51 protein-coding genes and 1 riboswitch (2 of these 52 cut by a window edge) are annotated in these 57,671 nt (G+C 72.8%); of the genes, 14 read left to right on the plus strand and 37 right to left on the minus strand.

The genetic code is table 11. The features are described 5' to 3' along the window. The 13 genes from ACIPEQ_RS03495 to ACIPEQ_RS03555 all read right to left on the minus strand — a co-directional run. A protein-coding gene (locus ACIPEQ_RS03495) for an FtsQ-type POTRA domain-containing protein (protein WP_402714069.1) crosses the window boundary here: on the minus strand, window positions 1–883 show its 5' portion. Its footprint begins 305 nt before the window's first position; only the first 883 of its 1,188 coding nucleotides appear in the window; the start codon lies at window positions 881–883; the stop codon falls past the left edge of the window. Between the two features lie 203 nt (window positions 884–1,086). Then, a complete protein-coding gene (gene murC / locus ACIPEQ_RS03500) occupies window positions 1,087–2,514 on the minus strand; it encodes a UDP-N-acetylmuramate--L-alanine ligase (protein ID WP_402714070.1) in 1,428 nt (475 codons plus the stop codon). After that, the gene (locus ACIPEQ_RS03505) at window positions 2,511–3,659 is read right to left on the minus strand and encodes a UDP-N-acetylglucosamine--N-acetylmuramyl-(pentapeptide) pyrophosphoryl-undecaprenol N-acetylglucosamine transferase (protein ID WP_402714071.1); all 1,149 of its coding nucleotides are present in this window, start codon (window positions 3,657–3,659) and stop codon (window positions 2,511–2,513) included. Before ACIPEQ_RS03505 ends, murC begins: the two co-directional genes overlap by 4 nt. After that, the gene (gene ftsW / locus ACIPEQ_RS03510; protein WP_402714072.1) at window positions 3,656–4,828 is read right to left on the minus strand and encodes a putative lipid II flippase FtsW; all 1,173 of its coding nucleotides are present in this window, start codon (window positions 4,826–4,828) and stop codon (window positions 3,656–3,658) included. Before ftsW ends, ACIPEQ_RS03505 begins: the two co-directional genes overlap by 4 nt. Window positions 4,829–4,913: 85 nt before the next feature. Next, on the minus strand, window positions 4,914–6,443 hold the full coding sequence (gene murD, locus ACIPEQ_RS03515; protein ID WP_402714073.1) for a UDP-N-acetylmuramoyl-L-alanine--D-glutamate ligase: 1,530 nt from the start codon (window positions 6,441–6,443) through the stop codon (window positions 4,914–4,916). Next, entirely contained in the window at window positions 6,433–7,536 is a 1,104-nt protein-coding gene (gene mraY, locus ACIPEQ_RS03520) for a phospho-N-acetylmuramoyl-pentapeptide-transferase (protein WP_402714074.1), read from the minus strand. Before mraY ends, murD begins: the two co-directional genes overlap by 11 nt. Beyond that, complete coding sequence (murF, locus tag ACIPEQ_RS03525) at window positions 7,533–9,029, minus strand: UDP-N-acetylmuramoyl-tripeptide--D-alanyl-D-alanine ligase (protein ID WP_402714075.1); 1,497 nt, start codon at window positions 9,027–9,029, stop codon at window positions 7,533–7,535. Before murF ends, mraY begins: the two co-directional genes overlap by 4 nt. Then, window positions 9,026–10,651: a Mur ligase family protein gene (locus tag ACIPEQ_RS03530; RefSeq protein WP_402714076.1), complete on the minus strand. Its 1,626-nt coding sequence runs from the start codon at window positions 10,649–10,651 to the stop codon at window positions 9,026–9,028. Before ACIPEQ_RS03530 ends, murF begins: the two co-directional genes overlap by 4 nt. Before the next feature lie 14 nt (window positions 10,652–10,665). Beyond that, window positions 10,666–12,435, minus strand: a complete 1,770-nt coding sequence (locus tag ACIPEQ_RS03535; protein WP_402714077.1) for a peptidoglycan D,D-transpeptidase FtsI family protein — start codon at window positions 12,433–12,435, stop codon at window positions 10,666–10,668. Window positions 12,436–12,484: 49 nt separating this feature from the next. Further along, entirely contained in the window at window positions 12,485–13,231 is a 747-nt protein-coding gene (locus tag ACIPEQ_RS03540) for a hypothetical protein (protein ID WP_402714078.1), read from the minus strand. A 1-nt stretch (window position 13,232) separates the two neighbouring features. Next, on the minus strand, window positions 13,233–14,189 hold the full coding sequence (rsmH, locus tag ACIPEQ_RS03545; RefSeq protein WP_354026839.1) for a 16S rRNA (cytosine(1402)-N(4))-methyltransferase RsmH: 957 nt from the start codon (window positions 14,187–14,189) through the stop codon (window positions 13,233–13,235). A gap of 107 nt (window positions 14,190–14,296) precedes the next feature. Further along, entirely contained in the window at window positions 14,297–14,728 is a 432-nt protein-coding gene (gene mraZ / locus ACIPEQ_RS03550; protein WP_058729729.1) for a division/cell wall cluster transcriptional repressor MraZ, read from the minus strand. A gap of 1,007 nt (window positions 14,729–15,735) precedes the next feature. Then, a complete protein-coding gene (locus tag ACIPEQ_RS03555) occupies window positions 15,736–16,137 on the minus strand; it encodes a DUF3040 domain-containing protein (RefSeq protein WP_126890720.1) in 402 nt (133 codons plus the stop codon). Between the two features lie 126 nt (window positions 16,138–16,263). Here ACIPEQ_RS03555 and ACIPEQ_RS03560 point away from each other — a divergent pair, with 126 nt between their 5' ends. Continuing rightward, window positions 16,264–17,382, plus strand: coding sequence for a polyprenyl synthetase family protein (locus ACIPEQ_RS03560; RefSeq protein ID WP_402714079.1), 1,119 nt, complete (start codon window positions 16,264–16,266; stop codon window positions 17,380–17,382). Window positions 17,383–17,499: 117 nt separating this feature from the next. Here ACIPEQ_RS03560 and ACIPEQ_RS03565 read toward each other — a convergent pair whose 3' ends face one another. Then, entirely contained in the window at window positions 17,500–17,865 is a 366-nt protein-coding gene (locus ACIPEQ_RS03565) for an Rv2175c family DNA-binding protein (RefSeq protein ID WP_402714080.1), read from the minus strand. Window positions 17,866–18,028: 163 nt separating this feature from the next. On the opposite strand from ACIPEQ_RS03565, the gene ACIPEQ_RS03570 reads away from it, so the two are divergent. After that, window positions 18,029–19,324: a LysM peptidoglycan-binding domain-containing protein gene (locus tag ACIPEQ_RS03570; RefSeq protein ID WP_402714081.1), complete on the plus strand. Its 1,296-nt coding sequence runs from the start codon at window positions 18,029–18,031 to the stop codon at window positions 19,322–19,324. Window positions 19,325–19,433: 109 nt separating this feature from the next. After that, window positions 19,434–21,473: a Stk1 family PASTA domain-containing Ser/Thr kinase gene (pknB, locus tag ACIPEQ_RS03575; protein WP_402714082.1), complete on the plus strand. Its 2,040-nt coding sequence runs from the start codon at window positions 19,434–19,436 to the stop codon at window positions 21,471–21,473. A 196-nt stretch (window positions 21,474–21,669) separates the two neighbouring features. Here pknB and ACIPEQ_RS03580 read toward each other — a convergent pair whose 3' ends face one another. The 3 genes from ACIPEQ_RS03580 to ACIPEQ_RS03590 form a co-directional block, all read right to left on the minus strand. Beyond that, window positions 21,670–23,013, minus strand: coding sequence for a class II 3-deoxy-7-phosphoheptulonate synthase (locus ACIPEQ_RS03580; RefSeq protein WP_402714214.1), 1,344 nt, complete (start codon window positions 23,011–23,013; stop codon window positions 21,670–21,672). Between the two features lie 221 nt (window positions 23,014–23,234). After that, window positions 23,235–23,957 (minus strand): 1-acyl-sn-glycerol-3-phosphate acyltransferase, encoded by a 723-nt coding sequence (locus ACIPEQ_RS03585; protein WP_126890724.1) that lies wholly within the window; start codon window positions 23,955–23,957, stop codon window positions 23,235–23,237. 41 nt (window positions 23,958–23,998) lie between these two features. After that, complete coding sequence (locus ACIPEQ_RS03590) at window positions 23,999–24,952, minus strand: ROK family glucokinase (RefSeq protein WP_058729214.1); 954 nt, start codon at window positions 24,950–24,952, stop codon at window positions 23,999–24,001. 211 nt (window positions 24,953–25,163) lie between these two features. On the opposite strand from ACIPEQ_RS03590, the gene ACIPEQ_RS03595 reads away from it, so the two are divergent. Then, the gene (locus ACIPEQ_RS03595) at window positions 25,164–27,011 is read left to right on the plus strand and encodes an AMP-dependent synthetase/ligase (protein WP_402714083.1); all 1,848 of its coding nucleotides are present in this window, start codon (window positions 25,164–25,166) and stop codon (window positions 27,009–27,011) included. Between the two features lie 110 nt (window positions 27,012–27,121). On the opposite strand, the gene ACIPEQ_RS03600 is transcribed toward ACIPEQ_RS03595, so the two are convergent. From ACIPEQ_RS03600 to ACIPEQ_RS03610, 3 genes are all read right to left on the minus strand, one after another. Then, window positions 27,122–27,250: a hypothetical protein gene (locus tag ACIPEQ_RS03600; RefSeq protein ID WP_274542763.1), complete on the minus strand. Its 129-nt coding sequence runs from the start codon at window positions 27,248–27,250 to the stop codon at window positions 27,122–27,124. A gap of 166 nt (window positions 27,251–27,416) precedes the next feature. Continuing rightward, on the minus strand, window positions 27,417–27,920 hold the full coding sequence (locus tag ACIPEQ_RS03605) for a peptide deformylase (protein WP_126890726.1): 504 nt from the start codon (window positions 27,918–27,920) through the stop codon (window positions 27,417–27,419). Between the two features lies 1 nt (window position 27,921). After that, a complete protein-coding gene (locus tag ACIPEQ_RS03610) occupies window positions 27,922–31,332 on the minus strand; it encodes a pyruvate carboxylase (protein WP_402714084.1) in 3,411 nt (1,136 codons plus the stop codon). Window positions 31,333–31,392: 60 nt separating this feature from the next. Between ACIPEQ_RS03610 and ACIPEQ_RS03615 the strand changes: the two genes are divergently transcribed. Continuing rightward, complete coding sequence (locus ACIPEQ_RS03615; protein ID WP_402714085.1) at window positions 31,393–32,205, plus strand: ParA family protein; 813 nt, start codon at window positions 31,393–31,395, stop codon at window positions 32,203–32,205. A gap of 598 nt (window positions 32,206–32,803) precedes the next feature. On the opposite strand, the gene ACIPEQ_RS03620 is transcribed toward ACIPEQ_RS03615, so the two are convergent. From ACIPEQ_RS03620 to ACIPEQ_RS03650, 7 genes are all read right to left on the minus strand, one after another. Continuing rightward, the gene (locus ACIPEQ_RS03620; RefSeq protein ID WP_258375423.1) at window positions 32,804–33,364 is read right to left on the minus strand and encodes a MerR family transcriptional regulator; all 561 of its coding nucleotides are present in this window, start codon (window positions 33,362–33,364) and stop codon (window positions 32,804–32,806) included. 199 nt (window positions 33,365–33,563) lie between these two features. Further along, window positions 33,564–34,268: a MerR family transcriptional regulator gene (locus ACIPEQ_RS03625; protein WP_402714086.1), complete on the minus strand. Its 705-nt coding sequence runs from the start codon at window positions 34,266–34,268 to the stop codon at window positions 33,564–33,566. After that, window positions 34,268–34,747 carry an FHA domain-containing protein gene (locus ACIPEQ_RS03630; RefSeq protein ID WP_126890729.1) on the minus strand — a complete coding sequence of 160 codons (480 nt, stop codon included), beginning with the start codon at window positions 34,745–34,747 and terminating at the stop codon, window positions 34,268–34,270. The genes ACIPEQ_RS03625 and ACIPEQ_RS03630 overlap by 1 nt, the downstream gene beginning before the upstream one ends. Before the next feature lie 192 nt (window positions 34,748–34,939). Beyond that, window positions 34,940–36,538, minus strand: a complete 1,599-nt coding sequence (locus tag ACIPEQ_RS03635; protein ID WP_402714087.1) for a chitinase — start codon at window positions 36,536–36,538, stop codon at window positions 34,940–34,942. After that, the gene (locus tag ACIPEQ_RS03640; RefSeq protein WP_402714088.1) at window positions 36,538–38,964 is read right to left on the minus strand and encodes a glycosyltransferase family 2 protein; all 2,427 of its coding nucleotides are present in this window, start codon (window positions 38,962–38,964) and stop codon (window positions 36,538–36,540) included. Before ACIPEQ_RS03640 ends, ACIPEQ_RS03635 begins: the two co-directional genes overlap by 1 nt. A 470-nt stretch (window positions 38,965–39,434) precedes the next feature. Beyond that, on the minus strand, window positions 39,435–40,415 hold the full coding sequence (locus tag ACIPEQ_RS03645; protein ID WP_402714089.1) for a FecCD family ABC transporter permease: 981 nt from the start codon (window positions 40,413–40,415) through the stop codon (window positions 39,435–39,437). Continuing rightward, window positions 40,412–41,464, minus strand: a complete 1,053-nt coding sequence (locus tag ACIPEQ_RS03650; RefSeq protein ID WP_402714090.1) for a FecCD family ABC transporter permease — start codon at window positions 41,462–41,464, stop codon at window positions 40,412–40,414. The genes ACIPEQ_RS03645 and ACIPEQ_RS03650 overlap by 4 nt, the downstream gene beginning before the upstream one ends. 188 nt (window positions 41,465–41,652) lie before the next feature. Between ACIPEQ_RS03650 and ACIPEQ_RS03655 the strand changes: the two genes are divergently transcribed. Beyond that, window positions 41,653–43,143 (plus strand): S1C family serine protease, encoded by a 1,491-nt coding sequence (locus tag ACIPEQ_RS03655; RefSeq protein WP_402714091.1) that lies wholly within the window; start codon window positions 41,653–41,655, stop codon window positions 43,141–43,143. Between the two features lie 74 nt (window positions 43,144–43,217). Here ACIPEQ_RS03655 and ACIPEQ_RS03660 read toward each other — a convergent pair whose 3' ends face one another. Then, window positions 43,218–44,375, minus strand: a complete 1,158-nt coding sequence (locus tag ACIPEQ_RS03660; protein ID WP_402714092.1) for a hypothetical protein — start codon at window positions 44,373–44,375, stop codon at window positions 43,218–43,220. Between the two features lie 105 nt (window positions 44,376–44,480). Then, a complete protein-coding gene (locus ACIPEQ_RS03665) occupies window positions 44,481–44,816 on the minus strand; it encodes a hypothetical protein (protein ID WP_402714093.1) in 336 nt (111 codons plus the stop codon). 51 nt (window positions 44,817–44,867) lie between these two features. On the opposite strand from ACIPEQ_RS03665, the gene ACIPEQ_RS03670 reads away from it, so the two are divergent. Continuing rightward, window positions 44,868–45,230, plus strand: coding sequence for an RNA-binding S4 domain-containing protein (locus ACIPEQ_RS03670; protein WP_126890736.1), 363 nt, complete (start codon window positions 44,868–44,870; stop codon window positions 45,228–45,230). Here the strand turns inward: ACIPEQ_RS03670 and ACIPEQ_RS03675 are convergent. The 3 genes from ACIPEQ_RS03675 to ACIPEQ_RS03685 form a co-directional block, all read right to left on the minus strand. Continuing rightward, the gene (locus ACIPEQ_RS03675) at window positions 45,224–45,589 is read right to left on the minus strand and encodes a hypothetical protein (RefSeq protein ID WP_402714094.1); all 366 of its coding nucleotides are present in this window, start codon (window positions 45,587–45,589) and stop codon (window positions 45,224–45,226) included. The genes ACIPEQ_RS03670 and ACIPEQ_RS03675 overlap by 7 nt on opposite strands. Beyond that, a complete protein-coding gene (locus ACIPEQ_RS03680; protein WP_402714095.1) occupies window positions 45,589–46,524 on the minus strand; it encodes a J domain-containing protein in 936 nt (311 codons plus the stop codon). Before ACIPEQ_RS03680 ends, ACIPEQ_RS03675 begins: the two co-directional genes overlap by 1 nt. A 344-nt stretch (window positions 46,525–46,868) precedes the next feature. After that, complete coding sequence (locus ACIPEQ_RS03685; protein WP_402714096.1) at window positions 46,869–47,621, minus strand: phosphotransferase; 753 nt, start codon at window positions 47,619–47,621, stop codon at window positions 46,869–46,871. A 149-nt stretch (window positions 47,622–47,770) separates the two neighbouring features. Between ACIPEQ_RS03685 and ACIPEQ_RS03690 the strand changes: the two genes are divergently transcribed. Together ACIPEQ_RS03690 and ACIPEQ_RS03695 are read left to right on the plus strand one after the other, a co-directional pair. Further along, window positions 47,771–48,412, plus strand: coding sequence for a GntR family transcriptional regulator (locus tag ACIPEQ_RS03690; protein ID WP_402714097.1), 642 nt, complete (start codon window positions 47,771–47,773; stop codon window positions 48,410–48,412). After that, entirely contained in the window at window positions 48,409–49,662 is a 1,254-nt protein-coding gene (locus ACIPEQ_RS03695) for an MFS transporter (protein WP_402714098.1), read from the plus strand. The genes ACIPEQ_RS03690 and ACIPEQ_RS03695 overlap by 4 nt, the downstream gene beginning before the upstream one ends. A 160-nt stretch (window positions 49,663–49,822) precedes the next feature. Here ACIPEQ_RS03695 and ACIPEQ_RS03700 read toward each other — a convergent pair whose 3' ends face one another. Further along, window positions 49,823–50,767: an NUDIX domain-containing protein gene (locus tag ACIPEQ_RS03700; protein WP_402714099.1), complete on the minus strand. Its 945-nt coding sequence runs from the start codon at window positions 50,765–50,767 to the stop codon at window positions 49,823–49,825. A gap of 68 nt (window positions 50,768–50,835) precedes the next feature. Then, window positions 50,836–50,931, plus strand: a riboswitch (TPP riboswitch). Between ACIPEQ_RS03700 and thiM the strand changes: the two genes are divergently transcribed. The 3 genes from thiM (at window position 50,920) to thiD (ending at window position 54,061) form a co-directional block, all read left to right on the plus strand. Next, entirely contained in the window at window positions 50,920–51,828 is a 909-nt protein-coding gene (gene thiM / locus ACIPEQ_RS03705) for a hydroxyethylthiazole kinase (RefSeq protein ID WP_402714100.1), read from the plus strand. It overlaps the preceding riboswitch by 12 nt. Continuing rightward, window positions 51,825–52,493, plus strand: a complete 669-nt coding sequence (thiE, locus tag ACIPEQ_RS03710) for a thiamine phosphate synthase (RefSeq protein ID WP_402714101.1) — start codon at window positions 51,825–51,827, stop codon at window positions 52,491–52,493. Before thiM ends, thiE begins: the two co-directional genes overlap by 4 nt. Next, complete coding sequence (gene thiD / locus ACIPEQ_RS03715) at window positions 52,490–54,061, plus strand: bifunctional hydroxymethylpyrimidine kinase/phosphomethylpyrimidine kinase (protein WP_402714102.1); 1,572 nt, start codon at window positions 52,490–52,492, stop codon at window positions 54,059–54,061. Before thiE ends, thiD begins: the two co-directional genes overlap by 4 nt. A 92-nt stretch (window positions 54,062–54,153) precedes the next feature. Here thiD and ACIPEQ_RS03720 read toward each other — a convergent pair whose 3' ends face one another. From ACIPEQ_RS03720 to ACIPEQ_RS03735, 4 genes are all read right to left on the minus strand, one after another. After that, a complete protein-coding gene (locus ACIPEQ_RS03720) occupies window positions 54,154–54,663 on the minus strand; it encodes a metallophosphoesterase family protein (RefSeq protein ID WP_402714103.1) in 510 nt (169 codons plus the stop codon). Next, window positions 54,660–55,196 (minus strand): MarR family winged helix-turn-helix transcriptional regulator, encoded by a 537-nt coding sequence (locus tag ACIPEQ_RS03725; RefSeq protein WP_402714104.1) that lies wholly within the window; start codon window positions 55,194–55,196, stop codon window positions 54,660–54,662. Before ACIPEQ_RS03725 ends, ACIPEQ_RS03720 begins: the two co-directional genes overlap by 4 nt. Before the next feature lie 87 nt (window positions 55,197–55,283). Continuing rightward, a complete protein-coding gene (locus ACIPEQ_RS03730) occupies window positions 55,284–55,745 on the minus strand; it encodes a VOC family protein (RefSeq protein WP_209676749.1) in 462 nt (153 codons plus the stop codon). Between the two features lie 56 nt (window positions 55,746–55,801). Then, complete coding sequence (locus ACIPEQ_RS03735) at window positions 55,802–56,098, minus strand: GNAT family N-acetyltransferase (RefSeq protein ID WP_250367466.1); 297 nt, start codon at window positions 56,096–56,098, stop codon at window positions 55,802–55,804. Here ACIPEQ_RS03735 and ACIPEQ_RS03740 point away from each other — a divergent pair. Together ACIPEQ_RS03740 and ACIPEQ_RS03745 are read left to right on the plus strand one after the other, a co-directional pair. Next, a complete protein-coding gene (locus ACIPEQ_RS03740; protein WP_402714105.1) occupies window positions 56,097–56,846 on the plus strand; it encodes an NADPH-dependent F420 reductase in 750 nt (249 codons plus the stop codon). The two genes, ACIPEQ_RS03735 and ACIPEQ_RS03740, sit on opposite strands and share 2 nt — an antisense overlap. A 354-nt stretch (window positions 56,847–57,200) precedes the next feature. Beyond that, a protein-coding gene (locus tag ACIPEQ_RS03745; protein WP_402714106.1) for a hypothetical protein crosses the window boundary here: on the plus strand, window positions 57,201–57,671 show its 5' end (the start). 627 nt of this gene lie beyond the right edge of the window; the window shows 471 of its 1,098 coding nt (coding positions 1–471); the start codon lies at window positions 57,201–57,203; its stop codon lies beyond the right edge, outside the window.

Below are 57,671 nucleotides of genomic sequence, written 5' to 3' on the forward strand. Positions count from 1 at the left end.
GCACGCCCTCCGGACGGTCCGGCGAGGACTGCACCACGATGCCGGCCGGGTCCACCAGGTCGTACGACGCCCCCGTCTGCACGGCCACGACGGGCGTCCGTTCGGTCACGGTCACCACGAGGGTGTGCGGCGGGACCTCCTCGGTCACGTAGCTCTCGATGAGCGGGAAGGCCGCGATGTCGCGCTTCACCTCGCCGAAGTCGATTCGCGCGAGCGGGGTGCCCACCTGGTCGGAGAGCGCCTGGCGCAGCGCGGTGGCGTCGACCCGCTCCGTCCCGCGGACCTCGATCGTCCGCAGGGCCATGAGCGGCGAGGTGACGGCGACCAGGATGGACGCACCGAACACGACCACCACGGCAGCCGCGGTGATCCAGGCCGCGCGCCGGTGTCGCGCACGACGCGTGAACCGGCGCACCTCGGCGCGTTCGAGCAGCCGACGGCGACGCTTCGCGACCCGTGCCTCGCGTGCGGTCTCGGCGGCGCGGACACCGGCGCCGATCGGGGTCTCGTGCTCGCCGTCGGCGGACGGCCGGGAGGCACGGTGCGCGTCGATCACGTCGGTCACGGTGGCCGCACCGGTCGTGTCGTCGTCGGTCGCGTCCGACGTCACTCCTCCGGTCGTGCCCCCGTCCGGACGTCGCGCCCCGTCACCCCGGGGTGCGGTGTCCGCACCGGGGTGCGACGAGGTCCCGCCGTCGCGGGCACCGGACGACGCGCGGCCCGCGTGGTCCTCGTCCGGGGTGTACTCGCGCAGGCGGTCGGCCACGGTCGACCAGCCGGCGCCGAGCCGGCGGCCGGCAGCGCCGGCGAGGGCGCTCGCACGCTCGCGCTGCCCCGGCGCGGACGCCGGGGTCGTCGAGGTGGCCGGGGTCGCGGGGTGCACGTCGGGGGCAGGCGCGGCGGTGGGGGCGACCGACTCGTCGACCGGCGCGGACGGGGCGGGCGCGGGGCGGGCCTCCCGGCCGGTGTCCGCTGCTCCGTGACCCGCTCGACGCGGCAGCAGGCCACGGCGCGGCCGCGGTGCCCGAGCACCGTCGGCCGGGACCTCCGGTTCCTCCGGACGCCCGTCGAAGCCCTCGGGTCGCCTCACTGCGCGCGGTCCCCGTCGCCGTCCTGGCGGAGCGCACCGAGGACCTGCGGGATGATCCGGTACACGTCACCGCAGCTCAGCGTCATGACGATGTCGCCGTCCCGGGCGACCGCGGCCGCGCGGGCGGCGGCGTCGTCCCAGTCCGGCAGGAACTCGACCTTCGACTGGTCCGCGAAGCGTTCCTGGACGAGGGCGCCGGTGACGCCGGGTTCCGGGTCCTCGCGGGCGCCGTAGACGTCGAGCACGACCGTGTGGTCGGCCAGCTCCTCGTAGACCCGGGCGAAGTCTCCGGCCATGAGCCGCGTGCGCGAGTACAGGTGCGGCTGGTGGATCGCGATGATCCGGCCGTCGCCGACGACGTTCCGCGCTGCGCGCAGCGCGGCCGCGACCTCGGTCGGGTGGTGCGCGTAGTCGTCGTAGACCGACACCCCGCGTTCGACGCCGTGCAGCTCGAACCGGCGCTCGGTGCCACCGAACGCCTCGATGCCGCGGATCGCGTCGGCGGGCTCGACCCCCAGCCCGGTGAGCACCGCGAAGGCACCCACCGCGTTGACCGCGTTGTGCCGTCCGGGAACCCGGAGCGTCATGTGGTGCTGCTGGCCGCCGGCGCGGAGGTCGACCTCGACGCTCGCGGCCTCGACGATGCGCTCGATGCGGACGTCGGCGTCGGTGGCCTCGCCGAAGGTGACGACCTCCGGGGCGTGCTCACGGGCCCGCACGCCCTCGGTCACCCGCTTCGCGCCGGCGTCGTCGCTCGACACGACGATGCGCTCGCTCGCCTTGCCGGCGAACTCGACGAACGCGTCGATGAACGCCTGCTCGCTGCCGTAGTGGTCGAGGTGGTCGGCGTCCACGTTCGTGATGAGCGCGACCGCGACGTCGTAGAGCAGGAAGGACCCGTCGGACTCGTCCGCCTCGACGACGAACAGGTCGCTGGCACCGGGAGCCGAGCTCGTGCCGAGCGCCTGGATGACGCCGCCGTTGACGAAGCTCGGGTCGAGACCGAGCTCGACCATCGCGGTGACGATCATGCCCGTGGAGGTGGTCTTGCCGTGCGCGCCGGCGACCGCGACCAGGCGGTGCTCGGCGATGAGCGCGGCGAGGGCCTGGGAGCGGTGCAGCACCGGGAGCCCGCGCCGCTGCGCCTCGAGGAGCTCGGGGTTGTCCGGCCACAGGGCGCTCGTGACCACGACGGTGTCGGCGTCACCGAGGTTCGCGGCGTCGTGGCCGACGTGCACCTCGGCGCCGAGCTCGCGCATCGTGCCGGTCGTGGCGGTCTCGCGGGAGTCGCTGCCCGTGACGCGGTGCCCGGCGGCCAGGAACATCCGTGCGATGCCGCTCATGCCGGAGCCGCCGATGCCGACGAAGTGGACCGTGCCGAGGTCGTCCGGGATCGGCTGGGTCAGGTCCGGCTTGATGGTCATCGTTCCTCCGTGGTGCTGGTGCTGGTGCGCTCCGCGCCTGGTCCGCCGGTGCGGTCCGCGCGGGGCCCGCGGCTGCGCTTCGACGCCTCGCGCACGAGGGCCGTCATCCGGTCGGCGCCGTCGCGGTGTCCGACGCTGCCCGCGCGGACCGCCATGTCGGCGATCCGGGCCCGGTCGCGCAGGATCGGCAGCAGCTGGAACGTCACCCACTCGTCCGTGAACGCCGCGTCGTCGACGAGGACCGCTCCCCCGGCACCGACGACGTCCGCCGCGTTGTGCCGCTGCTCGCCGTTGCCCACCGGGTACGGCACGAGCACGCTCGGCAGTCCGACCGCCGTGAGCTCGCACACCATGCCCGCGCCGGACCGCGACACGACGAAGTCCGACGCGGCGTAGGCCAGGTCCATCCGGTCGCAGTACGGCAGCACGTGGTAGCCGTCGAGGTCGCTCGGCCCGATGTCGGACTTGCCGCCGACGACGTGCAGGACCTGCCAGCCCGCGTCGACGATCGCCGTCGCCGAACGGTTCACGGTCGTGTTGATGCTCCGCGCGCCGGACGACCCGCCCGTCACGAGCAGGACCGGACGGTCGGGGTCGAGGCCGAACTCGGCCAGGCCCTCGGCCCGCGAGGCCCGACGGTCGAGCGACTCGATCTCCCGCCGCAGCGGCATGCCGACCACGCGGCCGTGGCGCAGGTGCGTGTTCGAGAACGTCAGGCCGACGTGCCGGGTCAGCAGTGCGGCGAGCCGGTTCGCGAGCCCCGGCTTCGCGTTCTGCTCGTGCACGACGATCGGGGTGCCGGTCCGCTTCGCGGCGATGTAGGCCGGCGCCGCCGCGTAGCCGCCGACACCGAGGACCACCTCGACGTCGTGCTCGCGGATGTACCGCTCGGTGCGCCGGACCGCGCCGAGGAAGCCACCCGGGAAGCGGAACGCGCGGGCGTCGAGCTTCCGCGGGAACGGCAGGCGCGGGATCGTCAGCAGCTCGTAGCCGCGCATCGGGACGAGCCGGGCCTCGAGCCCCTCGGCCGTGCCGAGGACGAGCACCCGGGCGTCCGGGTCCTGCTCGGTGAGCCGGTCGGCGACCGCGAGCAGCGGGTTGACGTGGCCGGCGGTGCCGCCGCCGGCGAAGAGGTAGGTGCTCACCGGAGCACTCCGTTCTGTGGTGCGAAGGTGTCGCGCGCCCCGCCGGAACGACCCTTGCCCGGGAGTTCCCGGGCGAAGGACAGCACGACGCCGATCGCCAGCAAGGTCATGATGAGGGCGGACCCACCGGCGGAGATGAGGGGCAACGGTACACCGAGCACGGGCAGCAGACCGAGCACGACCGCGATGTTGACGAGCGCCTGCCCGATGATCCACGCCATGATCCCGCCGGTGACGGTCCGCACGAACGGGTCGTCCGACTGGCGGATCACCTTGATCATGCTGACGGCAAGGACGATGAACAGGGCCAGCACGACGACGGCCCCGATGAGCCCGAGTTCCTCGCCGACGATCGCGAAGATGTAGTCGTTGTCCGCCTCGGGCAGCCACGACCACTTCGCCTTCGAGTTGCCGAGGCCGACGCCGAACACACCGCCGGACGCCAGCGCCCACATGCCGTGCACGGGCTGCCAGCACAGGTCCTGGTACTGGTTCGAGTCGGTGCAGCCGGAGAGCCACGCGTTGATGCGGTACTGCCGGGACGCCGAGGTCATCGTCACGAACGGCAGCACGACCGCCACGGCTCCGACGATGACGAGCAGGTGCTTCGCCCGGGCACCACCGATGTAGAGGGCGCCGAGCAGCAGGATGAGCATGATCATCGCGGTGCCCTGGTCACCGCCGAGGAGCACCATCCCGAGCGGCAGCACCGTCGCGATGCCGATCGGCACGAACAGCTCCTTCCACTCCCGCAGCCGGTCGCGCTTCACGTAGATGATCGCGCCGACGGCCAGGGCGATGCCGAGCTTCACGGCCTCGGACGGCTGCGCGCTGAACGAGCCGAGCCGGATCCAGTTCCGGTTGCCCTGGATCTCGATGCCGAGCGGCGTGTAGACGAGCAGCTGCAGGACCAGCGCCGCGGCGAGGATCCGCATCGCCCACTTCCGCCAGAGCCGGGCGGGGACGCGACTGGCCACGAGCATGAGCGGGACGCCGAGCACCGCGTAGAGTCCCTGCTTCGAGGCCGCGCCGAAGAAGTCGTGGGTGGCGGCGTACTCCTCGACGCTCGACGACGACAGGACCATCACCACGCCGAACACCACGAGGAACAGCGTCACGCCGAGGATCGTGTAGAACGTGCTCGACTCGGCGACGAACACGTTCTTCACCGCGACGACGGCACCCCGCGCTCGGCGGGGAGCGCCCGTGTGCTCGGTACCCGTGTGTCCGGTGCTTCCCGTCGTCCGGCCGCCGCTACGGCCGCTCGGGAGATCCGTGGTCGCCATCGGCTGTGCCTCCCAGGTGCTCGTGGACCGCCGCCGCGAACCGGCGCCCCCGGTCGGCGTAGGAGTCGAACTGGTCGAACGACGCGGCAGCCGGGGCGAGGAGGACCGTGTCGCCCGGTCGTGCGACCGAGGCGGCATGCCGGACCGCCTCGGGCATGACCTGATCAGTGTCCGTCGCCTCGACCTGCAGGACCGGGACCGACGGCGCGTGTCGCGCGAATGCCTCCAGCACCGGGGTGCGGTCCGTGCCGATGACGACGACCGCTCGCGCTCCGGGGCCGAAGCGTTCGACGAGGGCGTCGATGTCGACGCCCTTGAACTGCCCGCCGACGACCCAGACGACGGTCTCGAACGAGGCCAGGGACGCGGTCGCCGCGTGCGGGTTCGTCGCCTTCGAGTCGTCGACCCACGTGACGCCGTCGGCCGTCGCGACGTGCTCCGTCCGGTGGTGGTCGGCACGGAAGCCCTGCACCGCGGCACGGATGTGCGCGGGCTCGACGGTCGCCGCACGCGCGAGGGCGGCAGCGGCGAGGACGTTCATGGTCATGTGCGGGCTGGCGAGCCCGGCTGTCTCGAGGTCGGCCAGTGTCGCGAGCTCGAGGGCGGTGTTCCGGCGGTCCTCGGTGAACGCGCGGTCGCAGAGCACGTCGTCGACGATCCCCACGTCACCCGGGGCGGGGACGCCGGGCGTGAAGCCGACGGCGCGGCAGCCGTCGACCACGTCAGCGCCCTCGACCATGCGGCGCGTGGCCTCGTCGGAGGTGTTGTAGACGCAGGCCATCACGGTGCGTTCGTAGACCTTCGCCTTGGCGGCCCGGTACGCCTCGGCGGAACCGTGCCACTCGAGGTGGTCGTCCGCGATGTTGAGGCAGGCGCTGGCGAGCGGCACGACCGCGCCGTCGCCCGACGTCGGCATGTAGTGCAGCTGGTGGCTGGACAGCTCGACGACCAGGACGTCGAAGCCCTCGGGGTCGCGGACCACGTCGAGGACCGGTACACCGATGTTCCCGCACGCGACCGCGCGGAGCCCGGCGGCGGCGAACATCGCGGTCGTGAGCTGCGTCGTGGTGGTCTTGCCGTTCGTGCCCGTGATGGTCACCCAGGGTGCGGCGACCGGGCCGCGGACCACCTTGTCACGGACGCGCCAGGCGAGCTCGATGTCGCCCCACACGGTGCTGTGCTCGACCGACCAGCGGACCGAGGCGTTGTGCGGGGGCAGCCCGGGCGACACGACGACGACGTCCGGGGCCTGCTGCTCGAGTGCAGCCGGCACGGTGTCGAGCGGGGTGCGCTCGAACCGCGCGCCGATGACGTCGAGCAGTTCGACCGTGTCGGCCGGACCGTCCGGCGCGTACACGACCACGTCGCTGCCGAGCTCGACGAGCGTGTCGGCGACCGAGAACCCGGTCGAGCCGAGGCCGAGCACCGCGACGCGCAGTCCCTTCCAGCCCTCGGCGTGCCAGCTGTCGAGTCCTTCGAGGCGCGCGTCAGCCGACACGGGCGATCCACTCCAGGTAGAAGAGTCCGACACCGGCCGCGACGCAGAGCCCCGCGATGATCCAGAACCGGACGACGACGGTCACCTCGGCCCACCCCTTCAACTCGAAGTGGTGGTGCAGCGGACTCATCCGGAAGATGCGCTTGCCGTGGGTGATCTTGAAGTAGGCGCGCTGCAGGATGACCGACCCGGTGACGATGAAGAACAGGCCACCGATCAGGATGAGCAGCAGCTCGGTGCGGCTCAGGATCGCGAGTCCGGCCAGCGCACCACCGAGGCCGAGCGAACCGGTGTCGCCGAGGAAGATCTGCGCCGGCGACGTGTTGTACCAGAGGAACCCGATCAGACCACCGCACACCGCCGCGGCGACGACCGCGAGGTCGAGCGGGTCCGACGTGCTGTAGCAGGCGTGCGCGGTGCTCTCGTCGAGCCGGACGCCGCCGCAGATCTGGTTCGACTGCCAGAAGCCGATGATGACGTACGACCCGATCGCGAGGATGCTGGAGCCGGTCGCGAGGCCGTCCAGCCCGTCGGCGACGTTCACGCCGTTCGAGGTGGAGACGGTCAGCAGCACGATCCACGCGAGGTACAGGATCGTGCCGATCACGGTGCCGAGCACCATGAAGTCGAGCCAGGGGACGTCACGGATCGCGGAGATCATCGTCGACGCCGGGGGCTTGCCGTTGCCGGTCGGCACGACGAGCGCGATCGTGGCGAACACCACGCCGACGATGACCTGCCCGAGGACCTTCGCCCAGCCGCCGAGCCCGAGGCTCCGCTGCCGACGGACCTTCAGGAAGTCGTCGATGAACCCGACGAACCCGAGTCCGACCATCAGGAAGAGCACGAGCAGCCCGGACAGCGTCACCGAGTCGCGGCCGACCAGGTGCCCGACGAAGTAGCCGAGCACCGCGCCGAGGATCAGGACGATGCCGCCCATGGTCGCCGTGCCGCGCTTGGTGTGGTGCGACTGCGGGCCGTCGTCACGGATGAACTGGCCCCAGCCGAGCCGGTGGAAGAGCTTGATGAACAGCGGTGTGAGCAGCAGTGTGAACACCAGCGCCACGGCGCCGGCGACGAGGAGCGCGATCATTCGGTGACACCTCCGAGGCGGTCGCCGAGGAATCGCAGTTCGGCGGACTTCGAGGACTTGACGAGGACGACGTCGCCGGGGCGGACCATCTCCTGCAGGGCGTGGACGGCTGCGTCGACGTCCTCGATGTACACGGACTCGCCGTCCCACGATCCCTCGAGGGTGGCGGCCTGGTGGATCGGTGCAGCGCCGGGTCCGACGACCACGAGCTGCCCGATGTTCAGACGGACGACGAGTCGGCCGATGGTGTCGTGCTCCTCGGTCGAGAACTCGCCGAGTTCCGCCATCTCGCCGAGCACGGCGACGGAACGCTCCCCCGGGCGCACGACCTGCGCCAGGGTCCGGAGCGCGGCCGCCATCGAGTCGGGCGACGCGTTGTACGCGTCGTTGATGACGGTCACGCCCTCCGGTCCGCCCTGGAGGAGCTCCATACGCCAGCGCTCGGCCCGCGTCATCGACGCGAGCGCCTCGGCGCCGGCGGCGAGCGGCACGCCCCACAGGTGGGCGACGGTGAGCGCGGCCGACGCGTTCATCGCGTGGTGCTCGCCGAGGATGGCGAGGCGGACGTCGACGGTCTCGGGGACCGGCGACGTGCCTCCCTCGTGGTCCGCGGCGGCCTCGTCCGGGACGGGAGGCGCGGTGAGCGTGAAACGCGTGCCGCTGCGGTCCGTCTCGATGCCGGCGATGCGGTAGTCGGCACCGGCGGACGTGCCGAAGCCGACGACCCGCGCGTCGGTGATCGCGCGCATCGACGCGACCCGGTCGTCGTCCACGTTGAGCAGGGCCGTCGCGGTGGCGGGCAGGTCGGTGACCATCTCCGACTTCGCACGCTGCGTCGCCTCGATGCCGCCGAACTCGCCGGCGTGCGCGAGCCCGACCTTGAGGACGACGCCCACGTCCGGCTCGGCGATCGAGACGAGCTTCGCGATGTGGCCCGTGCCGCTCGCCCCCATCTCGACGACGAGGAACCGCGTGTCGTGGGTGATGCGGAGCATCGACACCGGGGCGCCGACGTGGTTGTTGAACGATCCCTGCGGCGCGACGGTGGCACCGTGCTGCTCGAGGATCGTGCGGAGCATGTTCTTGGTGCTCGTCTTGCCGTTCGAGCCGGTGATGCCGACGACGCGCAGGGGGGCGGGGCGACCCTGCTCGTCCGTGCGGTCGGCGCTCGAGGCGCGGACGCGTGCGACGACCTCGTGCGCGAGCGCGGCGAGGGCGGCGTACCCGTCGGACACGACGACCTGCGCGGTGGCGGCGCCGACCGGCAGCTCGACGGCACGCTCGGTCACGACCAGGGCCGCACCGGCCTCGACCGCGTTCGGCACGAAGCGGTGGCCGTCGGTCTCCTCGCCGAGCAGGGCGAAGAACACGCTGCCGGCCGCGACCAGGCGCGAATCGGTCTCGACGCTGCCGTCGACGACCTGCTCGGGGGCGCCGTGGACGAGCTCGCCGCCGATCGCGGTCGCGATCTCGGCGAGGGTCAGGGCGATCATCGGATCTCCTCCGCCGGGCCGGAGTTCGGCTCCCAGCCGGCCTCGCGGAGGGCCTGTCGGGCCTCGTCACGCGCCGAGTACGGCGTGCGGACCCCCGCGATGTCGCGGTAGTCCTGGTGACCGGGGCCGGCCCAGAGGATCGAGTCGCCCTCGCCGAGCAGGCTCACGGCCTTGCGGATCGCGGCCTCGGGCGGGCTGACCTCGTACGTCTCGTGGCCGGGGTAGGCCTCGCGCGCGGCGTCGACCAGGGTCTTCCGGATGGACGCGGCGTCCTCGAAGCGCGGGTGGTGGTCGGTGACGACGAGGATGTCGCTCCCCGCCGCGGCGACCCGGGCCATGTCGCCGCGCTTGGTCGTGTCGCGGTCGCCGTCGGCGCCGAAGAGCATGAGGACCTTGCCGGACGTGAACTGACGAACGGCCGCGAGGGTGTTCTCGAACGCGTCGGCGCTGTGGCCGAAGTCGACGTAGACGCTCGGGCCGGAGTCGCCGGAGACGCGCTCGGTCCGGCCCGGCAGGTAGCACTCGATCGCGCTGACCGGGTGCTCGTCGGTCTCGTCCGCGTAGCGGCGGTGGTTCGACCCGAGGGCGTGCGCGATGGCGCCGAGCTCGAAGCCACCCTCGACCAGCATCACGATCGCCAGCGCCGCGTTGGCCGCCATGTGCCAGCCGATCAGCGGGACGCGCGTGGTCAGCTCGCGGCCCTCGGGGCCGGTCAGGCGGAACTCGGTGTACGCGGCGCGGGCGTCGACGATGTCGACGTGCCACTCGGCTTCGACCTCGGGGTGCACCGTGATCGTCGTGACCGGGATGCGGGAGTCCTGCACCACGCGGTGACCCCAGTCGGTGTCCAGCGAGACGACGCCGCGACGGGCGTGCTCGGGCTGGAACAGCGGGAGCTTCGCCTGGTAGTACTCCTCCATGTCGGCGTAGTCGTCGAGGTGGTCGTGCGACAGGTTCGTGAACCCGGCGACGTCGAACACGATGCCGTCGACGCGGTGACGGCTCAGGGCCTGGGCGCTGACCTCCACCGCGACCGCGCGGACCTCGGACTCGCGCATGCGGGCGAGGAGTGCGTGCATCTCGCTGGCCTCGGGCGTGGTCAGGCGGCTCGTCACGCTGAGCGAGCCGATGTGGCGCTCCGCGGTCGAGCTGAGGCCGGTGACCAGGCCGAGCTGCTTGAGGATGCCCTCGAGGATGTACGACGTGCTGGTCTTGCCGTTCGTGCCCGTCGTCGCGAAGAGCTGCGGCAGGTCGGTGGCCTCGTCCGGGTGGGTGCGGTAGACCCACGCCGAGACGTCGCCGAGAGCGGCGCGCGGGTCCTCGACCACGAGCACCGGCAGGCCGGACGACTCCGCGAGGGCGACACCGTCGGCGTCGGTCAGCACCGCGACGGCACCGCGCTCGGCAGCATCGGTCGCGAACTGGGCGCCGTGGCGGTTCGCGCCGTGCACGCCGACGAAGAGGTCACCCGGCTGCACCTCGGCAGCGCTCAGCGTGACGCCCGTCGTCTCGACGGCGTCGACGGAGCCGACCACGCGCATGCCGAACGCGTTCGCGAGTTCGGCGACGCTCCTCGGGGTCGGGTGTTCGGGTCGGAGGACCGGGGGGATCCGTGCGGACAAGTGCTCCTTCTTCCTCACCACGTGGACGGGTACAGCTGCGCCTCGGCCGTGGAGGGGGCTACTCGGTACTTCTCGAGCACCTGGGACATGAGTGTGCGGAACGCCGGAGCCGCTCCGCTGGACCACTTGTTGGTCTGCGGCTTCGTGAACGTCACCGTGACAACATACTGGGGGTCCTCGGCGGGTGCCATTCCGGCCACCGACGTGATGCGCTGACCGCCGTAGCCCTTGCTGCCCTCGGCCACCTCGGCGGTACCGGTCTTCGCCGCGATGTTGTAGCCGGAGATCGGCTTCATGCCGACCAGGGTGCCGCCGGTGACCACGCTCTGCAGCATCTTCACGGTCTGGTCGGCCGCCGCCGCGGACACGACGCGCGAGCCCTGCACGTCGGGCGCGTCGATCGTCTTGCCGTCGGCCGTCGTGCAGCCCTTCACCATGTGGAGCGGGATCCGGACACCCTGGTTCGCCAGGGTCTGGAACACGCTCGCGACCTGGATCGCGGTCGTCGAGATGCCCTGTCCGAACATCGAGTTGATGTTCGTCTGCTGGTCCCAGTTCGGGCTCGCGCCGTACTGCATGCCGGGCTGGCCGGGGTACTGGATCGCCGACTCGGGCTCGAACAGGCCGAACTTCTTCATGTACTCGTACCGCTGCTGGGTCGACAGCCGCTCACCGAGCTCGGTGATGCCGACGTTCGACGAGTTCTGCAGGATGCCGGTCAGCGTCAGGTTCTCGGTCGGGTGGAACTCGGAGTCCTGGATCTTGCCGCCCCACGGGAACGATCGCGAGTACGGCACGACCGCGCGGTCCGTCGGGCTCGACTTGCCCTGGTCGATGAGCGCAGCCGCGATCGCGGCCTTGATGGTCGACCCGGGCTCGTAGGTCGAGGTCAGCGCGCGCGACCCGTAGGCACCCTTGTCCGTGGTCGCGTCGACGTCGTTCGGGTCGACCGTCGGCCAGTCGGCGACCGCGAGGAGCTCGCCGGTCTTGACGTCGACGACGGTCGCGGTCGCGGACTCCGCCTGCAGCGACTGGGCTGCGGAGGCGATCGTCTGCTGCGCCATGTACTGCAGGTCGCTGTCGATCGTCGTCTCGAGCGTGCCGCCGTCCTTGGCCTGCTCCGTCGTGCGGGTGCTGCCGGGGAGCTGCACGCCGTCCTCACCGCGCTCGTACGTCTCCGAACCGTTCTTGCCCGCCAGGCACTGGTTGTAGGAGTACTCGAGGCCGGCCTGAGCACCGTCCGTGCCCATGAAGCCGGTCAGTGCGCCGCCGGTGGCCCCCATCGGGTAGACACGCGCCGACTGCTGCTCCTTGTAGACCCAGGGGATGCCGAGTGCGACGACGGCCTCGTAGTGCTTCACGTCGAGACCCTTGACCAGGTAGGCGAAGTCGGACTTCGGATCGGCCTGGATCGCCTTCCGCATCGCCTCGGCCTCGCCCCCGGACGCCTTCGCCAGCGCCTGCAGCGCGTCGTCGACCGAGACCTTCTTGGTGCGTTCGCCGCCGAGCTTCCCGTCGAAGGCGGCGACCAGCCGCGGCGAGGTGACGATGTTGTAGCGGTTGACGCTCTCCGCCAGCTCCGTGCCGTTGCGGTCGACGATCGCGCCGCGGTCGCCGTAGATGGTGACCGGGATGCTGCGCTTGGCCTTCGACGCGTCGTTGAGGGCCGCGGCCTGCACCACCTGGATGTCGACCAGCCGGATCACGAAGACCGCGACGAGGGCGATCACGGCGATGATCACCACGCTGTAGCGCAGTCGAGGGTTGCGGATCGTCTTCGTCACGCGGTGCGGTCCTTCCCGGGTGGTGCGGCAGTCCGATCCCGCCCGCAGGTCACCGGGTGGTGGGGGCCTGGAGCGGGTTCGCGTCGGACTCTACGTCGGTGGTCGAGCCGGTCCGGCCCGACTCGCTGGCGCCTGCGCTCTTCTCAGCGTCGGACGTCGACGAGCCATCGGTGGCGGCGCTCGTGCTGCCGGCGGCCCCGGCCGCACCGCTGCTGTCGGCCGTGCTCGAGCTGCCCGCGGCCGACGACGCACCGCCGGTGGCCGTGCCGCCGTCGGTCGCGCTGGCCTTCCCGGCGCTCGGGTCGGGGCCCGCCGCGAGCGGGACCGGGTCGAGCAGCGAGTTCGGCACCTGGTTGTCACCGCTCGCGGTCGCCTCGTCCGGGGCCGCCGGGGTCGGCGTGCCGTAGACGTGGCCGGTCTTCGGGTCGAGGTACACCGGCGTGGAGTTCGCGATCATGCCCAGCGCCTTGGCGTTCCGGGCCAGGTTCTGCGGCGAATCGAGCACCCGGAGCTCCTCGGACAGCGACTGCTGCGTGCGGGACAGCTTCGTCTGCTCAGCGCCGAGTGCGTTCAGCGTGTACGCCCCCTGGCTGAGCACCATGCTGATGCCGAGCTGCGCGAGGAGCAGCACACCGAGCGCCACGACGCCGACCACCGCGTAGGCGATCTTCGGCCGTGCCCGGCGCTGGGCCTTCGACGGCGCCACCTCGACGAGCTCGGGCCGTTCCCGGCGCGGTGGGTGCGGGGCACGGGTCGGTGCGCCGACGGGGTCGACGAGTGCGAGGTTCGTGCTCATGTCACTTCCGGATCCGCTCGGCCGCGCGCAGGCGCACGGGGATGGCACGGGGGTTGGCGGCGCGTTCGGCCTCGTCGGCCAGTTCCGCGCCCTTGACGACGAGGGAGTAGGTGGGAGCGTGCTCCGGCAGCTCGACCGGCAGGCCGGCCGGAGCGCTCGAGGTCGTGCGCTCGACGAGTGCCCGCTTCACGAGGCGGTCCTCGAGCGACTGGTACGACTCGACGACGATGCGGCCACCGACCGCGATCACGTCGAGCGCGGCCGGGATCGCCCGTTCGAGCACGGCGAGCTCGGCGTTCACCTCGATGCGGAGCGCCTGGAAGACGCGCTTCGCCGGGTGTCCCTGCCGCTGCACGGCGACGGGGGTGGCGTCGTGCAGGACCTGCACCAGGTCGCCGGACATCTCGAACGGCCGCTCGGCGCGACGCTCCACGATGGCGCGGGCGTAGCGACCGGCGAGCTTCTCCTCGCCGTACCGCTGGAAGATCCTGCGGAGCTCGCCCTCGTCGTAGGTCGCGAGGACGTCGGCGGCGGTCTGCCCCTCGGTCCGGTCCATCCGCATGTCGAGCGGGGCGTCCTGGCTGTAGGCGAAGCCGCGCTCGGCACGGTCGAGCTGCAGGGAGCTGACCCCGAGGTCGAACAGGACGCCGTCGACCTGGTGGAACCCCTCGCCCTCCACCGCGTCGACGATGCCGTCGTACACGGTGTGCACGAGCCGCACGCGGTCCCCGAAGCGCGCGAGTCGCTCCCCCGCGATGCCGAGGGCGTCGGTGTCGCGGTCGAGTCCGATGAGCGTGAGCTCCGGGAAGCGCTCCAGCAGCGCCTCGGAGTGCCCGCCCATCCCGAGGGTGGCGTCGACGACGACCTTGCCCGGCCCGTCGAGAGCGGGGACGAACAGGTCGACGATGCGCTGGAGCATCACCGGCGTGTGCGGGAACTTCGGCTGGTCTTCGGCCATGTGCAGCCCCTCGGACCCCTGGGCCACGCATCCGGATCCCCATCCATGCGACCTGACACCGGGGAAGGTGTGTCAGGGCACCACGGCTGGGAGTCCCGATCCGCGGATCAGAAGATCCCCGGGATCACCTCCTCGTCGTTGTCGGCGAAGCCCTCTTCGACCTCGGCGTAGTAGGCCTCCCACGCGGGGGTCGACCAGATCTCGGCACGGTCACCGCTGCCGATGACCGTGAGGTCCCGCTCGAGCCCCGCGTACTCACGGAGGTTCTGCGGGATCGTCACGCGGTTCTGCTTGTCGGGCGTCTCCGCGCTCGCTCCGGAGAGGAACAGGCGCATGTAGTCCCGGGTGCGCTTCGAGGTCATCGGAGCCGTCCGGATGCGTTCGTGCAGTTGCTCGAACGTGTCCGCACTGAAGACCACGACGCAGCGCTCCTGCCCGCGGGTCATCACGAGCCCCCCGGACAGTTCGTCCCGGAACTTGGCGGGGAGGATCACGCGACCCTTCTCGTCGAGCTTCGGGGCATGGGTACCGAGCAGCACGTCGGGCCTCCCCTCCGCTCCACCGGACCGTTGTGTCCCCCACTTTACTCCACTTCGCTCCCCGCGGAACGGTGGGCGCTCCCGAAAGGGGTCGCCTCCCCCGTACTGGGGCGGTCCGCAGGTGCTCCCTCGGGCGCGGGAGCAGCGTGGATCCGCGGAACGACGGGCTCGTGGAGCGATGTGGAGGGCGTGGAGGGAAGTGGAGGACCTTCGCAGCAACGGGAGCGAGCGAGGGCGCGCCGGACGGGAGGCGCGACGCACGCCCGCCCCGTGCCTCCCGTCCGCTCCGCCCGTTCCTTCCCATCACGCGCGCGATTGAAAGCGGAACCGGGCGTACCAGGCGGCTCCGTCCGACCAGGTACGCCCGTTCCGATCAGGTACGCCCGCTTCGACCAGGGCCGATGCAGCCCGGGTCCGCGCCGCGCGGCCCGCGCGGCCCGCTCCGCCTGTTCCTTCCCATCACGCGCGCGATCGAGAGCGGAACCAGGCGTACCAGGTGGTTCCGCCCGACCAGGTACGCCCGAACTGACCCGCCACGCCCGAGTCAGCCAGGGTGCCCAGGCAACCTGTTGCGCCCAACGCCCCCGATGTGACCGGCGCGCCCGTTCCTTCCCATCACGCGCGCGATAGGAGGCGGAACCGGGCGTACCAGGTGATTCCGCCCGATCAGGTACGCCCGCTTCGACCAGGTACGCCCGCTTCCACCAGCGCCGGACGGGAGGCACGGCGGCCGCCCGCCCCGCGCCTCCCGTCCGCCGCGCCCGACCCACCCCCACGCCGTGCACGTTCCTGCCCATCACGCCCGGCGTGGGATGCCGATCCGCGCGAAGGAGACCCGAAGGAACGCCCTTCCACGCGCGGATCCGCCTTCCACGCGCGGATCCGCCTCCTCCGCGCGGTTCGCGCCCGCTGCGCGCGGAGCCGGACGACCGCACCCCCGGGAACGACGACGGGGCCGGTCCCGAAGGACCGGCCCCGTGGAGGCGTGTGAAGGAAGAGCCGAGCGGCTACTGCTGCCCGGGATCGTTGCGCTTGTCCCAGCGCTCGTTCATGCGGTCCATGAACGAGCCGCCCGAGGACGACGAGCGCGGGGCCCGGCCGGACGACGCCTTGCCGGCCCCGGGCGCCTTCGCCCCGGACTTCGGCATGCGCATGCCCGGACGCAGTGCGTAGAGGACACCGGCGAGCATCACGACGAAGCCCGGCAGGCCGAGCCACGGCTGCTTCACGACGAGGGCGACGATGACGATCGCGATGCCCACGAGGGCGCCCAGCACACCGATCGTGATCGACGTGTAACTGGCGCGACCCTGGCGGCGCGTGACCCGCGCCACGAAGTCGGAGTCGTTCTGGTAGAGGCTCCGCTCCATCTCTTCGAGGAGTCGCTGCTCTTGCTCCGAGAGTGGCATCTCGTTTCCCTCTTGTTCCTGGGGATGCTGTCTGGGTGACCGCTGGTGTGCCGCGTTGCCGCCGGGTTGTGGCATCGCGGAAGTGGACCGATCCTACGTCTCGACCGCTCCACTAGGGTAGGAGTCGTGGCTGAGAGTACGCGATTAGTGGACCTCGTTTCGGCACGGGTCGGCCGGGCACTCGACGAGCAGCGTGACCGGCTCCTCGCGATCAGCCCCGACCTCGCGCCGTTCGACCAGTACGCCCGGGACCTGCTCTCCGGCGGCAAGCGCTTCCGTGCGCTGTTCTGCTACTGGGGGTGGCAGTCCGTCGCCGGCCGGTCCGGGTCGTTCGACCCCCTCGCCGAGGGGTCCCGTCAGACCACCGCCGAGGCGATCGTCACGGTGGCCGCCGCGCTCGAGATCTTCCACGCAGCAGCCCTGGTGCACGACGACATCATGGACCGCTCGGACACCCGTCGCGGACGTCCCGCCGCGCACCGACGCTTCGAGTCCCTGCACGAGCAGTCCGGCTGGGTCGGCGACCGCGGTCTGTACGGCACGAACTCCGCACTGCTGCTCGGCGACGTGCTGCTCTCGCTGAGCGATGCGGTCTTCGACGAGGGACTCGCCCTCCTCGACCCGGCGCGTGCTCGGATCGTCCGCCAGGAGTTCCACACGATGCGGCTCGACGTGACCGCGGGTCAGTACCTCGACGTGCACGAGGAGACCGCCTGGCCGTCCATCGACGAGTCGGAGCACCTGGTCCGGGCACAGCGCGTCATCGTCTTCAAGTCCGCGAAGTACTCGATCGAGGCCCCGCTCGTGATCGGTGCCCTGGTCGCCGGGGCGTCCGAGGCACAGCTCGAGGGGCTGCGGTCGTTCGGCCTGCCGCTCGGCGTCGCCTACCAGCTGCGCGACGACGTGCTCGGCGTCTTCGGCGACCCGGAGGTCACCGGCAAGCCCGCCGGCGACGACCTCCGCGAGGGCAAGCGCACCGTCCTCATCGCCTCGGCCCGCAAGTCGCTGGCGCCGGGCCCGAGGCAGCTGCTCGACGAACTGCTCGGTGACCCGGACCTCGACGAGGAGCAGGTGCAGATGCTCCGTGCGACCCTCACCGAGTCCGGTGCGGTCGCCGCGGTGGAGCGTTCGATCGACCGCCACGTGCACCGCGCCAAGGCCGCGCTCGAGGCCACCCCGCTCAGCCCGTCGGCGCGCAACCAGCTGCTGTCGCTCGCCGACACGGTCAGCCGCCGCGTCGCCTAGACGCAGGTCGGAACGGACGGGAGGCACGCGGCGAGCCCGCCACGTGCCTCCCGTCCGTCGTCGTGGACGTCGATCCGGCGACCAGCGTCGCGCGGACCGCCCGACGGTCCGTCGCTGCTAGAGCAGGGACTGCGCGACGCGGCGCACCTCGGCCTTGCGGCCGGCGCGCAGTGCGGCGATCGGCGAGGTACGGAGCGCCGGCTCCTCGGAGAGCATCCAGCGGACGGCCTCGTCGTCGGAGAACCCGTTGTCGCCGAGCACGATCAGCGTGCCGCGGAGCTCCGGCAGCGGCTCGGTGTCGTCGAGGAACTCGCTCGGCACCCGGAGCACGCCGTCGACCCGGGCGGCCAGCAGGGTCTTCTGCTCGAACAGGCGGTGGATGCGCCCCGGGCTCACGCCGAGGAGGTCCACGAGGTCGGGCACCGTCAGCCAGCGCTCGGAGAGGGTCGTGTCGTCGGTGGATCCATCACTCACGCGCCCCATGTTGCCAGAGCGCGGGCCCGATCCATCGCCGTCTCGCTGATCACACGAGTCACACGCGCAACACGCGACTCTCTGGTTGACTTGGGAATCACGCCATGTCAGCGTGGAGCCACCTGTGAGTGCTCGCTGGCGCGCACGGCTCACCCAGGACAGGAGACAACCCGTGGACAACGCTGCAGACGACGCCGCCCGGCGTGCCCGATCCGCCCGGTTCGCCACCATGCCGATCGTCCTCGCCGGCACGATCGCCGTCACCGCCGGACTGACCGGCCCGGTGGCGCACGCCGAGCCCCGGCACGACGACGACGCCACGAAGAAGCGGCACGTCGACGAGGACCGGAACGTGGGACACCGCCCGGTCTTCGGCACCGCCGTCGCCCGCCCGTCGAGCACCACCGTCACCACGGTGGCCAGCGTGACGAAGGCCCCGACGACGTACACGGTGCGCCAGGGTGACACGGTCTCCGGGATCGCCGCACGCTTCGGGCTCTCAGCGCAGGAGGTCCTGGTCCGCAACGGCCTCGGCTGGAACACGATCATCCACCCCGGTCAGACCCTCCACCTCGCCTCGGCGCCCGCCGCCCCCGCTGCGGCTACCGCTGCTGCCCCGGCACCGTCCGGCACGAGCGGCAGCTACCACGTGAAGTCCGGCGACACCGTGTCGGCAATCGCTGCCCGCAACGGCGTGTCGACCTCGGCGATCCTCGCGGCGAACAACCTGTCGCAGCGCTCGCTCATCTACCCGGGCCAGACGCTGACGATCCCGCGCGCCGGGACCACGCCGGCCGCACCCGCACCCGCCGCGAGCACAGCGCCGGCCACGGCTGCGCCGGCTCCCGCTCCCGCTGCTGCGACGAGCGTGAAGATCGCCGCCGGCGACACCATCGGCGCCATCGCTGCGAAGCACGGGGTGTCGGTGAAGGCCCTCCTCGCCGCGAACGGCCTCAGCTACACGAGCACGATCTACGCCGGGAAGGTCCTGGTGCTGCCGGCCGCGACCTCGAAGCCCACGACGACCCCGACCGGCGGCGCCGTGACGACCGCGGTCGGCAGCGTCAACGGCGTCGAGCTGACCGGCGAGCAGCGGCGCAACGCAGCGACCATCGTCAGCGTCGGCCGGACCCTCGGCGTCCCCGACCGCGGCATCGTGATCGCCCTCGCGGCGGCGCTCCAGGAGTCGAGCCTGCGCAACCTGTCGCACGGTGACCGCGACTCCGTCGGCCTGTTCCAGCAGCGCCCGAGTCAGGGTTGGGGCACGACGGCGGCGCTGCAGGACCCGGCCACCGCCGCGGAACTGTTCTTCGTCGGCAACCCCGGCAAGACCCGGGGCCTGCTCGGCATCCGAGGGTGGTCGTCGATGGCCCTGACCGACGCCGCGCAGGCGGTCCAGGTCTCCGCGTACCCGAACGAGTACGCGAAGTGGGAGCAGACGGCGCGCGCGCTGCTGACCTCGCTCTGACGAGTCCGCCCCGTCGACCGACGGGTCGACTCATCCTCGAGATCGAGATTGGGTCACGGTCGGTGCGTCAGGTCGGACCGCACCGGCAGCCCTTCGTAGAATGCCGCCGATGACCACGAACGCCGCAACGGACCCGATGATCGGTCGGATGATCGACCAGCGGTACCGCGTGCGCTCGCGCATCGCCCGCGGCGGCATGGCGACCGTGTACCTCGCCACCGACGTCCGGCTCGAGCGCCGTGTCGCGATCAAGATCATGCACGGGCACCTGGCTGACGACCAGGCCTTCCGGGAGCGCTTCATCCAGGAAGCCCGCTCGGCGGCCCGGCTCTCCCACCCGAACCTCGTCGGGGTGTACGACCAGGGCGCCGAGGACGACACCGCGTACATCGTGATGGAGTACATCCCGGGCATCACGCTGCGCGACCTGCTGCAGGAGCACCGGGCCCTCACGCCGGAGCAGGCGACCGACATCCTGCGCGCCGTGCTCGCCGGCCTGGCGTCGGCGCACAAGGCCGGCATCGTGCACCGTGACCTCAAGCCTGAGAACGTGCTGCTCGCCGACGACGGTCGCATCAAGCTCGGCGACTTCGGTCTGGCCCGCGCGACGACGGCGAACACCGCGACCGGTGCGGCCCTGCTCGGGACGATCGCCTACCTGTCCCCCGAGCTCGTGACGCGCGGCGCCGCCGACTCGCGCAGCGACATCTACGCGCTCGGCATCATGCTGTACGAGATGCTCACCGGCGAGCAGCCCTACAAGGGCGACCAGCCGATGCAGATCGCCTACCAGCACGCCAACGACACGGTTCCGGTGCCGAGTGCCGCGGAAGCGGGCGTCCCGCCGGAGCTCGACGACCTGGTCGCCTGGGCCACCGCCCGCGATCCGGAGGACCGTCCTCGCGACGCCCGCGAGATGCTCGACCACATCTCGGGCAACCAGCAGCGCGCCACCGGCCAGTACCGCACGGCCGTCCTCCGCCCGGAGAACGCCACCGCGATCCTGCCCGCCGGCAGCGCCGTACCGTCCTCGGCCGATGCCGTGCGGGCCGACAGCGGCGCGCAGGACGACGCCACGCGGGTCATCGCCAGCTCGACCGGCGGCGCCCCCGCGGCACCGGGTCGTCGCGGCGCACCCGGCCCCCGCCGCACCGGGTCCCAGCCCGGAGCGCTCTCCCCCGCGGGGCAACGACTGGCCGACAAGTCCGCCAAGCGCCGGAAGCGCGGGTGGGTCCTGCTCGCGGTCGTCGTGGTGCTCGCGATCATCGCCGGGGTGGTCGGGTGGGCGCTCGGACCGGGTCCCTGGGGCAACGTGCGCATCCCCGAGGTCACCGGCAAGTCGGTGGCACAGGCGCGGCAGCTCCTCCAGGCGCAGGGCCTCGAGCCGACTGCCGGCACGGCCAGCCGCTACGACGCGGTGGTGGCCGAGGGCCAGGTCTCGACGACGAAGCCCGCGGCCGAGCGCGAGGTCCGCAAGGGCACGCCGGTGCAGATCGTCGTGTCGAACGGCCCGCGGATGATCGCCCTACCCGCGATCGTCGGGCAGCCCCTGTCGACCGTGACGGCCGCGCTCGACGACGACTTCCAGCTGCAGGACGACCAGTACGAGTTCTCCGCCGACGCACCGAAGGACACCGTGATCGCGGCGAAGGGCCTCGGCGCCGACGGGCAGACCGTCGACCTGGCGTCCGTCGGCGAGTACGCCGAGCGCGGTCCGGTCACCCTGACGGTCTCGCTCGGAGCCGTCCCCGACGTCACCGGGAAGACCCTCGACGCGGCCACCGCCGCGCTCGACGACGTCGGTCTGGTCGTCGGCGCGCAGCAGGAGCGCTACAGCGACGACGTCCCAAAGGGCCAGGTCATCTCGTCCAGCGTCGAGGACTCCCCCGCCGTCCGGGGCTCTGCCGTCGACCTCGTGCTCTCGAAGGGGCCGACGCCGATCACGCTGCCCGACGTCGCGGGCAAGACCATCGACGAGGCGACCTCCACGCTCGAGAACCTCGGCCTCGACGTGAAGGTGCCCGACTGCACGAACGTGCTCTGCCGCTTCTACGACTGGAAGTCGGCGCTCCCGGTCACCGCGACGGACCCGGTCCAGGGCTCCACCGTGTACCGCGGCGACACGATCACGCTCTCCTACGAGCAGTAGGCGCGCGACGCGTCGGGGCTCGCTCCGGTCGCGCGACGCGCCGTCGGCGGTCGTCGCGGTCGCACGACCTGCCGTGGCGCAGGAAGGTGAGCGGCAGGCCGTGCGACCGCAGCCGAGCAGGACGGACGCCGGTACGGACGGACGGGAGGCGCGGTGCCAGCCGGCACCGCGCCTCCCGTCCGTCGTGTGGTCGCGCCTACGGCCGCTGGTAGGGGTGTGCGCTGAGCTCCTCGGACACCAGGAAGGCGAGCTCGAGCGACTGCATGTGGTTGAGCCGCGGGTCGCACAGCGACTCGTACCGCGTCGCGAGGGTCGCCTCGTCGATCTGCTCGGAGCCGCCCAGGCACTCGGTGACGTCGTCGCCGGTGAGCTCGACGTGCATCCCGCCCGGGTAGGTCCCGACCTGCCGGTGGGCCTCGAAGAAGCCGAGGACCTCGTCCACGACGTCGTCGAAGCGGCGCGTCTTGTACCCGGTCGGCGTGGTGAGCCCGTTGCCGTGCATCGGGTCGGTCACCCACAGCGGGTTCGCGTCCATGCCCTTGATCGCCTCGAGCAGCTTCGGGAGCTCGTCGCGGATCTTCCCGGCACCCATGCGCGTGATGAAGGTCAGGCGCCCGGGCTCGCGCTCGGGGTCGAGCGCGTCGACCAGGGCCTTCATGTCGTCGACGCTCGTCGTCGGGCCGAGCTTCACGCCGATCGGGTTCCGCACGCGGGACAGGAAGTCCACGTGCGCGCCGTCGATGTCGCGGGTCCGCTCGCCGATCCAGATGAAGTGGCCGGAGGTGTCGTAGGCCTGACCGGAGCGCGAGTCGATCCGGGTCATCGGGCGCTCGTAGTCCATGAGCAGCCCCTCGTGCGAGGCGTAGAACTCGGTGTGCTTCAGGGCCTCGAAGTCGGCACCGCAGGCGTCCATGAAGCGGATCGCGCGGTCGATCTCCTTCGCGAGGTGCTCGTAGCGGGCGTTCGCCGGGTTGGAGGCGAAGCCCTTGTTCCACGAGTGCACCTGCCGCAGGTCGGCGAACCCGCCCTGGGTGAAGGCGCGCACGAGGTTCAGCGTCGACGCGGCCGTGTGGTAGCCCTGCACCAGGCGACGGGGGTCGGCCTCGCGGCTCTCCGGCGTGAAGTCGTAGCCGTTCACGATGTCGCCGCGGTACGCCGGCAGCGTCACATCGCCGCGCGTCTCGAAGTCGCTCGACCGCGGCTTGGCGAACTGCCCCGCCATCCGGCCCATCTTGATGACCGGCATCGACGCACCGTAGGTCAGCACGACGGCCATCTGCAGGATCGTCTTCACGCGGTCGCGGATCGAGTCCGCGGTGGCGCCCGCGAAGGTCTCGGCGCAGTCGCCGCCCTGCAGCAGGAACGCCCTGCCCTGGGCCGCCGCGGCGAGCCGTTCACGGAGCTTGTCGACCTCGCCCGCGAAGACGAGCGGCGGCAGCGTCGCGATCTCGGCGGAGGCGGCCTCGGCCGCAGCACGGTCGGGCCACGTCGGCTGCTGCTTGATCGGCAGGGTCCGCCAGTGGTCGAGGCCCTCGATCACGTCCGGATCCTGCAGGGCGACGACGTCGGTCGACTCGATCAAGGCGGTACCTCGGTGTTCTGGGTCGGGCGGGGAGCGGACGGCCTGCACGCAGGCCGGGCCGGCCGGGGCCGGAGTCCTCAGATCCTACCGTCCGCGCCGGACCGGTCGCTCCCGCGTGACGCGGGAGCGCCGGGCCGGTCGCTCCCGCGTGACGCGGGGGCAGCGGCGACGGTGGTCCGTCAGGCCGTGGGCGTCCGGCGGTCCCTCATGACCTGCTCGCGCGCACTGCTGGCGCGCTCCTTCACGCTCGTCGCGTACACGTCCACGTACTCCTGACGGCTCAGCCCGGCGAGCTCGTGCATGACCTCGTCGGTGACGCTGCGCAGGATGAAGCGGTCGGTCTCGAAGCCCTCGAACCGCGAGAAGTCGAGCGGCTTGCCGAAGACGACGCCGACGCGCTTGAACTTCGGGAACTTCTGGCCGATCTGCTGCACCTCGCGCGTGCCGACCATCGCGACCGGCACGACGGTCACCCGACCCTCGAGGATCATGCGGGCGATGCCGGTGCGACCGCGGTAGAGCTTGCCGTCCGGGCTGCGGGTGCCCTCGGGGTAGATGCCGAGCTGCTCGCCGCGCGCCAGGACCTGGAGCCCCGTGTGGAGCGAGGCCTCGGACGCCTTGCCGCCGGAGCGGTCGATCGGCAGCTGCCCGATGGCGTTGAAGAACGTCTTCGTCGCCCAGCCCTTCAGCCCGCGACCGGTGAAGTAGTCGCTCTTCGCCAGGAACGAGAGACGACGGTCGAGCACCGCCGGCAGGATCACCGAGTCGATGAACGAGATGTGGTTCGACGCGAAGATCACCGGCCCCTTCGCGGGGACGTGCTCACGGCCGATGACCCACGGCCGGAAGAGGGTGAGGATGAGCGGGCCGAGCAGGAAGTTCTTGAGCAGCCAGTAGGTCATCGTCGACTCCAGTTCGGGACGCGCGTTCCGTCGGGGTGACCCTACGCCGTGCGGGCGTGGATGCGGGCGAGGTCGGCGGCGCCGACGACACCGGCGTCGTTCACGAGCTCGGCGATCACGAAGTCGGGCTCCGGGTGGTAGCCGCGCGCCGGCAGGTTGTTCAGGTAGGCCTGCTTGATCGGCTCGAGGAGACGGTCACCGGCGCTCGCGACGCCGCCGCCGAAGACGAAGAGCTGCGGGTCGAGCACGGCGGACAGCGACGCGCAGGCCTCACCGAGGTGGCGACCGAGGCGACGGAGGGCCGCGAGGGCGCCCGGGTCGTCGGCCAGGATCAGGTCGCCCACGATCTTCCCGTCGAGCTGGCCGCCGTTCTGCTCGCGGGCGTCCGCGAGCGCAGAACCGATGCCACCGGCGTCGGCGACGTCGTTCGCCATGCGCTGCAGGGCGCGGCCGGAGCCGTACTGCTCGATGCAGCCGCGGGCGCCGCAGCCGCAGGGCAGGCCGTTCGGGACGATCCGCAGGTGCCCGATCTCACCGCCCGTGCCGAAGCCGCCGCGGAACAGCCGGTCCTCGGTCACGATCGCGCCGCCGACACCGGTGCCGATCGTGAGCATGGTCATGTCGGACACGAGCCGTCCGGCACCGAAGCGGAACTCCGCCCACCCGGCCGCGTTGGCGTCGTTGTCGACGGTGATGTGCAGGTCACCGAGGCGCTCCTGGAGCTTCTGCCGCAGGGGCTCGTTCCGCCACCGGATGTTCGGCGTGTAGTAGACGATCGACTGCGAGGCGTCGATGAAGCCCGGTGCCGCGACACCGACCGCTCCCACGTCGTGGGCTGCTCGCAGGCGCGTGACCATCGTCACGACGTCGTCGAGCATGGCGTCCGGGTCCGCCGCGTTGGTGGCGACGCGGTCCTCGGCGAGGATCTCGCCGAGCTCCGAGACGACCGCTCCCGCGATCTTGGTGCCCCCGATGTCGATTCCGATGGCATGCACGAGCGACGAGCCTACCGTCTCCCCGTCGGGACGCCGAACCCGTGACGGGGCGGAGCCACCGGCCGGGCAGCCGCGCCACCCGAGCGGGTGCGCGAGTGGCTGACGAGGTGCTGCGAACCGCGCGGGAGCCCGGCGTCCCGCCCGTATGCTGGCGGTGACGTCTCATCGCCGAGGCGTCCTCGTATCGAACCGGCCGACAAGGGAGTCAACCGTGAACGATCAGCGGCAGCCCGCACCCACCTCCGCACCCGACCACGGCTCCGCCGCCCGACTGCTGTCCGACCGGGCACGTCGGACGCCCGACCGGGCGATCCTGGCCCAGCGGCACGGCGACACCTGGACGACCGTCAGCGCCGCCGACACCCTCGCCCGCGTGCGCGGGATCGCGAAGGGGTTCGTCGCCGCCGGGCTCGAACCGGGTGCCCATGTCGCGATCCTGTCCCGCACCCGGATGGAGTGGACGCTCGTCGACTTCGCCGTGTGGACCGCCGGGCTCGTCTCCGTGCCGGTGTACGAGACGAGCTCCCCCGACCAGGTCCGCTGGATCCTGTCGGACTCCGAGACCGTGGCGATCGTGGTCGAGCAGGAGGAGCACGCCCGCCGGGTGGCCTCGATCGCCCCGGACCTGCCGCACCTCGGCCAGCACTGGACCATCGACGGCGGCGGCCTCGACGACCTGGTCCGGCTCGGTGAGACCGTCACCGACGCCGAGCTCGACGCCCGCACCGCGGACGTGCACGGCCACGACGACGCGACGATCATCTACACGTCGGGCACCACCGGGCGTCCGAAGGGCTGCGTCCTCCGCCACGACAACTTCACCGGCACGGTCGAGGGCGCCACCGAGGCCATGCCCGAGGTCGTCGCCGACGGGTCCTCCACGCTGCTCTTCATCCCGATGGCCCACGTGTTCGCCCGGTTCATCGCGGTGATGTCGATCTCGACCGGCGTGCTCGTCGGCCACGAGCCGGACACGCGCGACCTCATGCGGGCGGTGTCGACCTTCCGACCGACCTTCCTGCTCGCCGTCCCGCGGGTGTTCGAGAAGATCTACAACTCCGCCGAGCAGAAGGCCGACCTGGGCGGGAAGGGTCGGATCTTCCGCGCCGCGGCCGACGTCGCGGTCGCGCACTCCGAGGCGGTCGCTGCCGGTCGGGTACCGCTCGGGCTGAAGCTCCGGTTCGCCCTGTTCGACCGGCTGGTCTACGCCAAGCTCCGCGACGCGATCGGCGGCCGGGTGCAGTACGCGATCAGCGGCTCCGCACCGCTCTCGCCACGCCTCTCGCACTTCTTCCGCTCGATCGGTGTCCACATCCTCGAGGGCTACGGCCTGACCGAGACGACGGCGCCCGCGACCGTGAACCGGGCGCACGAGCTGCGGATCGGCACGGTCGGCCGGGCGCTCCCCGGTGTCGAGGTGCGCATCGCCGACGACGGCGAGATCCTGATCCGCGGCGTCGACGTGTTCGACCGCTACTGGCACAACGGCGAGGCGACGGCGAAGGCCTTCGCCGACGGGTGGTTCCGCACCGGCGACCTCGGCCGGCTCGACGCCGACGAGGTGCTCACCGTCACCGGCCGGGCGAAGGAACTCATCGTCACGGCGAGCGGCAAGAACGTCGCCCCGGCGCCGCTCGAGGACGGCATCCGCGAGCACCCGCTGGTCGGACAGGTGGTGGTCGTCGGCGAGGGCAAGCCGTTCGTCGCGGCGCTCGTCACGCTCGACCGCGAGATGCTCCCCGGCTGGTGCGAGGCCCGCGGTATCTCCCCCGCGCTCACGCCCCGCGAGGCCGCCTACGACGAGCGCGTGCACGTCGCCGTGCAGGAGGCCGTGGACACCGCGAACCAGCGCGTGTCCCGCGCCGAGTCGGTGCGGTCCTTCACCATCGTCGACACCGAGCTGACGGAGGCATCGGGCCACCTCACCCCGAAGCTGACGATCAAGCGCGCGGTCGTGCTGCGCGACTTCGCCGCGGACGTCGAGCACATCTACTCCGGGTCGAAGGTCCAGACCACGGCCACCCCCGTGGTCGCGTCACGACGCCGGGGCCGCGCGTAGGGACGACGGACGGGAGGCCCGGTGCCGGTCCGACGGACCGACACCGGGCCTCCCGTGTGTCGTCTGCGCGCGGTGCGCGACGCGACGAGGGGACGCGGCCGCGTGCCGGGTCAGGCCTCCGGGGCCTGCTGTGCCTCCGGTGCGTCGAGGACGGCGACCGACGACGTCGTCGGTGCGGGGTCCGGGCGGCGGTTGGTGCGGGTGCGGTGCGAGCTGAGCTCGTCGTTCTGAACGGTCATGCTGGGTGTCCTGAGGGTGTGGGAGCCGTGTCGGTGGGAAGCCGACGCGGACACGGTACCTCGCGACGGGGATGTCCGGACAATCCCGCGAAGGGGTGTCACGCCCTGTTCGCCGAGAGCGGCCCGTCCCGTTGCGTTCCGGCCGCCCGGGGACGCCGGTGGACGATCAGTGGAACCAGGTCTGCGCGCGGATGTCCCGCAGCGCGCCGCGGCGGACCTCGGGGTCGAGGGTCATCACGTAGACGGTGCCGTCGAGGTGGTCGACCTCGTGCTGCAGCGCCTCAGCCATCAGCCCGGTGCCCTCGAGCACGACCTCGGCCCCGTCGACGTCGACGCCGCGGACCTTCGCGTACGGGGAGCGCGGGGTCGGGTAGGACAGGCCGGGCACCGACAGGCAGCCCTCGTCCATCAGCTCGACCTCGCCCCGGACCTCGACGACCTCGGGGTTGAGCACGTACCCGACCTCGCCGTCGACGTTGTACGAGAACGCGCGCAGGCCGACACCGATCTGCGGCGCGGCCACACCGGCACGGCCGGGCTCCCGGACCGTGTCGAGGAGGTCCTGCACGAGGTCGCGGACGCCCTGGGAACCGAGCGCGTCGGGCGCGATCGGGTCCGAAGGGGAACGGAGGACGGGGTCGCCGAACAGGCGGATGGGACGGACGGTCACGTTACTGCAGCACCACCAGGAGGTCGCCGGCGTCCACCTGCTGGGTCGCCGGGATCGCGAGACGGCCGACGGTGCCCGACACGGGCGCCGTGATGGCCGCTTCCATCTTCATCGCCTCGATGCTCGCCACGGGCTGACCGGCCCGGACGACGTCACCGACGGCGACCTTGAGCGTCACCACACCGGAGAACGGTGCGGCGACGTGCTTCGGGTCGGACGGGTCCGCCTGCTCGGCGGCCTTCGTCTCGACCTCGACCGAGCGGTCACGGACGGCGACCGGGCGGAGCTGCCCGTTCAACGTCGTCATGACCGTGCGCATGCCCCGCTCGTCGACCTCGCCGATCGCCTCGAGCCCGACGAGCAGCTCCACGCCGCGCCCGAGCGGCACCACGTGCTCCTGCCCGGGGCGCAGGCCGTGGAGGTAGTCGAGGGTCGGCAGGACGGACAGGTCGCCGTACTGCTCGCGGACCTGCTCGAACTGCCGGGTCGGCTGCGGGAAGAGCAGTCGGTTCAGGGCCTGCTGCCGCTCCGGGCCGGGGGTGGTGAGGGCGGCGCGCTCGGACTCCGGCACGGGGGTCGTCCCGAGGTGCACCTCGCGCCCCTCGAGCACCTTGGAGCGGAACGGCTCCGGCCAGCCGCCCGGCAGGTCGCCGAGCTCGCCGGCCATGAAGCCGACGACCGAGTCCGGGATGTCGTACTGCTGCGGGTTCTGCTCGAAGTCGTCCGGGTCGGCCCCCACCGCTGCGAGCTGGAGGGCGAGGTCGCCGACGACCTTCGAGGACGGCGTGACCTTGGTCGGGCGACCGAGGATGCGGTTCGCCGCCGCGTACCAGTCCTCGACCTGCTCGAACCGGTCGCCGAGGCCCAGCGCGATCGCCTGCTGCCGGAGGTTCGACAGCTGCCCGCCGGGGATCTCGTGCTGGTAGACGCGGCCGGTCGGGCCGGGCAGACCGGACTCGAACGGCGCGTAGGCGCGACGGACCGCCTCCCAGTACGGCTCGAGTGCGCCGACCGCGGCCAGGTCGAGCCCGGTGTCGCGCTCGGTGTGCGCCAGCGCCGCCACGAGTGCGGACATGCTCGGCTGGCTCGTCGTGCCGGCCATCGGCGCCGCCGCGACGTCCACCGCGTCGGCACCCGCCCGGCTCGCCGCCAGGAGCGTGGCGAGCTGGCCGCCCGCGGTGTCGTGGGTGTGCACGTGCACGGGTTGGTCGAACCGCTCGCGCAGCGCGGCGACGAGCCGCTCGGCGGCGCCGGCGCGGAGCAGCCCGGCCATGTCCTTGATGCCGATGACGTGCGCGCCGGCCTCGACCATCTGCTCGGCGAGGCGCAGGTAGTAGTCGAGCGTGTAGAGGTCCTCGGCCGGGTCGAGGAGGTCGCCGGAGTAGCAGAGCGCCGCCTCGGCGACGGCCGTGTCGGTCGCGAGCACGGCCTCCAGGGCGGGGCGCAGCTGGCTGACGTCGTTGAGCGCGTCGAACACGCGGAAGACGTCGACGCCGCTCGCGGCGGCCTCGGCGACGAAGGCGTCGGTGACCTCGGTCGGGTACGGGGTGTAGCCGACCGTGTTCCGCCCGCGGAGCAGCATCTGCACGGGGATGTTGGGGATCGCCGCACGGAGCGCCGCCAGGCGTTCCCACGGGTCCTCGCCGAGGAAGCGGAGGGCGACGTCGTAGGTCGCCCCGCCCCACGCCTCGACGCTCAGCAGCTGCGGGGTGAGCCGGGCGACGTGCGGCGCGACGGCGACCAGGTCCTTCGTCCGGACGCGCGTGGCGAGCAGGGACTGGTGGGCGTCGCGCATCGTCGTCTCGGTGACGGCGAGGGCGGTCTGGGCGCGCAGGGCTCGTGCCCACTCGGCGGGGCCGACGCGCTGCAGCAGCTCGCGCTGGCCGGGCGGCGGCGCGACGGACAGGTCGACCGCCGGCAGCTTCTCGCTCGGCTCGACGGTCTGCGGGCGACGCTCGCCGTTCGGCTTGTTGACCGTGACGTCGGCGAGCCACCCGAGCACCTTCGTGCCGCGGTCCTTCGACACGTGCCCGCCGAACAGCTGCGGACGCTCCTCGATGAACTGCGTCGAGACGTCGCCGCGCGCGAAGTCCGGGTCGTCGAGCACGGCCTGCAGGAACGGGATGTTCGTGCTCACGCCGCGGATGCGGAACTCGGCGAGGGCGCGCTTCGCCCGGGCCACGGCCGCCGGGAAGTCCCGCCCGCGGCACGTCATCTTCGCGAGCATCGAGTCGAAGTGCGGGCTGATCTGCGCACCCGTCGCGACCGTGCCGCCGTCGAGGCGGACGCCGGCGCCGCCCGGGCTCCGGTAGGTCGTGATCCGCCCGGTGTCCGGCCGGAAGCCCTGCGTCGGGTCCTCGGTCGTGATGCGCGTCTGCAGCGCCGCACCGTGCACGGACACGGTGTCCTGCGACAGCCCGAGGTCGGCGAGGGTCTCCCCCGCGGCGATGCGCATCTGCGACTGCACGAGGTCGACGTCCGTGACCTCTTCGGTGACGGTGTGCTCGACCTGGATGCGCGGGTTCATCTCGATGAAGACGTGCTGACCCGCCCGCTCGCCCTCGGTGTCGAGGAGGAACTCGACGGTGCCGGCGTTCACGTAGCCGATCGACCGGGCGAAGGCGACGGCGTCACGGTGGAGCGCGGCGGCGACGGCCGGGTCGAGGTCCGGCGCCGGAGCGATCTCGACGACCTTCTGGTGGCGGCGCTGCACGGAGCAGTCGCGCTCGAAGAGGTGGATGGTGCCGGCGTCCGTGCCCGTGGCGTCCGCGAGGATCTGCACTTCGATGTGCCGCGGACGCAGGACGGCCTGCTCCAGGAACATCGTCGGGTCGCCGAACGCGCTGTCGGCCTCGCGCATCGCCGCTTCGAGCGCGCCGCGCAGTTCGGCCTTCGTCTCGACCCGGCGCATCCCGCGACCGCCACCACCGGCGACCGCCTTCGCGAAGACCGGGAACCCGATCGCGTCGGCGCCGGCGAGCAGCTCGTCGACGTCACGGCTCGGCGGGGTGCTCGCGAGGACCGGGACGCCCGCCGCGATCGCGTGCTCCTTGGCGGTGACCTTGTTGCCCGCCATCTCGAGGACGTGCTCGCCGGGTCCGATGAACGTGATGCCGGCTTCTGCCGCCGCCGCGGCGAGGTCCGGGTTCTCGGACAGGAAGCCGTACCCCGGGTAGATCGCGTCGGCGCCCGACTCGCGGGCGACGCGGATGATCTCGGACACGTCCAGGTAGGCCCGCACCGGGTGCCCCGGCTCGCCGATGACGTACGCTTCGTCGGCCTTGAGGCGGTGCAGCGACCCGCGGTCCTCGTGCGGGTAGACGGCGACCGTTCGGGCACCCAGCTCGTACGCGGCACGGAACGCGCGGATGGCGATCTCGCCACGGTTCGCCACGAGGATCTTGCTGAACACGACGTCCCTTTCAGCCCGGGTTGAGGTGTCACAACCCTACTGGCGGTAACGTGGCTCACCGTGCATGTACTCAGCGTGAGCTCCCTCAAGGGTGGTGTCGGAAAGACGACGGTGACGCTCGGCCTGACTTCGGCCGCGTTCGCCAAGGGACTGCGCACGCTGGTGGTGGACCTCGACCCGCAGTCCGACGTCTCCACGGGCCTCGACATCGACATCTCCGGCCACCTCAACGTCGCCGACGTCCTCGAGAACCCGAAGGAGAAGGTCGTCCGCCAGGCGATCGCCCCGTCCGGGTGGACGAAGGGTTCGCAGGGCAAGGTCGACGTGCTCGTCGGATCGCCGTCCGCCATCAACTTCGACGGCCCCCACCCCTCCATCCGGGACATCTGGAAGCTCGAGGAAGCGCTGGCCAACGTCGAGCAGGACTACGAACTCGTCCTCATCGACTGCGCCCCGTCGCTGAACGCCCTCACCCGCACCGCATGGGCAGCCTCGGACCGTGTGACCGTCGTGACCGAGCCGGGCCTGTTCTCCGTCGCCGCTGCTGACCGCGCCCTCCGCGCGATCGAGGAGATCCGCCGCGGACTCTCCCCCCGCCTGCAGCCGCTCGGCATCATCGTGAACCGGGCCCGCGTGCAGTCCCTGGAGCACCAGTTCCGCATCAAGGAGCTCCGGGACATGTTCGGGCCGCTCGTCCTCTCGCCGCAGCTGCCCGAGCGGACGTCGCTGCAGCAGGCCCAGGGCGCGGCGAAGCCCCTGCACGTGTGGCCCGGCGAGTCCGCGCAGGAGATGGCGAAGAACTTCGACCAGCTGCTCGAGCGCATCATGCGCACGGGCAAGATCGGTCCCTACGCCGAGGGCGGCGCCGCCTAGGCCCTGCCGGCCCGCGTCGCCTGTCGAGCGGGCGACATCCGTCACGCTCGGCGGCACCCGCGCCCGTCGAGCGGGCCACATCGGTCACGCTCGGCGGCCGCGAGCGACGATCCCTGCCCGCGCGACGACGACCCCGCGGCGTGTCCTGCCCGCTCGGGTCGGCGCCTGCTCGACCCGTCGCACGTCCGAGCCGTCGCACGTCTGGCCTTTCGTACGTCTGGACCGTGGCTGACCGAGGTCGGCCGGGGCTCCCGTCCGTCGTGGTCGCACGACATGCCGTCGGCGCGGGAACTGAGCGGCACGTCGTGCGACCACGACAGACACGTGCGGCAAGTCGTGCGCCCGGAACCACGGGCCGTGCTGACTCGGAGGTCGATCGCCGCACCTCCGCGGCCGGCTCCCGGTTCCCGGCTCCCGGCTCCGAACGCCGGACGTGCCGTCGACCATGCCGCACCGAGCGGGCGAGACACGCCGTGCATCGGACGCCGTGCGGGTTCGAAACGTCGTCGGGGCGGCGTGAGCGTGACAGATCGTGCACGCTCGACGGAGCGGCTGACTCCGGGCGGCGCCGAGGGCGCCAGCGAGTCGGGCCGAGGGGCTAGGACGCGCGGGTGGCCCGGCGGGCGGCGAGCTCGTCGGCGGGGTCGGCAGCCGGGGTCGCGTCGAGCTCGACCAGGGAGCTCTCGACCTCGCGCAGGACCTTGCCGACGGCGATGCCGAACACGCCCTGGCCGCGGGACACCAGGTCGATGACCTCGTCGTCCGAGGTGCACAGGTAGACCGACGCGCCATCGGACATCAGCGTCGTCTGGGCCAGGTCGGACACGCCGGACTCGCGGAGCTGGTTCACCGCGGTGCGGATCTGCTGCAGCGAGATGCCGGTGTCGAGGAGACGCTTGACGAGCTTGAGCACGAGGATGTCGCGGAAGCCGTAGAGCCGCTGCGATCCGGAACCGGCGGCGCCGCGGATGGTCGGCTGCACGAGCTCGGTGCGGGCCCAGTAGTCGAGCTGGCGGTACGAGATGCCGGCTGCTCGGGCGGCGACGGTGCCGCGGTAGCCGTTCTGCTCGTCGTGCTCGGGGAGACCGTCGGTGAAGAGCAGGCCGAGGTCGTACCGAGTCATCTCGGACTCGGTACCGGGGGTGTCAGTCCCACTCATGTGCATGCCTTCCACGACGTTCGAGCTCTCACCAGAAGGTTCAACGACGGGTTGAGAGTTGTTCCGAGGTCCACGGTAGCGACTCGGGCAGCGTCTGCCCGGCACATCCGCACCGGCGCGTCCGGCGTGTCGAGGATACGCCCCGACCGCCGACGGTCGACAGGGGTCACCCGCGCGCTCGGAGTCGCCCGGAGGACGCTCATGCGTCGAGTCGACCGATCGCCGCGCGGACCAGGTTGGACCGGACGACCTCGAGCTGTCCGGCGATCTCACGCGCGAGCTCCGTCGCCTTCGCCCGCGAGGTGGCATCGCCCCGGCGGGACACCGGCATGAGCGCGGACTCGATCAGCCCGACCTCGCGCTCGACGACCCCGCGCATCGTGCGCAGGTGTCGCGGCTCGATCCCGGTGCGCTGCAGCTCGACGAGGGCCTTCAGCACGGCCACGGCATCGTCGCCGTAGGTGTCCGCGGCGGGGAGCAACGACGCCGAGACCGCGTCGGTCAGGAGCATCAGTGAGGCACCCGCGGCACGGACGGTCTCGTCGCGGGTGTACCGGCGCTCTCGACCGAGGATGGACGGCTTCGGGGCGTCGCCGCCACCGGGCAGGACGGGTTCGCGACCGGCATCGAGGTCGGCGAGGTAGTCCTTGATGACCTTGAGCGGCAGGTAGTGGTCGCGCTGCAACCCGAGCACGATGCGGAGCCGCTCGACGTCAGCCGCCGAGAACTTCCGGTAGCCGCTCGCGGTGCGGATCGGTGTGACGAGCTCCCGTTCCTCGAGGAAGCGGAGCTTCGAGCTCGACAGGTCGGGGAACTCGGGCTTCAACCGGGCGATGACCTGCCCGATGGTGAGCAGGTCCGGTACCGCAGCACCGGCCCGGGCTGCGGCGGACCGCGCAGCCACTACGCGGTCGCCAGGCGCGCCAGGTCGACCCGGGATGCGTAGAACGTCAGGCGGAACTTGCCGACCTGCACCTCGGCACCGTCGGTGAGCAGCGCCTCGTCGATGCGGACGCCGTCGAAGTAGGTGCCGTTCAGCGACCCGTTGTCCTTGACGCTGAAGGCCGTGCCGTGGCGCAGGAACTGCGCGTGCTTGCGCGACACGGTGACGTCGTCGAGGAAGATGCTGGCGTCGGGGTGTCGACCGGCCGTCGTGACGTCCGAGTCGAGGAGGAACCGCGCGCCGACGTTCGGGCCACGCCGGACCACCAGCAGCGCCGAACCCGAGGGCAGGGCGTTGATCGCCTCGCGCTCCTCGGTCGAGACACCGGACTCGGCCGTCAGGGCCGTCCCCATGTCCATGCTGAAGGTCAGGGTGGTGTCGACCAGCCGCTGTTCCGGAGTCTTCTGACCGCCCGGCTGCGGTACCACTGGCTCTGGCATCGTGGACCTCCTCCTCTTGGCGCACCAGCGTATCGGAAACGGGTGACCTCGCGGGAGCCCCGAACGGGGCTGGGGACAACTCGGGAGCACGCGCACAGCGAACACACCGACGCGACCCAGCTCACGGACGGGAGGCACGGGGCGGGCCTGCACCGTGCCTCCAGTCCGGAACGTGGTCGCGGGAGTGCGCGATCAGGGCGCGGGCGTCGCCGTCGCGGTGGCTGACGGAGCCGGCTCCCCGGAGGCGAGCCCGTCCAGGATCCGGCGCACCTCGGCGTCCTTCAGCCGTACCCAGGGCGACCCGTCCGGGTCGCTCGTCGACGCCTCGGGGCTGTCGCCCGTGTTCCACCACTTCGACTGGTATGGGATCCCCTGGAACAGGACGCGCGCTCCCGTGTCGTACTGCGTGGTCCCCGACCACGCGGCGTAGGCCCCTGCGGGCAGGGTGAGCGGTTCCACGGGCTTCTCCCCCGGCAGGACCGGTCCGATGATCTGCCACGGCGTCTCGTACGCGCTGAGCACCGGGTCGTCGGGCAGGTCGCCCGACGTCCACCACTTCGCCTCGTAGACGTTGCGGTGCCAGACCACCTTCGTGCCCTCGAGGTACGAGGCGTCCTGGTCCCAGACCGGGTAGGGGCTGGTCTTCGGGTCGTCGGTGGGCTGCTCGGTCGCGGACGGCTCGGCCTCGGTCACGTCGGAGGCCGCGGCGACGATCCCACCGCCGAAGCCCTTGCCGAGCACGTCGGCGAAGAGCACCCCGTGCTGGTCGACCCCGGAGCACGAGTTCGACACGGTCGACAGGTTGACGTAGTTCGAGCCGCACGTGGTGTCGCGGTTGAGCGACCACATCGACATCCGGCCCAACCCGCGGTCACGCGCCCAGGCGTTGAGCTTCCGGGCGTCGGTGAGCGAGAACACCTCGTCACGGACGTCGTTCTGCCCGATCATCGGGGTCGCGCCGACCTTGTGCCAGAGCGTGCCGTCACCGAGGGGCGTGCCCGCTCGCTGGTACAGGACGCCGAGCTGCCGCTGGACCTCCTGCAGCGCCTGCACCGACGCCGAGTACATGCTCTGGCTCGACCCCTTCGCCTCGCCGTAGTCCATCGTCATGGCGTTGACGCCCGCGAGGTCCACACCGGCGGCGAGGAACTGCGCCACGGCGGTCGTGCCGTCCGACGTCAGGCCCGAGGGTGCTGCCGGCAGGGTGAGCCACACCGCGAGGGGGTGGCCGGCTGCCCGGCGCTCGTCCTGCAGCGCCGCGACCGCCTTCGCGCGACGCTCCCCCGCGGCGCGGTTCGTGAGGTCGTCGCCCTCGACGTCGTAGTCGACGGTCGACAGGTCGTAGCGGTCCACGACCTTCCGGTAGCCACCGAGGAGGTCGGACGCCTTCGTGCAGGTGGTGGCGAGCTCGTCGTTGGACAGACCGCCGAACGACACGCCGACCTCGCCGTGCTGCTGCTGCAGGCGGGCGACGCGGCGGTCGAGGTCGAGCTGGTCCGCCGCACCCTGCAGTGAGTAGTAGGACCCCCACGTCGGCGAGCAGGCGTCGTCGTGGTCGGCGACGACGAAGGACAGCATGACGTTGCGTCCCTTCGCCGACTTGACGTCCTCGAACGCGAAGGCCGGCGTCGCGGTGACGTCCGTGTAGGCCGCGAACCACGCCGGCTCCCGCTCGGTCGCCCGGGCCGCGTGCCAGCGGTCGAAGCCGGCGTACCCGGCGACCGAGACGGCGGCGGCGACCACGACCGCGATGGTGACCCGGACCGGGGAGAGTCGTCTCGTCGTCGACATCAGGCTGCGCTCCGTTCCTGGCGGGGGCCGGTCGAGCCGGCCGGGGTGGTGGACGAGATCGGGCGGACGTCGGCCGCACCGACGACGTCGGCGTCGTGGCGGACGGGTAGGTTGCCGCCGCCGTGGCCGAAGTACAGGACCGCGTGCCAGTCCTCGGTGACCGGCTCCGGGACGGGTCGGACGCCGCCACGACGACGTCCGTGCCGACGGTCGGCACGAGCAGCACGGCGGACGGCACGACGGGCCGCGCGCGCCGAGGGGTCGTAGTACATCCAGCGGGTGGCCCACAGCCAGAGGTCGACCACGGAGTTCCACACGCCGATGTAGGCGACGATCGCGTAGGTGGCGAGGAGGGCGTTGAAGGCGGCGAAGACCGCGTTCCCCCAGTTCTGCGCGCCGTAGTCGCGGACGAAGGTGAAGACCGAGAACGCGACGATCGCGTAGGGCGCGAGGACGTAGAGCGCCGGCGAGGCGGTGCGGTCCCGCACCTTCGGCGTCCGGGCGAACGGGATCTTCTTCGCCGTCAGGGCCTGCTGGATGCTCTTGAGCACGCCCGCGACGTTCACCGGCGTGAGGATCAGGTTGAAGCCGTAGATGCGGAAGACGTCCGTGCGCTTGTACCCGCAGTACTCCAGGTCGCTCGACAGCAGCCAGAAGTAGGGCAGCGCGGCGAGGAGCACCATCGGGCTGAGCAGGCGCGAGTCGTACGGGTACGCGAGCAGGAAGACGAGGCCGAACGACGCCCAGGTGATCGACGCCATGTAGTTGACGCGGAGCGCCATCTCGACGAGACCGACCCGTTCGCCACGGGCCCGGCGCTCGCGGACCTGCCGGACGTACTTCGGCAGGATGAGGAGCCCCCCGTTCGCCCAGCGGCGGCGCTGGACGACGAGCGACCCGAAGTCCGGGGGCGTCGCGCTGTACGAGAGCCGCTCCGGGTAGTTCACGAGCGTCCAGCCGTGCATGCCCAGGTCGACGCTCGACTCGGTGTCCTCGATCACGGTGCGGTCCTGCACGTAGCGCTTCACCTCGAAGCCGCCGACGGTCTCGACCTCCTCGATGTCGCGGAGCGCCTGGGTGCGGATGACGGCGTTCGCCCCGACCCAGAAGGTGGCGTCGTAGCGGGACATCCCCTGGTGGAGGATGTGCTGGATGTCGGTGGTGGCCCCCGCGAGCCGTTCGATGCGCGTGGCGGCACCGCGGAAGGACGAGTACGGGGTCTGCGTCACCGCGACCCGGGCGTTCTCCGGCTGCTCGAGGAAGTAGACCAGGCGCAGGCAGTAGTCGCGGAGCAGCACGGAGTCGGCGTCGAGCGTCAGGAGGTAGTCCGAGGCCGGCACCACGAGGTCGGCCGCTGCCGGGTCCGCGACGGTGCGCAGGACCGTGCCGGACGCGGTCTCGTCGAACGCGTACGCCCCGCCCATCAGGCCGATGTAGGCGTTGAGGTTCATCGCCTTGTTGGCCTCGTCGGACAGGTTCACGTACCGCTTGCGCTCGAAGGTGGTGAGCTCGGCCGTGAAGGTCCACGCGAGGCGGCGCTGCAGCTCGAGCGCCCGGGCGGAGGTCACCTCGCTGAAGTCCTGCCCGAGTGCGACGGCATCGGCGATCGCAGCCTCCAGCGCCTCGGCGGTGAGGCGGAACTCGTCGGCGAGCCCGACGAGCACCTGGTCGTGGAAGAAGCGGTCGACGTGGTCGGCGACCTCGTGCTCGCGGGCGTTCCGACGGAGCCACGCGTCGGCCCAGCGGTGGTGCTCGACGAGGGTCCGGAGGGCGTGCGTGCTGGCGAACGGTGCCGCGTCCGCCTCGACCTCGGCGGAGAACAGCGCCTCCTGGAACCGACGCGAGGGGGCATCGAGCTGTGCCTGGATGCGGCCCGCGACCGCTCGGGTGCGCTCGAGCTTGTCGAGCGTCGCCGGGTCGGACGGGAAGGGGGCGTCGTCGACCAGCAGGACGATCCGCAGGGACGGGTACTCCTGCAGCGCCGCCGACCAGAGGGTGGTCGCGACGACGTCGGGCTCCTCGGCGTAGCTCGGCACGAGGACGGTCATGGGGGCGTCGTGGCCGGTCGCGAAGTGCCGGTCGAGCTCGGCGCGCGGGACGCGGACGTGGGTCGCGAAGCGCTCCATCGCGCCCTGGCGGGCCACCAGGTGCATGAGCGCGGAGAACGTCAGGAAGGTGACGACCACGAGGTACGAGACGGCCTCGGTGGTGAAGCGGAAGCTCTCGGTGCCGTAGTCGAGGAACTGGCGGATCACGGTGTAGACGACGTACGCCAGCCAGAAGGCGATGGTCAGGATGATCGCCACGCGTCCGGACACGAGCTTGCGGTCGGAGGGGCGTGCGTGCAGGGTGTCGAGCGGACGGGTCCGGCGCTCGGCCCCCCACTGACGACGGCGCATCGGTGCGCCGGCAGACGGTTCGGGCATGGCAGTCCTTCGTTCCTTCCGGACCAGCGCTCCGTCGGGTCGGGCGCTGTCGGGGGTCCGGTCGGTCGGGACGACGGTACGAGGGATCGCGCAGGACGCCGACACCCGTACGGGGGGTCCGGGCGGTTGTGTGCGGGATCACGCAGCGGCGTGCGGCATCGCGTGGCCGCGGCGCGGATCCCCGCACGGGCCGCTGGGTCGAGTCGGTCGGCGCCGTCGCCCGACGCCGCCGGCCGACGGACGGCGGGTGCCGTCTCGCGACGCCACCACGTGACGGACGGGAGGCGCGGCACCGGCCCGCACCGCGCCTCCCGTCCGCCACGACGCCCGTTCCGTGCGCCCGTTCCTTCCCAGGACACGCGCGGTACCGGGTCGGAACGGGCGAACCTGGCGTTCCAGGACGACCAGGTACGCCCGGAACGACCAGGCACGCCCGGAAGGGCCAGTCGTGCCCGGGACGGGTGCGGCGCCTACCGCCCGCGGGCGAGCAGCCAGAGCAGGTAGGGCGCGCCCACGACACCCGTGACCACGCCGACCGGCAGCGCGTTGCCGGGGATCGCGAACTGCGCCACCAGGTCGCTCGCGAGGGTGACGACGGCGCCGACCGCGGCGACCGCACCGAGTGCGACGCGACCGTTGCCGACGAGGCGGCGCGCGATCGGCGCGGCCATCAGCGCGACGAACGCGACCGGACCGGCCGTCGCGACCGCACCCGCGGTCAGGCCGACCGCGGTGAGCAGCAGGAGCACCTTCGCCCGCTCGGGGCGGAGGCCGAGGGCGGCGGCCACCTCGTCGCCGAGCGCGAGCACCGTGAGCCGCCGGGACTGCGCGAGGGCGGCGGCCAGGAGCACGACGACGGCGACCGCGAGGATGCCGACGAGCGTCCGGTCGACGGCGTTCAGGCTGCCGGAGAGCCAGAGGAGCGCGGTGCCCGCCTGCTGGACGGTGCCCGCGGTCAGCATCCAGCCGGTGACGCTCAGGCAGATCGCGGCGACCCCGATGCCGACCAGGACGACACGGTTGCCCGTGATGCCCCGGCGCCAGGAGAGCGCGGCGATCACGACCGCCACGAGCACGGCGCCGACGACCACGGACCCGAAGAGCACGCCGCCGCTCGCCCCGAACAGCACGATCGCGGTCAGCCCGGCCGCGCTCGCGCCGGAGGTGATGCCGATGACGTCGGGGCTCGCGATGGGGTTGCGGACGACGCTCTGCACGATGCCGCCGGCCGCACCGAGGGCCGCCCCGACCAGCACGGCACCGGCGACCCGGGGCCCGCGGAGCTGCCCGACCACGAAGTCCGACACGGTGTCACCGTGGCCGACCAGCGCGCCCGCGACCTGCAGCGGCGAGAGCGGGATCTCCCCCACCCCGAGCCCGACGAGCACGAGGGCGACCAGGAGCACGAGGACCGCGCCGAGGACGGCGAGCTCGCGGCGGACCGCCGTCACAGGCCGGTCACCACCCGCGACCGCACCAGCCAGATGAAGACCGGTGCGCCGATGAGCGCGGTCACGATGCCGACCTGCAGCTCCCCCGGGTACGCGACGACCCGGCCGATCACGTCGGCGACGAGCAGGAGCGCGGGTGCGACGAGGGCGGACAGGAGGATCGTCCAACGCTGGTCGGGTCCGCTCAGCCGGCGGACGGCGTGCGGCACGGCGAGGCCGACGAACGCGATCGGACCGGCGGCCGCCACCGCCGACCCCGCGAGCAGGACCGTCACGACTCCGCCCACGACACGGACGAGGACGACCCGCTGGCCGAGCGACGCGGCGAGCTCGTCACCGAGCGCGAGGGTGTTGAGGGAGCGCCCGAGCCCCGCGGCCACGACGAGCCCGACGAGCACGGGGACCGCGACGACGCCAGCGGTGCCGAGGTCCTTCCCGGCGAGCGCACCGACCTGCCAGAAGCGCAGCTGGTCGAGCAGGCTCTGGCTCGACACGAGGACCGCCGTCGTGATCGACGACAGGGCTGCGGCGACGACCGCCCCGGCGAGCGCGAGCCCGACCGGCGACAGGCCGCGACGGGCGACGGCGGCGATGCCGTAGACGAGCAGTGCCGCGAGTCCGGCACCGACGAAGGCGAACGGCAGGTAGGCGGCGGTCCCGCTGATGCCGAACACCGCGATGCCGACGACGACGGTGAGGGCCGCTCCCGCGTTGATGCCGAGGATGCTCGGGTCGGCGAGCGGGTTCCGGGTCACCCCCTGCATCACGGCGCCGGCCACCCCGAGCGCGGCGCCGGCCAGCAGCCCGACGATCGTGCGAGGCACGCGGTTGCCCAGGACGATGAGACCCACCTCGTCGTCCCGGTGCGGGTGCAGGACGACGTCGAGGACGGTCCCGAGCGGGATCGGGCGCGAGCCGAACGCCACGGAGAGCGCCACGGCCACCACGAGCACGGCGACCGCGAGCAGCGCCGCCCCGACGAGGCGGGACCGCGTGGCGGGTGCCGGGCGGGGCCGGACGGCGGGGGTGACGGGTGAGGACGCGCGCATGGGAGGTGCGGCAAGCCTAATCCCGCACCTCGTTCGGCGGCCCCCGAGGAAGCCCGGAGCAGCCACAGGGCCCGTTCATAGGGTCGTCATGGGTTCGGCTCCTGTACTGGTCTCCGTCGACACCCGACCGGGTCGTCGAGGAGCACACCGCCACCCCCGGGTGGTCGAGGGACGACCGGAGAGCACCGATGAACGAGAACCCCGCCGACGACCAGCGCGCGACCGACCGCCCCGGCGGGGAGGCCCCGCACGCCGACCGCGACACCCTCCGCCCCGCCTACGCCTTCGACGGCAGCGGCCCGTGGCTGTACGGCACCGACGGTTCGGGGCCGTACGCCTACACCCCGGACGGCCGTGGCCCCTACCTGGTCGGCAGCGCGGCCCTCGGCGGGACGACCGGCACCGCGAGCACGACGACCGGCAGTACCTCCTGGGGCTGGACCTCGGGCGCTGCTGCCGCGAACCACCCCGGGGCGAAGCGACCGCGGCGGCTCGGACTCGTCATCGGCTCCGGTGTCGCGGCGCTCGCGATCATCGGCGCGGCCGGTGGCACGGCGCTCGGGCTGTCCTCGCAGGGCACCACGACCACGTCGAGCCAGTCGCAGGGCACGACGACGCTGCCCGGCGGCGACTCCGGCACGAGCGGCGGCACGAACGGCTTCACCGTCCCCGGCTACGGGAACGGCTCGGGCGGCGACGGCACGAGCGGCAGCGGCAGCGACGGCTCCGGTACGGGCACGGGCACGCAGACCGCTGCGACCCCGGCGACCGCCGCGCAGAAGAAGGGCGTCGTGACGATCGACACCGTGATGAACTACGACGCCTCGTCGCAGGCCGCGGGCACCGGCATGGTCCTCACCTCGGACGGCTTCGTCCTGACGAACAACCACGTCGTGCAGGGTGCGACGAGCATCAAGGTCACCGACGAGACGACCGGCAAGCAGTACCAGGCCGAGGTCGTCGGCACCGACGCCACGCACGACGTCGCGGTGCTCAAGCTGCAGGACGCATCCGGCCTGTCCACGGTGACGCTCGACGACGACGGCGAACCGTCGACGGGTGACGCCGTGACCGACGTCGGCAACGCGGAGGGCACGGGCAACCTCGTCGCCGCCGCGGGCACGGTCACCGCGCTCGACCAGGACATCCAGGTGCAGAGTGAGTCCGGCACGGGCACCGAGTCACTGCAGGGCCTGATCCAGGTCGCCGCGCAGATCGTCCCCGGCGACTCCGGCGGTCCGGTCCTCGACAGCGAGGGCGAGGTCGTCGGCATGGCCACCGCGGCGTCGTCCGGGTCCGCCGAGGTCACCGGGTACGCGATCCCGATCACGACCGCGAAGGCGATCGCCGACAAGATCCTCGCCGGGGAGTCCTCGGACACCGTCACGATCGGCCTGCCGGCGTTCCTCGGTGTCCAGGTCGCATCGAGCGCGACGACGCAGACCACCGCGGGGGTCCCGGTCGCCGGGACGGTCGACGGCTCGGGCGCGGCAGCGGCGGGTCTGGTCGCCGGCGACACGATCACGAGCATCGACGGCACGTCCGTCACGAGCAACGACGCGCTGACGTCGGCGATCCGCTCGCACGCCGTCGGCGACCGCGTGCAGATCGGCTACACCGACGCAACGGGCGCGCCGCACACCGTGACGGTGACGCTGACCGCGGGCCCCGCCGCCTAGGAGCTCAGCCCAGCAGCGCCCGCACGAGGGACCGGTACACGTTGGCCCAGCGGGCGCAGTGTACCGGAACGTCGTCAGCCCAGCAGCGCCCGCACGAGGGACCGGTACACGTTGGCCGGGGAGTCGGACCGGAAGGCCGTCTCCCCGGCCTCCGTGCGTCCGATCCGCGCGAAGCCGATCCCCTCGGCGTGCACGACGACGACCGGCGTCGGTCGTCCCGGCCGACGGATCGACGAGACCGTCCACGGCGCCGACCAGAAGCGGGCGAGCCGGGGGTCGGCCTCCGCGACGGCCGCCGGCAGGTCGGGAGCGGTCCCGGCGCCACCCGTCCTGCGGGCCAGCAGGTCCGCGTCGAGCGCCCCCGTGCGGAAGGGGAAGGTCCACGACGGGCGGATGCCGAGCCTCCCGGCCGCCAGCGCGACCACGCGCTCGACCGGCAGCCGGGCGACGGTGCCGCCCGTCTCGTCCGTCCCGTCCACGACGGTCTCCGACCAGGCCTGGAGGCGCGTGGTCCGTCCGTCGGGCAGGCGCTGCTCCAGGGTGACCGGCTGGGTGTCGTCGGCCCACGGGGCGATGAGCTCCTGCGTGGGCTCGGGGAGCGTCCCGAGGCGGCCGACGAGCCCCGTCTGCACGAGTTCGCGCCCGGCGGGCGAGCGCAGGAGCATCGGGTCCCACCGGCGTCCGGCCAGGCTGCGGAGGGTCAGCAGCGCATCGGCTCCGAGGTGTGTCCCGTCGAGCTGCGGGACCGGCACGGCGACCGGCAGCGCCTCGAGCTCACGCTGCGGGCGGGACGGTGCGGGCTCGGTCGCGCGGACGGACTCGAGCACGGCCGAGACCAGGTCGTCGGTCGCGAGCATCCGGGCGAGCGGCCGCTCGATCGTCAGGTCGACACGGTGCCGACCGGTGACGAAGAGCAGGTGGGCACCGGCGACGTCGCCCTCCTCGTCGGGGCGGACGTACTCGACCAGGCGGGCCGGTGCACCGGCGGTCGTCCAGGGGTCGCAGCCGATGAGCCGCAGGCCGTCGACCGACCCGGGCAGGCGTTCGAGCAGGCTGGTGTGCTCCTCGGCGATCGTCCGTTCCGAGGGGCGGGAGCGGACGGCCAGCACGACGTCGTCACCGGTCAGGCGGAGGTCGGCCTGCGGAGCGTCCTCGCGGCGCCAGCGGTCGGGACGACGGAGGGTCAGGCGGGAGGTTCGGTCCTCGGTGCCGAGCGGGACGGGGACGGCCATTGGTCGAGGCTACGTGGCGGCGCCTGCGGGGACGGAGACGGCTCGCCGGTGATGAGCGCCGCCGGACTGCGACGGGCTCCGGGGGCCGCGGCCGTGCCGTGCCGGTCAGCGTCGGCGTGGGCGCGGCGCGGGTGGTGGGGGCACCGGCTTCGCAGCGACGACGTCGGCGAGCAGGACCTCGACCGGTCCTCGTCGGGTCTCGATCGTGAGTGTGTCGGCGGTGCGTGCGACCAGCGTGCCGAGGGCGTCCTGTGCGCCGTCCCCGAGCCGTGCCCGCACCACGAGCCGGTCGCCGAGCGACGCGTCGCGCAGCACGCCGAGCGCCAGCGCTCGAGCCAGGGCGTCCTGCCCACCGGGAGCGCCACCGACCGGGAGCCGGCCGTCGGGGGCCTGGCCGTCGGGGAGCTGTCCGTCGGGGTCCGGCTGCCGCGGTTCCTGCACGGGTCGAGCGTAGGGGGCTGCTCGCAGGGCCGGTCCGCCTAGGGTGGTGGGATGGAGAAGGCGCGCGTGGACAGCTGGATCTGGGCGGTGCGGATCACGAAGACCCGCTCCGCCGCGACCAGCGCGTGCAAGGCCGGCCACGTCCGGGTCAACGGCGAGCGCGCGAAGCCGGCGCAGCCGATCGGCCCCGGGGACGAGGTCCGGGTCCGCCAGCACGGCTTCGACCGCGTGGTCGTCGTCCGGGGCATCATCCTCAAGCGCACGAGTGCGATCGAGGCGGCGAAGCACTTCGAGGACCGGACCCCGCCCCGACTCCCCCGTGAGGAGGCCGGCTTCGTCCCGACCCGCGACCGCGGTGCCGGGCGTCCGAGCAAGCGGGAGCGCCGCGACCTCGAGAAGCTCCGCGGCTACTGACGGGTCTGCGGGACGTACCGGTCGAGGACGACCTCGAAGTGGTCGGCCTCGACCGTGACCGGCTCGCCGGTCCACGGTGCTTCGAGATGACCGTCATCGTGCTCGTCGAACCCGCGGAGCGCCCGGCCAGAGGGGATGCGCTGCACGCCGACGCGCGTTCCGTGCTCGGTGACCGCGAAGAGCGCCACGATGCGTCCGCGGAGCTCGACGATGCCGTCCGGGGTCTCGTGGTGTCGGGACTCGTCGTAGCGCGGGCCCGGCCCGAGAGCCGTGAACGACGCGACGGTGTCGAGTTCGTGTGCCGGGCCGCAGCACTCGTGCTCCCAGCCGCCGACCTCGACGACGACCTCCTCACGCATCAGACGAAGCGGACGGTCTGCTGCAGGCGGTCGCGGATCTCGAACACGTCGACGGAGCCCTCCGGGGAGAACACCCCGTTCAGGACCTGCCCGAGGGCGCTCCGCCGGACCACGAGCGCGGTGGGCTTCCGCGCCGGGCCGACGACCTGGACGTCCTCGTCGACGGCGGAGTCCGGGACGACCATCAGGCGCCCGGTGAACTTGACACGGGTCTGCTTCTGCACCGCCCGGGCCGCCCGCACGAGTTCCTTGACCGGACGCTCCCCCGGCGCGAGGGTCTCGCCGGCGATCTCCCCGTGCTCGATGCGCACCGGCGCACCCCAGTCGATCGACTCGACGGCCCAGAGCCCGCTCGGGGTGAGGACCGCGTGGTCGAGCTTGCCCTCGGCACCGGCGTCGAGGTCGTGCCACACGGACACGCCGATGCCCATCTCGGACACGATCGACGCCGTGGCTTCCTCGGCCAGGGCCTCGGCGAGCAGTCGTCGGATGTGGCGCGGTGCCGAACGGACCAGTGCCGGGTCGTACGGGTCCTCGATCGGGTCGCCGAGGCCGACCCACTCGCGCTCGGCCTGCAGGAAGACCTCGCGGGACCGACCACCCGGGTGTCCGTGCGAACGCGCCCGGGGCCGGGAGTCGCGCCGGGCCGTCGGGGGTGCGAACGTGCCGCCGTCGTCGTGCGCCCACACCGAGGAGCCGGACGGGGTCCGGGGTGCCGAGGCCCGCGATCCCGCGTCGTACGCCCGACGAGCGGCCGGCGTCCCGATGCGCTCCCACGCGATCTGCACCTGGCGGAAGCGCCGGGCGTCACCGCCGAGGTCGGGGTGCGTCTCGCGGGCGGCCCGACGGTAGGCGCGACGGAGTTCGTCGTCGTCGGCGGTCGCGGGGACGCCGAGGACCTCGTACGGGGTGGCGTCGGCCGGGCTGTCGGTCATGGCCCTGCGACACTACCGGCTGCAGGATCGGAGTCCGCCGCGTGCACGCTGGGAGCTCCCGGGAGGCTCGGTGCACGTCCGGCGTGTGCGTCGCGTGCGCGAGACGCCGGCGTCTGTGCGGGACGCCGCGGTTCGACGAGCCGGTTCCCTGCCCGAGACGCCGGCGTCAGGGCGAGACGCCGTGGTTCGACGAGCCGGATCCCTGCCCGAGACGCCGGCGTCAGGGCGAGACGCCGTCCGCCGGTCGAGACGCCGTGGTGTCCGGCGGCGTCTCGGCGGCCCGGCGGCGTCTCGCGTGCGGGGCGGCGCGTCGCGTCCCGCGCTGCCCCTGTTGCGCGCCGGTGTCAGGCCCCGGTGACGGCGGCGTGGATCGCGTCGGCGTGCGTCTCGATCCACGCGACGTCGGCGCGGTACAGGTCGGCGTGCCCGTGCTCCAGGTCGCTGAGGAACTTCGGGTTCCCGGCGGCGGCCTCGGTCTCCATCGTCGTGACGAGGGCGACGAGCGACGCGGTCATCGTCTCGACGAGCACCCCACGGGAGCGGTCGTCGAGCCCGTACGCGCGGCAGAACTCCGCCGCACGGTCGAGGCGCTCGTCGAGCCCCGGCGCGGTGCTCCCCTCGACGAGTCCGGTGGTGAACGGCGCGAAGCGGTAGACGGCACTCGCGACGTCCCAGACCCGTGGCCCGGGGTGTGCGGTGTCGAAGTCGATGAGACCGACGGCAGCGATGCCGTCGTACACGCAGTTGTACGGCGCGAAGTCCCCGTGCACGACCGTCTCGACCGGCAGCCGTCCTGCCTGCGACCAGACGTCGACCGTGTCGTCGCGCGGGTAGCTCGCCGCGACGTCGTGGTACTGGCGGAGCAGCCTCGCGGACGTGACGAGGGCCGCCTCGCTCGCGATCTCGGTGCTCCAGGGGTAGTTGCCCGCCGTGCCCGGCACGAAGGTCACGGTCTCGACGGCGTCGCCGACGGCGATCGGTTCCGGCGCCGCGACGAAGCCCTGCTCGTGCAGGTGCGCGAGCAGCCGGTGCACCGTCGGCGTCCAGGGCCCCGCGGGGCGGTGGACGCGGTCGTCGGCTCTGGTGACACGCTCCATCGTGACCTCCTGATCAGTACGTCTCCGTTGACGTGAGGGTCAGCGTAGCGACGGCGGGTGGGGAATGTCTCGTCCGGTCATGAACGCCGTGTGACGTTCTCGCTCCGCACCGGATGCAAGCTTGCATGCAAGGCGTAGGATCGGTTGCCGTGAGCGACACCAGCAGCGAGGCACCCGCAGCCGTCCGGGCCTACGAGCACATCAAGCGGGCGATCGTCCGCGGAGACCTGCCCGGCGGCACGGCGATCAGCGAGAACGCGCTCTGCCAGGAGATCGGCGTCTCGCGGACACCCGTGCACGAGGCGTTCCTGCGCCTGGCGGCCGAGGATCTCATCCTGCTCGGCGCCCGCCGGGGCGCCGTCGTGCGCCCGATGTCCCCGAACGAGGCGGCGGACGTGCTCGAGATGCGCGAGGCGATCGAGTCGACCGCGGCGACCCGCGTCGTCACCGACGGCCGCGTGACGGAACTGGCACCGCGCCTCCAGGCCGAGCTGGCGGAGCAGGAGGCGGCGGTGGCCGCCGGGGACGTCGACCGCTTCGTCGAGCGCGACGCGGCGTTCCACGGCGCCGTCGTCGAGGCGTCGCGGAACGCGATCGCCGTCCTCTTCGCCCGGACGCTGGGCGACCGGCAGCAGCGGCTCCGGCACCAGCTGATGCGGCTGCGGCCGGAGCAGCTGCAGGCGTCGCTCGACGACCACCGGGCACTCGCCGCCGCCCTCGACGACGGGGACGCCGAGCGGTACGCCGCGGTCCTCCGCGCCCACGTCGCCTCGCACCGGGGTGCGCTGTGAGCGGCGCGACCGGGAGCATCCCGACCACCGGGGCCGTGTCGACGCCGACGAGCCGGGTGGCCCCGTGGGCGATGGTCTGGGGTGCGGTCTTCGTGTGCTCGTGGGGCGGCAACCAGTTCTCGCCGCTGCTGCTCATGTACGAGGAGCGGGCGCACTACTCGTCCCTGCTCGTCAACGCCTTCCTCGGCGTCTACGTGCTCGGGCTCGCACCCGCGCTGCTCGTCGCCGGGTCGCTCTCCGACCGGCACGGGCGGAAGCCGCTCATGCTCGTCGGGATCGGCGCCGCGGTCGTCGGCAGCGGACTCCTGGCACTCGGACCGCTCGGGCCCGGGTTCCTGGCCGCCGGACGGCTGTTCTCCGGCGTCACCGTCGGCATCGCCATGGCGGTCGGCAACAGCTGGGTGAAGGAGCTCTCGCAGGGCCGGTACGACCCGTCGGCGGACGCCGGGTCCGGTGCACGGCGGGCATCCCTGGCGTTCACCCTGGGGTCCGGGATCGGGGCGCTGGTCGCCGGGGCGATCGCGCAGTGGGGGCCGGTGCCCGAGGTCACGCCGTTCCTCGTGCACGTCTGCGTCGCGGCGCCGTTCGCCCTCGTCGTGTGGCGGGCGCCGGAGACCGCGGTGCACGGCGGTCTGGCGGGGCCGTGGTGGCGTCAGCTCGCGATCCCGAGCGCCGGGCACCGCCGGTTCACGCGGGTGGTCGTCGTCGCGGCACCGTGGATCTTCGGCTCCGCCGCGACCGGCTACGGGTACCTGCCGACGCGGCTCGCGGGGGCGACCGGTCCGTGGGGACTCGTGTTCGCCACCGCCGCGACCGTCGTGGCGCTCGGGGTGTCGAGCGCCGTGCAGCCGTTCGCCAAGCGGGTGCACTCGGTGGCCTCGGCGCGTGGGCTCGTGATCGCGGTCGCCGTGATGACCGTCGGGATCGGGGTCGTGCTGCTGGCCGTCGAGCTGCAGTCGGTGTGGATCGGCCTCGCGGCGAACGTGGTGATCGGTGTCGGGATGGGGACCGCGCTCGTGTCCTCGTTGCTCGAGGTGCAGCGGATCGCCGGGTCGCGCGACCTGGCCGGGCTGACGGGGGCGTTCTACGCGGTGGCCTACAGCGGGTTCCTCGCGCCTGCGGTCATCGCGGCGATCGTTGGCGGCGCCGGGGTGCCGGTCTCGGTGGTCCTGGCCGTCGTGGTCGGGCTCGGGGTGGTGTCGTGGGTGGCGCTGCTGGTGTCGTCGAAGCGGTACGTGCCCGAGGGCTGACGCCGCGTCGGGCCCCCGGGCACCGAGGCGCCGGCGTCCGTGCGAGACGCACTGCGAGTCGCGAGACGCCGCCGGATCCCGGTGCGTCTCGCGCCCGCCGAGGCGTCCCGGGGCGACGCCGGCGTCTGGACCGGTCGCCGCTGACGCTCGCGGCGGCGGGCTACTGCTCGCGGAACCAGCCCGGGCCGCGCACCTCGGCACCCAGCGCCTCGACGCGGGTGCGGAGTTCCCGGTCCGCCGTGACGACGACGACCGGTGCGTGGCCGTCGTCGAGCGCCGACCGGGCAGCCTCGACGATCGCGTCGTCGCCGGAGCCCTCGGCACGCACGACCCCGACCGGGTCGGCCGCACCGCCGAGGTCGCCGGCCCCGACGGCACCCGCTGCCGTGCCCGCAGCACCGGCACCCGCGCCGGCGGCCCGTGCCTCGCCCTCGAGCACCACCGTCCACCGGGGCCACCACCGTGCGAAGGGCAGCCCGAGCTCCCCCGCGTCCACACCCCGTGCGGCGAGCGCCGCCACGGACGACAGCAGCCGCTCGGCCGCCCCCGCGCGGTCCTTCCACCAGCCGTCCGGCACGCTGCCGACCACGTTCGCCGCGTCGACCACGACGTGCGGGACGGTCTCGATCGCGGCACGCAGCGCCGGCCACGAGGCACCGAAGCCCGGGTGCAGCGGCAGTGCGTCGACCTCGGCGACGGGCACCCACGACAGCGCGAGGCTCTCGCGGTCGGCGATCACGGGCTCGAACGGGGTCCGGGCGCGGCCGACGACGGTCGTGTAGGTCCAGAACCCGAGGTCGAGCACGGCGGCGTGCCGGAGGTCGATGCCGTCCTCGGGCACCCCTGCCTCCTCCGCGGACTCCCGGAGCGCCGCGGTGACGGCGTCCTCGTCCTGGTGCCGAGCTCCGCCGGGGATGCCCCACGTGCCGCCGTGGTGGCTCCACTCGACGCGGTGCTGCAGGAGCACGCGTCCGGCGCCGTCGTCGACGAGCAGGCCGGCCGCACCGAAGCGTCCCCAGGCCTTCGTGCCGTCCGGTCCGACGGCCCACGCGTCGCCGGGGTCGCGGGGTCCGGGCGGCGGTCCGGGAGGGGTCACGTCAGGCACCCGTCAACACTGGCACACCGCACCCCCGGTGTGCCCGGAGGAGGTCGTCGGACGTCGTGTACGGTGTCGTCCGAGACACGGGGTGCCGCACCGAGCGGCTGAGATCACACCCGTCGAACCTGCTCGAGCTCGTACTCGCGAAGGGATCGTCCATGCACACCGCTGCGCCCGTACCCGGATCCGCCGGCACCCCGTCCCCGGACTGGCCCGCCCGCACCGCCACGCTGCTCGAGGAGGTGCGCGCCCGCAGCCCCCTGGTGCAGTGCATCACGAACACGGTGGTGCAGAACGTCACGGCGAACGTCCTGCTCGCCCTCGGCGCCTCCGCCGCGATGGTCGACGTCACCACCGAGGCCGGTCCGTTCGCCCGGGTGGCCGACGCGCTGCTCGTGAACACCGGCACGCCCCACCCCGAGCCGCGTGCGGCGTCGGTCGAGGCCGCCACCGCGGCGGTCGAGGCGGGCACCCCGTGGGTCCTGGACCCCGTCGCGGTCGGTTCGCTCCCGGTCCGCACCGCCCTCGCCCACGACCTGCTCGCGCTCCGACCGACCGTGCTGCGCGGCAACGCCTCGGAGGCCCTCGCCCTGCTCGGCGCCGCCGACGGCGGGCGCGGGGTCGACAGCACCGCCGCCACGGACGAGGCGCGGACGGCCGCGCTCCGGGCGTCGGACGGGAGGCTCGTGGGCGCGGTGGCCGTGTCCGGTCCCGTCGACCTGCTGGTCGCGCCCGGTACCGGTGTGGTGCGGGTCGCGAACGGGACACCGCTGCTGACCCGGATCACCGGCGGCGGGTGCGCGCTCGGCGCGGTGATCGCCGCCTTCGCCGCGGTGACGCCGGACGACCCGGGTGCCGCTGCGGTCGCCGGCACGGTGGTGCACACGGTCGCCGCCGAGCTCGCCGCGCGGGACGCCGGTGGCCCCGGCACGTTCCAGCCGCTGTTGCTCGACCGGCTCGCGTCCCTGACCCCCGACGACGTCGTCCGGGTGGCTCGCGTCACCACTGAGTCCGCGCCGTCCCCCAGCACGGAGCCCGCAGCGACGACCGCGGGGGTCCGACCGTGAGCGCCCCGACGGACCTCGGCGTCTACCTGGTCACCGATCCGGTGCTCGTCGACCGGCACGGCCGGGGTGTGCTCGGCGTCGTCCGTGCCGCGGTCGACGCCGGCGTGCGGCTCGTGCAGGTGCGGGACAAGCAGGCACCGGTCCGGGACCTCCTCGCCCTGACCGTCGCGGTGGCCGACGCCGTCGGGGACCGCGCGACCGTCGTGGTGGACGACCGGACGGACGTCGCGCTCGCCGCCCGACGTGCCGGACACCGGGTCGCGGGCGTCCACCTCGGCCAGTCCGACCTGCCCGTCGCGGCCGCCCGGGCGCTCCTCGGCCCGGACGCGCACGTGGGGCTCACTGCGAACACGCCGGACCACCTCGCGGCCCTCGCGGAGCTCCCCCGCGGCACGGTCGACCTGCTCGGCGTCGGCGTCGTGCACCCGACCGCGACGAAGCCGGACCACCCACCGGCACTCGGCGTCGACGGCGTCGCCCCCATCGCCGGAGCGGCACGAGCGCTCGGGGTCCCGTGCGTCGCGATCGGCGGCGTGACCCTCGACGACGTGGCGCCGCTGCGAGCCGCCGGTGCCTCGGGCGTCGCGGTCGTGTCCGGGATCTGCGCCGCCGTCGACCCGCACGCGGCCGCGACCGCGTACCTCCGCGCCTGGAGCGGGGCATGACCGCCGCGGGGCGTGCCGCGGGGACCGCCGCGGGCTCGACGTCGCCGGTGCGGACCGGACCGACCGGGCTGCTCGTGCCGCGGGTCCTGAGCATCGCGGGCACCGACCCGACGGGCGGCGCCGGACTCCAGGCGGACCTCAAGGCGATCGGGGCGCACGACGGCTACGGGATGGGCGTCGTGACGGCCCTCGTCGCGCAGAACACCCACGGCGTCCGGTCGGTGCACGTCCCCGACGTCGGGTTCCTCCGCGAGCAGCTCGACGCCGTGTCGGACGACGTGGTGGTCGACGCCGTCAAGGTCGGGATGCTCGGCACCGTCGAGGTCGTCCGCACCGTCACCGACTGGCTCCGCGCACACCGCCCGCCCGTGGTCGTCGTCGACCCGGTGATGGTCGCGACGAGCGGCGACCGGCTGCTCGACCGGCAGGCCACGGCCGCGATGGGCGACCTGCTCGCACTCGCCGACCTCGTGACGCCGAACCGGGCGGAGCTGACCGACCTCGTCGCGCTCGCCGGGGGCACGGCCTCGAGCCCCGTCGATGCAGCACGGCTCGTGGCCCGCCGATGGGACGTCCTCGTGCTCGCGAAGGGCGGGCACGACACCGGCCCGACCGCCGACGACGTGCTCGTCCGACCCGACGGCTCCGCCCGCACCTTCCGGGGGCCGCGCGTCGACACCGCCAACACGCACGGGACGGGGTGCTCGCTGTCGAGCGCGATCGCGACGCTGGTCGCACGGGACGGCGACTGGGAGCTCGCGGTGGGCGAGGCGAAGACCTGGCTCACCGCCGCGCTCCGTGGTGCGGACGCCCTGCGGGTCGGCACGGGCAACGGACCGGTCGACCACGGCGCCCGCACCCGGGCCGCCCTGCCCCCGGTGACGTGGACGGACCGCTGGTGGGCGGACGTCGCGGAGACCCTCGACGCGACGCTGTCCTGCGCCTTCCTGGTGGGCCTCGCCGACGGCTCGCTCCGACCGGACGTGTTCGCCGGGTACCTCGCGCAGGACGTCCACTACCTGCGGGCCTACGAGCAGCACCTCCGGAGGCTGGCGGCGGCCACGGACGGCGACACTGCAGACGGGGACGCCGCGGCGTTCTGGGCCGCGGCCGCCGCGGGCTGCGCCGACGAGGCACGCGACCTGCACCACCACCGCCTGGCCGGCACGCACGCCGACGACCCGGTCCACCCGACGTGCGCGGGGTACCTCGCCCACCTGCAGGACGCCGCCGACAGCGGGTCGGTCGGGGTGCTCGCCGCCGCCGTGCTGCCGTGCTTCCGGGTGTACGCCTGGGTCGGCACGCAGCTGGGCCGCGCCCCGGAGGGACACCCCTTCGCGGACTGGCTGGGCGCCTACGGCGACCCGGGGTTCGCGACGGCGAGCGCCGAGGCGACCGCACGCGTCGAGGCCCTCGCGGCGGCTGCGGACCCGGCCGAGCGAGGGCGGATGGCGCGGGCGCACCGGCGCTCGACCGAGTGGGAGTTGGCGTTCTTCCGGATGCCGACGGACCCGCCGCCCGCGCCGGAACCGCCGGACCAGGCGGCGTCACCGTTCCGGCGGGCATGACCGCACCACGGCGGTGACACGCACCACGGGACGGATGGGAGGCGCGGGGCGGACAAGTTCCGCGCCTCCCGTCCGGTGCTCGCTGCGTCGCGTCAGCGCGCCGCCGGGGCCAGCCGGACCGTCTCGACCGTCAGCGCCCGCCCGTCCACCGTGCCGCGCATCCACGTGAAGTCGGGCTGCCGGCGGCGGTCCGTCGGCGACCCCGGGTTGAGCAGGCGCATGCCCGACGGTGCGACCGAGTCCCACGGGATGTGCGAGTGTCCGAAGACGAGCACGTCGGTGTCCGGGTACGCGGCGTCGGCCCGGCGCTCGCGACCGGTCGCCGTTCCGGTCTCGTGCACCAGGGCGAAGCGCAGGTGCTCGACGGTGAACCGCGCGACGAGCGGCAACCGGTCGTCGAACTCGGGGCCGTCGTTGTTGCCGCGGACGCCCTCGAAGCGGCGGGCCCGTCCCTGCACCGCGTCGAGGGTGGCGAGGTCGACCCAGTCGCCCGCGTGCACGACCAGGTCCGCGGCGTCGACGTCGGCCCAGAGCGCGGCGGGCAGGTCCTTCGCGCGCTTCGGCAGGTGCGTGTCCGAGAGCAGGACGAACGAGGTGGTCACGAGGCCGCGTGACCGGCCCCGCCGGCGTGGTCGTCCGGGATCGCGCGTGCGGGCATCGGCAGGCCGGCCTCGTCGGCGGCGCCGAGTCGTTCGAGCAGGCCGGCGAGGAGCGCGACGTCGTCGTCCGACCAGTCGGCGAGCCGTTCCACGAGCGCGTCGCGGTGCAGGCGCACCGAGCGGTCGAGTGCGGCGCGTCCGGCGTCGGTCGCCTCGAGCGGCTTCGCGTTGCCGGAACCGCCGTCGGTGGTGCGGACGAGACCGGCCGCGAGCAGGCCGGAGAGCTGCCGGGAGATCGTCGACCGGTTCAGCCGCAGGTACCGGGCGATGTCGATGGCCATGCAGCCGGGGTGCTGCACGACGAAGTCGACGAGGGACTGGTCGACGACGCTGAGCACGAGGTCGTCGCCGCGTGCCCGGATGCTCGCGCGGCGGGTGATGCGGGAGAGTTCGGTGTAGGCGCGGCCGATGTCGGTGCCGCGGACGTCGTCGTCGGCACGGTCGCCGTCGCGGGCCGCTGAGCTCGGGCTGCTCATCGCGTTCTCCAGCCTGTCACTGCGTTCGCCGGGTGCTCGGCGCTGGTGGGTCCCGCCACCCTACCGGCGGGCACGGCCTGCTCCCCCTCAGCGGCCGGCGGCTGCGGCCTGCAGCGCCGGGATGTCGAGCTTCACCATCTCCTGCATCGCGCGGAACACCCGGGCGTTCGCCTCGGGGTCGCCACCGCCGGTCATCAGGTCCCCCATCATCGACGGGGTCACCTGCCATGCCAGCCCCCAGCGGTCGTGCAGCCACCCGCACGCGAGCGGTCGACCGCCGTCGGCGAGGAGCGCGTCCCACACTCGGTCGAGCTCCTCCTGGGTGTCGACGTCGACCTGGAAGGACACGGCGTCGGTGTGCGGGTGCCCCGGGCCGCCGTTCATCGCCCGGTACGGCTGGCCGAGCAGGGTGAACTCGACGACGAGGGCGGTGCCGTCCGGCGTCCGTGCGACGCTGTCGACCCGGCTGTCCGGGAAGAGCGACGCGTAGTACGTGGCGGCCTGCTCGGCCTGGTCGTCGAACCAGAGGAACGGGGTGATCGTGGGCACGGTGTCTCCGGGTGGTGGGGTCCGGCTGCGAGGCTGCGGCCGGACCGTGGGGTGTGTCAGTCCGCGGCGCCGCGGCTGAGCAGGTCCGCCTGCTCGGGGTGCTCGTCGAACCACTTGCCGACGAACCAGCACATCGGCACGATGCGCTTGGTGGTCCTGGTCGCCACGTCGTCGACGGCGTACGCGACGAGCTCCGCCGCGTAGCCGTGTCCGCGGTGCTTCGGGACCGTGTACGTGTGCGGGAACGACACGGCGTCGTCCCCGGCCCGGTAGTCGAGGACGCTCACGAGCTCGCCGTCGACGTACATCGCGTAGCGGTCGCGGTCGGCTTCGTCGCGGAACTCGTGGGCCATGGCGCCATCATGCACCCGACGGACAGCGGTCGCACGGAGACGACAGCACGCGGCGACCACCGCCGGGAATGCGTCGCAGCGGGCCGCGTTGCACGACCGCATGACAACGATCGGCATCATCGGAGCAGGCAACATCGGTTCTCAGCTCGCGCGCCTCGCCGTGCAGCACGGCCACGAGGTCGTGATCGCCAACTCACGCGGCCCGGAGACCCTGCAGGACCTGGTCTCGGAGCTCGGCGAGCACGCCCGTGCGGCGACCCGGGACGAGGCGGCAGCAGCGGGCGACATCGTCGTCGTGACCACCCCCCTCGCGGCGATCGAGACCATCCCGGTCGAGCCCCTGGTCGGCAAGGTCGTCATCGACACGAACAACTACTACCCGCAGCGGGACGGCCACATCGCCTCCCTCGACGACGAGACCACGACCACCGCCGAACTCCTGCAGGACCACCTGCGCGGTGCGCGGGTGGTCAAGGCGTTCAACCACATCGCCGCTCCGGCGCTCACCGACGAGGCCACCCCGGCCGGTACCCCCGACCGCCGCGCCCTGGTGGTCGCCGGTGACGACGCCGACGCCAAGCGGGTCGTGTCCGAGCTGATCGACCAGTTCGGGTTCGACGTGGTCGACGCCGGTCCGCTCGCCGAGGGCTGGCGCATCCAGCGCGACACCCCCGGGTACGTCACGCGCTACACCGCCGACGAGCTCCGCACGAAGCTCGCCGAGGCGAAGCGCTACCGCGACATGTAGCCCCCACCTCCGCAACACGCCACGAAGGCGGTTCCCCGCACCGGTACAGCTCGGCGCGGAGCCGCCTTCGTTGCGTCTCGCGAGCCCCGGCCGCGAGGCGTCCTGCGTGCGGTGGACACTGCGACCCCGGAACTGGGGCTGCGCACCGATCCATGCAGGTGGATAGAAATGACGATGGATCAGAAGAGCGAGGGAGCACGAGTGGCGTCGCACCGCATGCCGGACAGAGACCGGCCGCGTCGAGCGGTCCCTGCGTGGGTCGTCGCACCCCCGGAGGACACCGTCGCCGGCCGGGAGGCACCACTCACCTCCGCCGCAGCTCCTGCCGTCGTCGAGACGGGAGCGTCGGTCCCCGTGGCCGCTCCCGGCACGCCGGGTGCGCTCGGCTCGGCGCTGCCGTCCGTCCCGACCGACGGGCTGCCCGACGGCGAGATCGTCGTGCCCGACTACCCGCCGCAGGAGCACCTGCTCCCGCCGGCCCCGACTTCCCCCGCGGTCCAGGTGCCGCCGTTCGCCACGGCCCCGCTGCCGGTGTCACCCGTCGACGCAGGCGAGTCGGGCGGCCCCCTCACGCCCCCGGTCGACCCCACGCACAGCGCCCAGGCTCCGGCACCGGCTCCGGCACCGGTGCAGCCCCCCGCTCCCGCAGCACCGGTGGTCGGGCAGCCCCGCTTCTCGGTCCCCGGCCTCGAGCACGTCCTGGTCGAGGGCACGGAGCCTGCGCCCTCCGGTCCGATCGGGTACCGCACGCCGGCGCGCTTCGCCCGACAGCAGGCACCGCGACCGGTCGTCGTCGAGCCCGCTCCGACCGACTTCGACGCCGTG

This window comes from Curtobacterium sp. NPDC087080 (genome assembly GCF_044745105.1).
Lineage (GTDB): Bacteria > Actinomycetota > Actinomycetes > Actinomycetales > Microbacteriaceae > Curtobacterium.

Coding starts and splice junctions, on each gene's coding strand:
- murC (WP_402714070.1), bottom strand. CDS start 2,514: ATGACCATCAAGCCGGACCTGACCCAGCCGATCCCGGACGACCTCGGC.
- ACIPEQ_RS03635 (WP_402714087.1), bottom strand. CDS start 36,538: ATGTCGACGACGAGACGACTCTCCCCGGTCCGGGTCACCATCGCGGTC.
- ACIPEQ_RS03685 (WP_402714096.1), bottom strand. CDS start 47,621: ATGGAGCGTGTCACCAGAGCCGACGACCGCGTCCACCGCCCCGCGGGG.
- ACIPEQ_RS03640 (WP_402714088.1), bottom strand. CDS start 38,964: ATGCCCGAACCGTCTGCCGGCGCACCGATGCGCCGTCGTCAGTGGGGG.
- mraY (WP_402714074.1), bottom strand. CDS start 7,536: ATGATCGCGCTCCTCGTCGCCGGCGCCGTGGCGCTGGTGTTCACACTG.
- ACIPEQ_RS03660 (WP_402714092.1), bottom strand. CDS start 44,375: ATGGCCGTCCCCGTCCCGCTCGGCACCGAGGACCGAACCTCCCGCCTG.
- thiD (WP_402714102.1), top strand. CDS start 52,490: ATGACCGCCGCGGGGCGTGCCGCGGGGACCGCCGCGGGCTCGACGTCG.
- rsmH (WP_354026839.1), bottom strand. CDS start 14,189: ATGGCCGAAGACCAGCCGAAGTTCCCGCACACGCCGGTGATGCTCCAG.
- ACIPEQ_RS03565 (WP_402714080.1), bottom strand. CDS start 17,865: ATGGGGCGCGTGAGTGATGGATCCACCGACGACACGACCCTCTCCGAG.
- ACIPEQ_RS03620 (WP_258375423.1), bottom strand. CDS start 33,364: ATGAGTGGGACTGACACCCCCGGTACCGAGTCCGAGATGACTCGGTAC.
- murF (WP_402714075.1), bottom strand. CDS start 9,029: ATGATCGCCCTGACCCTCGCCGAGATCGCGACCGCGATCGGCGGCGAG.
- ACIPEQ_RS03600 (WP_274542763.1), bottom strand. CDS start 27,250: ATGACCGTTCAGAACGACGAGCTCAGCTCGCACCGCACCCGCACCAAC.
- ACIPEQ_RS03630 (WP_126890729.1), bottom strand. CDS start 34,747: ATGCCAGAGCCAGTGGTACCGCAGCCGGGCGGTCAGAAGACTCCGGAA.
- ACIPEQ_RS03650 (WP_402714090.1), bottom strand. CDS start 41,464: ATGCGCGCGTCCTCACCCGTCACCCCCGCCGTCCGGCCCCGCCCGGCA.
- pknB (WP_402714082.1), top strand. CDS start 19,434: ATGACCACGAACGCCGCAACGGACCCGATGATCGGTCGGATGATCGAC.
- ACIPEQ_RS03540 (WP_402714078.1), bottom strand. CDS start 13,231: ATGAGCACGAACCTCGCACTCGTCGACCCCGTCGGCGCACCGACCCGT.
- ACIPEQ_RS03555 (WP_126890720.1), bottom strand. CDS start 16,137: ATGCCACTCTCGGAGCAAGAGCAGCGACTCCTCGAAGAGATGGAGCGG.
- ACIPEQ_RS03740 (WP_402714105.1), top strand. CDS start 56,097: ATGGCGCCATCATGCACCCGACGGACAGCGGTCGCACGGAGACGACAG.
- thiM (WP_402714100.1), top strand. CDS start 50,920: ATGCACACCGCTGCGCCCGTACCCGGATCCGCCGGCACCCCGTCCCCG.
- ACIPEQ_RS03675 (WP_402714094.1), bottom strand. CDS start 45,589: ATGCGTGAGGAGGTCGTCGTCGAGGTCGGCGGCTGGGAGCACGAGTGC.
- ACIPEQ_RS03735 (WP_250367466.1), bottom strand. CDS start 56,098: ATGGCCCACGAGTTCCGCGACGAAGCCGACCGCGACCGCTACGCGATG.
- ACIPEQ_RS03725 (WP_402714104.1), bottom strand. CDS start 55,196: ATGAGCAGCCCGAGCTCAGCGGCCCGCGACGGCGACCGTGCCGACGAC.
- ACIPEQ_RS03670 (WP_126890736.1), top strand. CDS start 44,868: ATGGAGAAGGCGCGCGTGGACAGCTGGATCTGGGCGGTGCGGATCACG.
- ACIPEQ_RS03680 (WP_402714095.1), bottom strand. CDS start 46,524: ATGACCGACAGCCCGGCCGACGCCACCCCGTACGAGGTCCTCGGCGTC.
- ACIPEQ_RS03655 (WP_402714091.1), top strand. CDS start 41,653: ATGAACGAGAACCCCGCCGACGACCAGCGCGCGACCGACCGCCCCGGC.
- ACIPEQ_RS03585 (WP_126890724.1), bottom strand. CDS start 23,957: ATGACCTACTGGCTGCTCAAGAACTTCCTGCTCGGCCCGCTCATCCTC.